The organism is Actinopolymorpha sp. B17G11 (assembly GCF_040196095.1).
In the GTDB taxonomy this organism is placed as follows: Bacteria; Actinomycetota; Actinomycetes; order Propionibacteriales; family Actinopolymorphaceae; genus Thermasporomyces.
Window position 1 is genome coordinate 113446 of record NZ_JBEFTW010000012.1, and the last position, 57671, is coordinate 171116.

The window sequence follows — 57671 nt, forward strand, 5'->3', positions numbered from 1 at the left end:
GTGCATCCGGCACAGCACGTTCAACGCATCGAGCTGGAGGTAGCCGACCCGGTTCACCACCCGCTGGATGTGCCGGGCGTCGACTCTGCCTGCCGGCCGCGGATCGAGAAACCCCTGTGCGGCCAGGGCTATCCGCCGCGCGGCCGCAGCCGAGAGGGGAGTCGACGTACGCACGAGGCAACCTGCCCTGGCCGGAGCGGGGATGCGGACGACAGCCTAGAACCGCCCACCGACACCCCAGGCGATCGCCGAACTCCCTGCGCCGGCTCAGCCCAGGTAGCCGGTCCTGCCGTCGAGGATCTCGCGGATCGCGTCCATGTGGCCGAGGTGACGCGCGGTCTCCTCGATCATGTGGTGCAGGATCCACCGCAGGGAGGCGGGATTGTCGCCGCCGTGCTGCCCTTTCTCGAGATCGTCGAGGGTGTGGCTCGCGGTGATCGCCCGTGAGCGCGCGCACTCCTCGTCGTACTCGTCGAGCAGGTCCGCAAGCTTCCGGCCGTCGACCCGCATCTCGGCGTCAGGGTCGCCGTCGTCGCGCCAAGGCGTCTGGCCCGTGTCGGGTTCGCCGAGCAGATCGAGGTGGAACCAGGAGTACTCCACCCAGCGCAGATGCGCCACGATGCCGGCCATCGTCATGAGCGGCGACGACGGAAGGACGGCACGATGTGCGTCCGCTTCGGACAGGCCCTCGCACTTCATCCGTACGCCGGCACGTTGCAGGTCGAGCCATCCGGTCAGCTGGCTACGTTCGTCGGCGGCTCCGGACGGACGAAGATGCTTGATCGACACCGATCCCTCCCCCTCATGGTCCCGCACCATCCAAGACGCCGAGCACGTGCCGCGTCAAACCACGTCGGCACGACTCCGGTGTCACCCCGTTTGGCACGCCGGGCAGCAAGAACCCCCACCCGAAGTAGGCGTCCTTCAGGCTGAACCCGACCAGGAACAACCACTGTGAGACACCATGGCGTTTCAGCTCGCCCGCGGATGGTTGGTGTCAAGGTCCGCCGTCCCTGCCGACGGATGCGGGCCGCATCTCACGCCCGACCTCCCCGGCCCACCGACGCTGAGCTGAAGCAGGTTTGACGCAGCAGGTCCGTACGGTCGTGCCGACTCCCGCCTCCAGGTGCTGGCACCCCGGGAGACACCGAGACACCGCACGCTTCCGGACCGGGACTGCGCCGCGTCCGGGGGGCGAAACGACACCAGTGACACTCCAGCGGAGGCAGCCGTCATGCGTACGGACGGAGTAAACCCGAGGAAGCACGCGTTGATCGTCCTCGCCGCGATCGTCGTGGGCTCTCTCGCCCTCGGCGGGGCGTCGGCAGCTCTGGACCGCATCCTCCGCTCGGGCGAGGAGAGCATCACCGGCGGAAGCGCCGACCGGCCAGATCGGAAAGCCACCGCTTCCGAGCCCGCCCACTCACCCACCACCAAGCCCACACCGACCCTGCGCGAACTCAGGAGCGTGACCGCGGCACTGACCAGCGCGGGCTATGCGTGCTACGAGTCGCTGACGGAACCAGTTGTCGTGCACAGCTGCTATCTCGAACCGGGCTCGAGCAGCCTCGACGAGCAGACAGCCCGGATCCAGACCGCCCCCGACGGCTCGGTCGCCGTGGTCGATCTCAGCATCGACTACTTCGACAATCCGGCAGCGTCGTTGAAACTCTTCCGTACGACGGTCGAGGCACTCGACGGCACGATCCTGAAGGCCGGCGAGGCGCGCGCGATCGTGGATGGTCGCGACAAGGACAGGGCACCAGACACCCCCGGCACGCACAGCTCGTCGCGGCTTTCGTGGGGAACCTCGGCGCTGTTCGTTTCCGAGCCTCGGGATGCCTATCAGCTCGAGCTGGTCGCACACGGCGCGAAACCTCGCGTGATTCCCTCCGGCGACACCGAGGCCGGGATCGTCGAAACCCGGGAGCACTACACGGGTCAGGGCTTCCGCTGCACTCTCGACCGAAAACTCCAGGCGCTGAAGTGTCAGCGACGGGTTCCGGACGCCGTCTACACCATCTTCGCCATCGACCCGTGCCTCGGGCGGGGCGAGAAGTACGAACTGATCTGCAAGGGCCGCCAAGCCACCGAGATCAGCGCCAGCGTCGGCTTCGGCGCCGGCCTTTCGGACAAGCAGTACGAGGATCTCCTCGCGTTCCTGCTCCAGAGCGCCGACCACTCCATGGGCGGCATGACGGTCCAGGCGCGTCGATGGTTTCTGCAGAGCATCAGCGACGCCAAGGTGCACCGCGCCGACTTCCAGCGAATGCACGTGGACTTCGAACCGGGTGCAGGGGCGCACGAGGAGTTTCCGAACAGCGTCAGCGTCACGGTCCGAGGGCTCAACTTCTCCACCTGAAGGTCGGTCGCCCATTCATGCTCGCCTCACTTCGTGATGTGCCACCCTTCGGGCAACGTCAGCGTGAGCGGCTTCGCGCCCTTGAGTGTCTGCTCAGGAAGCTTCGCCGGAAATTGGTAGTTGAACGCCATCGTCTGGTCGTACCGAACCTTTTCCTTGCCCTGGTCATCAAGGACCGGTGTCGACCGCATGACCGACGCCACGGGTAGGAGGGTGTGCGGGTCGATGTAGTAGACGACGTGCAGACCCTCACCAGGGCCAAGCCCTGTGTACCAAGGCCAGGTCTCCGGATCCAGGCCCGTTTCCTCGAAGGCAAGCGTGAAGATCATCGTTCCCCAGTACCTGCCGTCCTCGAGCTTCAGTGGCGTGTAGTCGACCACCTGTCGAACGTAGGTCTTTCCGTCGATGGTGATCAACACCGGTTTCCCAGGATGGGCGAAGCCGTCGAACTCGTCGCGCAGAGCGGCGACAACCTTGTCTGCCTGTTTCCCGGAAAGCCCACTGGTCACCACGCCGTCGGTCGACGCCGAGTGCATCAGCGTAGGGATCTCCGCACAGTCCTGGTCACTGGACTGGAGGTGGGACCACTCCTCGTCGTAGCTGCTCCAGTAGTAGTACTTGCCGTCGACGCACCGGTTCATCGTCGACGTACGGCCTTCCTGGTAGGAAGTCTTGGCAGCGGTGAACTCGCCGGTACGGCGATCGATGCCCAGCTGATTGACGTAGTACGACTTGTGTTGCTCGAAGTCCTGAGGTTTGGCGAAGTAGGTGCTCGTGATCAGGCTGATGGGCCGAGTCATCTGGCGTTCCAGCAGTTCCCAGTAGAACTCGGATGGCGACACCTGTGCCAACCGCTCCTTCGTCACTTCTTCGCCCGGCCGGATCGTCTCAGGCACCTGCTGGCGAGGTTGTCGCGACCGCTCCGGTGATCCGGTCTGGGTGGCAGCGGGCTCCGCGGCAGGAGCGCCGGACCCGTTCACCCGGATCAGGTAGCTGGCCACAGGCACGGCAAAGGTGGCGACGACGAGGCAGGCGACGAGGCCCGCGACCAACACCACCCAGCCGGGACGTCGCCACCATTTCGGCCTCGGCCGCCACTGGTGACCATCCCAGACCCACTTACCGTCGGGCGACAGCTGATGAGACATAACCCCTGCCAGTACGAAATCCACCACATGCCAAGGCGGCAGGGTGCGGGCTGTCCTGCCGGCGACAGTGTGGCAAGCGCCTGCTTCATTTCGGCTTCATGTGCTGTGCCGACGATGGGGCGACGGCCGACCGTGGTTGCCCAGCTGACCTGGCACAATGATTCGGCGGCGCCACGGGTGGGCTGCGACGATCCGGGCCTTGCGGGCGCCGACGAGCCGGTCGTCGCGAAGGGGGCCGTGCTGTGCGCAGTGACGATCGGGCTGACGGCGTGCTGACGGTCAGGCTGCTGGGACCCTTCGAGGTGCTGCTCGACGGCCAGCAGGTCACGCTCACCACCGGCCGGCTCCGGACCGTCCTGGCGGTCCTGGCCATGTCGGCGGGCCAGCCGGTCTCCACCGAGCGGCTCGCGACCGCGCTGTGGGACGAGGACCAGCCGGACAACGCCCGGCGGGCTGCGCAGACATACGTCACGAGGCTCCGCGCCGTGCTCGGCAAAGGCCACATCGGCCGGACCGCGAACGGCTATGTCCTGCGCGCCGATCCGGACAGCGTGGACACCCTCCGGCTCATGCGGCTGCTGGACGCCGCGGGGCGAGCGCCTGACACGTCCACCGAGAGAACCCTGCTGGAGGAGGCGCTGGCCCTGTGGCGTGGCAGCCCGTTCGACGGCGTGCGTTCGGACTGGCTGGTGCACACCCAGGCACCGCGACTCGTCGAGCAGTGCCTGGTCGCGATCGAGCGGCGGATCGACGTGGATCTCGCCGATGGCCGACACCGTGACCTGATCGGGGAGCTGAGTGAGCTGACGGCGCGCCACCCGTTGCGGGAACCGTTGTGGGTCCGGTTGCTCACCACCCTCGACCGCTGCGGTCGACAGGCCGAGGCACTCGAGCAGTACGAAAGGATCCGCGTACGCCTCGCCGACGAACTGGGTACCGAACCGGGACCGGAGCTCCGGCAGATCCACGCCGACCTGCTGGGAGGGACGCCGGTCGGGCCGGTCGCCCCGATCGCGCCCGGCGACGCCCCGGCCGCGCCGCACGTCGCACCACGGCAACTGCCCGCCCGCGTGGACGGGTTCGTCGGCCGTGCCTTCGAGCTGAAGGCATTGGACAACCTGCTCACCGACCTGAACGGCGAGGCCGCGAACGCGGCGGTCGCCGTGATCGCCGGCACCGCCGGCGTCGGCAAGACCTCGCTGGCGTTGCACTGGGCACACCGCGTGGCCGCGCGGTTCCCCGACGGCCAGCTCTACGTCAACCTGCGCGGCTACCATGCGTCCGGCCAGGCCATGACGCCGGCGGATGCGATCCGCGGGTTCCTGGAAGGTCTCGACATACCGCCCCACCGGGTTCCCTCCGAGCTGGACGCCCAGGCCGCGCTGTATCGCTCGCTGCTGGCCGACAAACGCATGCTCGTGCTACTCGACAACGCACGCGACGCGGACCAGGTCCGCGCCCTGTTGCCGGGCACGCCCGGTTGCCTCACCCTGATCACGAGTCGCGACCAGCTCACCGGCCTCGTCGCCGGCGTCGCCGCCCACCAGCTGACCCTCGACCTCCTGACCACGGACGAGGCGCGGGACCTGCTGGCCTTTCGGCTCGGGACCGATCGGATCGACGCCGAGCCGGAGCCGACGGACGAGATCATCACCCGGTGCGTACGCCTGCCGCTCGCCCTGGCGGTGGTCGCCGCACGGGCCGCCACTCAGCGCGACTCACCCCTTCGCGCCCTGGCTTCTGACATCCGCGAGTCCCGGTCGAGCCTGGACACACTCACCATCGGCGACCCGACCACGGACGCGCGGGCGGTGTTCTCCTGGTCCTACCGCACGCTCAGCCCGCCGGCGGCACGGCTGTTCCGGCTGCTCGCCCTGCATGCGGGCCCGGACATCTCGACATCGGCGGCGGCGAGCCTCTCCGCACTGTCGAGACATCTCGTCCAACCGCTGCTGGCCGAGCTTTGTCGTGCGCACCTGCTCACCGAACACCGCGGCCGCCGGTACAGGTTCCACGACCTGCTCCGCGCGTACGCCGCGGAGCTCGCCGACACCCACGACTCCACCACGGAACGACGAGCCGCCATGCACCGGCTGCTCGATCACCACGTTCACACCGGTCACGCCGCGGCCACGCTGCTCAATCCGCACCGCAAACCCCTCACCCCCACACCACCCCTGTCCGGCGTCACGGTCGACACTCTCGACGGTCACGAGCAGGCGATGGAGTGGTTCACCGCCGAACGTGAGGTCCTGCTCGCCTCCGTGGGCGTCGCCGGCGACCACGGTTTCGACGTCCACGCCTGGCAGATCGCCTGGACGGTTGCCGAGTTCTGCTACCGCCGGGGGTACTGGCACGACTGGAGGATCACCCAGCAGGCTGCCCTCGAGGCCGCAGTGCGGGTCGGCGACTCTCCCGCGCAGGCCATGGCCCACCGCAATCTTGGCTCGGTCAAAGCGCTCCTCGGCCACACGGAGGAGTCACGTGCCCATCTCGTGAGCGCTCTCGACCTTTTCGACCGATTGGACGACCCCGCCGGCAAGGCTGACGTCCACTGGCATCTCTCCCTTCTCTTCGAGCAACAGGACGCCGGAACCGAGGCGCTCCACCACTCCGAACAGTCCCTCGCGTTCGCGCGGGCCGCGGGCGACCGGGTCCTCGAAGCCAGGGCGCTCAACGCGGTCGGCTGGGACCACCTGGAACTCGGCAACACGCACGAGGCCCTGGTGCACTGCCGGCAGGCGCTCACCCTGCACCAGGAGCTGGGCAACCGGAGCGGCGAGGCGAACACGTGGGACAGCATCGGCCTCGCGCACCACCGGAGCGGCAACCACACCGACGCCATCACCTGCTATCAGGCCTCCCTTCGACTGACTCGAGAGCTCGAGGTGCGCTACTCCGAGGCTGACACGCTCCGCCGGCTCGGTGACGCCCACCTTGCCGCCGGGGAGCCGAGCGCCGCTGGGGCCGCGTGGCGGCAGTCGTTGACGATCCTCGACCAGATCGACCATCCCGACGCCGCGCAGGTCCGCGCACTGCTCGACGCCTTGCCCCACTGATTTCTCCGTACGCAACACCCGGCCTGACCTTGACGGCTCAGGTCGTGAAGGTTCAGGCCGTGTAGAAGGTGAAGACGCACCACCCGCCGTCCTGGTAGAACGCGCTGACCCGTCCCACGGAGACTGGCTCGCCGTTGACCGTGCCCTTCAGGTCGGCAGCGGCGAAGTCGGGTTTGCTCAGCACCTGTCCGACGGTGTTGATCTCGAGGTTCGCCTTGCCCTGGATGGCGCTGGCGAGCTCGACCTGGCTGTCACTGTCCGCGCAGAGCAGACGCATCGCTCCGGCGGCGTCCCCGGCATTCGTCTTGTCGAGGAACGTCCGGATGAGTGCCTGCCCCTCGGCGCCGTCGTGGGGCGTCGGCAGATCGCTGCCCGCGCTCGGACCGTCGGAGCCGCTGGCGGAGTGCTGCACGTTCTCCTTCGGCGTCGTGGTCGGGTCAGCCGCGCCGCCGACGACGGGGGCCTTTCCGTCGCTGAGGAAGAAGCCGGGTTCGACGAACCCGGCGACGCCGAGCCCAGCGAGCAGCCCCACCACGCTGGCCACAACCGCGACGACCGCACCAGTGCGCTTCCGCTGCGAGGGGCCGCCCGCATGACCGTGGCCGTCCTGGCCGGTCTGGAAGCCCGGGTGCCGGTGGCCACCGGGTTGCTGGCCACCGGGTTGCTGCTGTCCCGGCCCGTGGGGCTGGTGAGAGGGGTGGACCATTCGCGTACTTCTACCGACGGCCGGCCTCATTGTGGATTCAGATCAGCATCAGCGGGTGGCCCGTCCGCCGTCAGACGGGTGCAGTCCGTACGACCCTGTCGTCGGCGTCGCCGGAGAAGGTGTGCCAGAGGTCGGCGTAACGGCCGTCGGCGGCGACCAGTTCGTCGTGCGTACCGGACTCCACGATCACGCCGTCGTCGACCACCACGATCCGGTCCGCCGCCTGGGCAGTCGTGAGCCGGTGCGCGATGACGAGCGTCGTACGCCGGGAGGCGAGCCGCTGGGTCGCCGCCGACACCGCCGCCTCGGTGGCGATGTCGAGGGAGGCCGTCGCCTCGTCCAGCAACAGGATCGCCGGATCGGTCAGCTCGGCCCGCGCGAGGGCGAGGAGCTGCCGCTGTCCGGCCGACAGGCTGTGCCCGCGTTCGCCCACCGGGTGCAGGTAGCCGTGCTTCAACGTCGCGATCATCTCGTGGGCTCCGACGGCGCGGGCGGCGCGCTCGACCTCCGCCGGTGCGGCGTCCGGCCTTCCGTAGGCGATGACGTCCCGAACCGAGCCGTCGAAGAGGTACGCCTCCTGCGGGACGACCCCGAGCCGCTGCCGGTACGCCTGCAGGTCGAGGTCGCGCAGGTCCTGCCCGTCGATGCGTACCGCGCCTGCCGTCGGGTCGTAGAACCGCGCGACCAGCTTGACCATCGTCGACTTCCCGGCACCGGTCTCGCCCACGATCGCGACGGTTTCGCCGGGTTCGATGCGCAGGTCGACATGGCGAAGTGCCTCGACCAGGCGGCTCCCCACATCAGCCGGGTCCCCGTCGCCTGAGCCCTCGGCGGCAGAGCCCCCGTCGCCAGAGCCCCCGTCGCCAGAGCCCCCGTCGGCAGGGTCACCATCGGCAGGGTCCGCGTCGCGGATCGCATAGCTGAACCGGACCTGGTCGAACTCGATCTGACCGGCGATCCGGCCGAGCGCTACCGGCTCGGTGGGCAGCGGGGTCGACGTCGGCGTACGCAGCAACTCTCCGATCCGGCGCAGCCCGACCTTGGCCCGCTGGTAGCCGTCGACGACCTGCGAGAACTGCTGGATCGGTGAGAACAGCATTGTGACGTACAGCAGGAAGGCGATGATCCCACCGACAGTCAGCTCTCCTGCCCCGACCAACCCGGCACCGACGCCGAGCACGATCGCGGCCGCGACCTCGTAGGCGAGCTCGGTGACGGAGAAGAACCACGCCAGGTGGATCTGGGAGCGGCGACGCCGCGCCAGCAACCCCGTCGCCAGGTCGTCGAAGATCTCGATGTTCCGACCCTCACGGCCGTACGCCTGCGCGACGCGGATCCCCGCGATGTTCTCCTGGAAGTTGGCGTTGACGGAGCTCAGCTGGTCACGCGCCTCGTCGTAGGCCTTGGTCGACACCTTCCGGTAGACGGCGACGGCGACGGCGAAGGCAGGCAGGAGCGCCACGGTCGCCAGGGTCAGGGGCGGACTGATCTGGACCATCACGCCCAGGACGCCGACGAAGGTCAGCGCCGCGACGACGACCATGCCGAGGCTGCCCTGGATGAACGCCCGCACCGCGTCGACATCGCTCGTGAGGCGCGTCATCACCTGACCGCCCCGCTCCCGCTCGTAGAAGTCGAGTCCGAGGCGTTGCAGGTGCGCGAACATCTTCACCTGCAACCAGTAGAGGACGCGCTCGCCGTTTCGCCCGACGGTCCCGACGTTCGCCATGGTGACGAGCCACCCGGCGGCCACGGTCACGAGCGCGAGCCCTGACATGCCGAACAACACGTCGGCGGCGCCCTGGGTGACACCTTGGTCGACGCCCGCGCGGGTCAGCCACGGCACGGCGAGGCCGAGCGCGGCCTCGACCGTCACCAGCGCCGTGCTGACCAGGATGCCCGTACGGAAGGGGCGCCAGAGTTGCCGCAGGCTGAACGTCGGCTCGGCTTGTCGGGCCTCGTCGACGTCGACGTCGGGCGTCGCCTCGACGGCCGGGAGGGCCGCGACCTTCGCCTGCTGGTCGGGCGGCAGCGTCGCCTGGCCCAGCGCTCCGACTCCCACCAGGTCCTCCGCCGGCGGGTTGGACCACAGCTCCGGTGTGTGCGCCGGCGTCGTCTGCTCGGCGTCCGGCCGCAGCTGATCGTCAGCTCGGCCGACACCATCCAGTGCGGCGTCCAGTACGACACCATCGGTTTCGTCGTCATGGCCGGTGAGCAGCAGGCGGTAGCGCGCGCAGCGTCCGACCAGTTCCTCGTGGGTCCCGACGTCGAGGACCTCGCCATGGTGGAACACCGCGATCCGGTCGGCCAACTGCAGGGTGCTGCGCCGGTGGGCGATGAGGATCGTCGTCCGTCCCTGCATCACCTGTCGCAACGTGGCATGGATCTCGGCCTCGACTCCCGCGTCGACCGCCGAGGTGGCGTCGTCGAGCACAAGGACGTGCGGGTCGGCCAGGATCGCCCGCGCCAGTGCGATCCGTTGCCGCTGCCCGCCGGAAAGGGTGAGGCCGCGCTCGCCGACCACCGTGTCGTAGCCGTCGTCAAGGGCGCGGACGAACCGGTCCGCCTCCGCGGCCCGGGCCGCCGCTCTCACGTCGTCGTCGGTGGCGTCCGGACGACCGAACGCGATGTTGGCGCGGATCGTGTCGGAGAACAGGAAGCTGTCCTCGAAGACCATGCCCATACGCCCGCGCAGCGAGCTCATCGACAGCCGGCGGATGTCCTGACCACCGAGCCGGACGGAGCCGCTCCACGGGTCGTAGAACCTCGCCAGGAGCATGGCGGCCGTGGACTTGCCCGAGCCCGCTCCGCCCACCAGCGCGAGCGTCTCGCCGGGGTCGACCCGCAGTGACACGTCGCGCAGCACCGGGTTGTCCGGGTCGTAGCCGAAGGTCACGCGGTCGAACTCGATCGGGACCGCGCCCGCAGGTGCGTCGCCGGCATCCGGCGCGTCCGTGATCGTCGGCCGGGCGTCGATGATCTCGAAGATCCGGATCGCCGCCGCCTTGGTGGTCTGCGCCTGGGTGATCTGGCCGGTCAACATCATCAACGGACCGATCATCGAGCCCAGGTAGGCGGCGAACGCCATGAAGGTCCCGAGCGAGATGTCACCGCGCAGGGCGAGGTAGCCACCCACCGCCAGGATGCCGACCTGGCCCAACGCCGGCATCCCACGGAAGAACGGCATGTACAGCGCGACCAGCCGGTTGACCCGGATGCCGGCGGCGTACACCTCGGTCGCGGCGCGTTCGAGCTTGCGCTGTTCGCGATGTTCCTGACCGAAACCCTTGACGACGCGGACGCCTGACACCGCCGCTTCGACGACCCCGGCCACCTCACCCCGGCGCTGCGCCTGGTCCCAGGTCGCGGGGAAGAAGACACTGTTGCCGCGTCTGGTCACGAAGATCACGATCGGTGTGATCAGCAACGCCACGCTCGTCAGGATCGGCGACAGCACGGCCATGATGACCAGCGCTGCGACGAACTGCACCGCGCTCGCCAGGAGCAGCGGAACCATCGACATGAGCCGTTCGACCAGTGTGACGTCCGACGCCGACCGGCTCACGACCTGTCCGGTGCGTAGCCGGTCCTGCTGGGCGCCGTCGAGATGCTGCAGGGACCTGAACAGATCCATCCGCAGGTCGTACTCGAGGCCGTACTGGACGTTGCCGACGTACCACCGGCGGAGAAAGGCGAACACTCCACGTCCCACGCCGGCGAGGATGAGCAGGCCCAACCATGGAGCGAGCGGCTGTCGTTCGGCCAGGATGACCTCGTCGACCACCTGCCGCACGACCAAGGGCGTCAGCACGGCGATCGCGGTCACGCCGAGCGAGCCGACCAGGCCCAGCAACACCGCGCGGCGCGACCGCCAGCAGTAGCCGGTGAGCCGACGGATCCATCCCATGATTTGTCTCCCCCCACTTCGATTTCCCGCGTACGCAGCAGAACGGCGTCCGCAGGCTCCCGCAATGCCGTCTCACCCTGTGTCGTCTCACCCGGTGTCGTCGGCGCGCCCACACTAGCCACGCAGACCCGAACCCAGAAAGGGAATTTGATCGCCTGGCGTAGCATGCATACGAGCGTGTAAAGCCGATGCCTTTCGTCTTGTCGGCGCACTCGTCGACGACCGGGACGAGACAACGTGCGACAGTGTGCGCAGCCGTGAGCGGCGAATACAAGTCTTGTTTTCCTGTGCTAGTTGCGATGAAATTGATCCAACGGCAAGTTGAAGCTGTTGTTTCTCAGCCCGCACGCTTTCTTTCGAGAGTCGTCGCGAGGGCGCCGGCCCATTCGAGAAGCTGCTCGTCGCCTCCGGCGCGGGCGATGCACTGCAGGCCGCGCGGGAGGCCACCAGGCCCGTCGTAGACGGGAATGCTGATCGCCGGCCAGCCGGCAAGAGACCATAACGACGTCAGCCAACTGTCGCCGGTGTTCTCGTAGCCGATGGGCGCGACACTTGCGGTCGCCGGGCAGATCCAGCAGTCGGCCTCGGTGTGCGTGGTCGCCTGATCGAGCAGTACGGCGAAGGCTTCGCGTGCGTCGCCACGCTGGTCGTCATGCTCCACCTGCCTTTCCCAGCCGTGACTGCCCGCCACCCGACACGCGGGTTTCATGATCATGAGGCAGAAACTGGGCTTCGGTAGCCTTAGAAAGCCGACCTTCTGCCTCATGATCATGAAACCGGCCGCCGCCCGGCAAACGGAGGAGCCGAGATGAGCTTCCAGTCCTACGACGAGGCGATCACCCAGCACCGCTGGGCCATCCCCGCGCGCTACAACATCGCCGAGGATGTCTGCTTCAAGCATCCGCCCGACACACTTGCCATGGTCCACGAGGACTTCGCCGGCAACGTGCGGACGGTTCGCTGGGGCGAGCTGCAGGAGAAGGCCAACCGCTTCGCCAATGTCCTGCGCACCCACGGAGTAGAGCGGGGCGACCGGGTGGCGATGCTGTTGCCGCCCACGCCTGAAACGGCGGCGGCGTTCTTCGGCACCTACCAGAGCGGAGCGATCCTGCTGTCGATGTCGGTCCTCTACGGCGACGACGGTATCCGCCACCGCCTCACCGACTCCCAGGCGAAGGTCCTCGTCACCAACGCGGCCAACAAGCACCGGATCGATCCGAGCCTGGTCGAGCATGTCCTCGTCCTCGACGACGATCTCTTCGCGACCGGCGATCCCGAGTTCGCCGCCGTCGACACCGCGGCAGACGATCCCGCCCAGCTCTACTACTCCTCCGGCACCACGGGCCTCGCCAAGGGCATCGTGCACGCGCACCGTTATCTGCTGGCGCACGAGGAGTTCGTCTACTGCCACGACGTCCGCGAGGGCGAGGCGTTCCACGGCATGGGCGAATGGGCCTGGGCCGCCGGCATCGCGCCGCTGCTCGGGCCGTGGCGGTTGGGTGCGGTGCAGTACGTCTACCAACGCGAGGGCGGCTTCGACCCGCACAAGCAGCTCGCCTTCCTGAGTCGCCACCAGGTCACGAATGTCTTCACGACGCCGACGGCCGTGCGGTCGATGATGGCGGTGCCGGACGCCGCGGCGCGTTACCCACAAGCGTTCCGCGTCGTGTGCTCGGCCGGCGAGCCGCTCAACCCGGAAGCGATCCGGTGGTTCCGCGAGCAGTACGGCGTGACCGTGCTCGACTACTACGGCCTCACTGAGTCCTACCCGCTGTGCGGCAACTTCGGCTTCATGGAGGTCCGCGAGGGTTCGATGGGCCGGCCGATGCCCGGGTGGGACGTGCAGATCCTCGACGAGGACGAGAAACCGGTCGCGGCGGGGGTGCGCGGCGAGATCTGTCTGCGGGCGCGGTCGAACCCGCACTACCCGTTGGGCTACTGGAACCGTCCCGAAGACACGGAGGAGGCGTTCGGGGGCGAGTGGTTCCACACGAAGGACGCGGCAACGGCCGACGAGGACGGCTACATCTGGTACGCAGGACGCGCCGACGACGTGATCATCTCCGCGGGCTACCGGATCGGTCCGTTCGAGGTGGAGTCGGCCTGTCTCGAACACCCCGCCGTCGCCGAGGCCGCTGTCGTGGCCTCACCGGACGACCGCCGCGGCACCGTGGTGAAGGCGTTCATCGTCCTGGCCGCGGGCAACGAGAGTTCCGACGAGCTGATCAAGGCGATCCAGGAGCATGTACGCAGCCGGCTGTCGGCGTACGCCTATCCACGCAAGGTGGAGTTCGTCGACTCCCTGCCGAAGACCCTCACCGGCAAGATCCGCCGGATCGAGCTGCGCCAACGCGAACTCGACCCACCCGGCTGAGGCGGAACCGCGGCCACCCGCGGCTGAGGCCGAAGCGCGGCCACCCCCGCGCGGCGCCCCACCTGCGCGGCTGAGGCGGAACCGCTGCCACCCGCGCGGCGGCCCCAGCTGTTGGTCGCCTGGTCAGCCAGGCCTGTGCTCACCGGCGAGGCGCCGACGCCTTGCCCACGTGCCACAGGCATGCTCAGCGTGGTCATTTGCGGCCCGGCGAGGCGGTGACCGGCACCTACCGTCAACCGGGGACGGGGCGGATGTCACGACTGCTGGTACGCCTTCGCCTGCAGGTGGTAGAGCTCGGCATACAGCCCGTCTTGGCCGACGAGATCCTCGTGGCTGCCCTGCTCGACGACCCTCCCCTGGTCGAGCACGACGATCAGATCCGCCATGCGTACGGTGGAGAACCGGTGCGAGATCAGCAGCGTGACCCGCCCGGACCGGGCGTCTCGCGCGCCGGCGGCGACCTGCTCGAACAGCGCGTGCTCGGTGTGCGGGTCGAGGGCGGCGGTGGGTTCGTCGAGCACCATCAGCAACGGGTCCGAACGCAGCATCGACCGGGCCAGCGCGAGCTTCTGCCACTCGCCGCCGGACAAGTCCACCCCGCCCTGCCACGACAGGCCCAGCTGGGTCTCGACCCCGCCGGGGAGGCGTTCGGTGAAGCCGGCGTTCGCCTTCGCCAGCGCGCCCCGCACCGCGTCCTCGTCGTCCATCCGGGGTAGGTCGCCGACGCCCACGGCCTCCCGGATCGCCAACTCGAAGCGCATGAAGTCCTGGAAACCGGCCGTGAGCCGCTTCCGGTACGCCTCGATGTCGATGTCGGCCAGGTCGATGTCGTCGAGGAGGATCCGGCCCTCGGTGGGTGCGTACATCCCGCACAGCAGCTTGACCAGCGTGGTCTTTCCCGCACCGTTCTCGCCGACGACCGCAACGACTCCGCCGGCCGGTAGCCGCAGCGAGACGTCGGACAACACGGACCGATCGCTCCCTGGGTAGCGGAAACTCACCCGGTCGAGGTCGATTCCCGCCCGCAGCTGGGTTGGAGGTGGCTCCGGCTCACCACCCGTAAGCGAGGGACTGGCCTGCCCTTCGAGCCAGTGGTAGTGCTCGGAGGCGGTACGGGTGCGGAGCAACGACCCGGCAAGATCGGACAGGCGGCCGGCGGCCAGCACCACGGCCGCGGCGAGCCCCAACGTCAGTGCCACATCCCCGGCCGTCGCCCGCCCACCCGCCGCCTCGCGCAGCACCAGGAGCAGGGCGCCGACATAGGTCACGGCAAAGAGCAACCAGCCTCCGGCGTTGACGGCCACCGCCAGGAAATGCCCTGTCTCCATGCCCCGGTGCACGTCCCTGCTGACCTGGCGGTGGCGGTCGAGCAGCTCATGGTGCAGGCCGTAGACGCGCACCTCGGTGGCCGGTCCGGCGGTCGAGGCGAGCGTCAGCAGGTGCTCGGCCGCCCGGCGGCCCTCGGCGGTACGCAGGTCGGCGGCCCGTCGCAGGGCTTCGGCGCGCCGGCTCAACCACGCCGCCGGGAGCGCGATGACGGGGACGAGCAGCAGAACCGGCTGCAGCCTGCCCAGCAGAATCGCCGACACCGCCAACTCCGCCAGGAGAATGGGACCGATGACGGCAAGGGTCATGCCCGTCGCCAGGTCCTCCGTGCTGCGTTCGAGTAGCCGCAGCCGGTCCCAGAACGCGGGGACCTCCACGTGCTCCACCCGAGGTGCGCCGCCGGCAAGGGTGAGCACCCGGCGCTGCATCACCATGATCGCCCGCTCCCTCTGCCGGATCGTTGTCCACCGGTAGAACGTCGGCGCCAGCGCGGTCAACGTCAGCCCCACCGCACACACGGCGGCGCCACCGAGGATCTGGTCCGTCCGACTGGACGTGATGCCGTCCACCAGCGGCCGCAGGCCCAAGGCGAGAAGTAACGGCGACACCGCGCCGATCACGCGCACGCCGATGAAGGAGAAGACCACGACCGGTCCGATCTCCCAGGCGATGCCGAAGAGCAGCCGCCCCGTCCGCAGCCATGCGTTCACTGCTCGCTCACCGCCGCTTCACCGAACCGGGACGCCTGGAGGGTGAACATCTCGGCGTACGCGCCACGGCGGTCGAGCAGGTCGTCGTGGGTGCCCTGCTCCACCACCCGGCCACCGCCGAGCACGACGATCGAGTCCGCCCGTCGCACGGTGGAGAAACGATGGGAGATGACGATCGTGGTCAGCCCTTCGGTGATGGCCATGAAGCGTTCGTAGAGTTCGGCTTCGGCCCGGGCGTCCAGGTGGGCGGCGGGCTCGTCGAGGACCAGAACCGAGGCGCCGTGCCGGACCGCGAACAACGCCCGGGCGAGGCCCACCTTCTGCCACTCGCCGCCGGACAGGTCGGCACCGCCGGCGTACGCGGTCGACAGCGGTGTGTCCCAGCCGAGCGGGAGCGCATCGATCGGCCCGGCGATCCCGGCGTCGGCGGCGGCTGCCTCGATACCGGCACGGTCGCCCGCCGCGTCCGCCCGCCCGAAACCCACATTGGCGTACGCCGGCACCTCGAAGCGGGTCGAGTCCTGGAAGACCGGAGCCAGTCGGCGCCGCCACTCGGCCGCGTCGAGCTTCCTCAGGTCGGTACCGTCGACGGTGATCCGGCCCGCCGTCGGCTCGTACGACCGGCACAGCAGCTTGATCAGGGTCGACTTGCCGACCCCGTTGGCGCCGACGATGGCGAGCGAACGTCCCGCCGGGATGAGGAGATCCAGGCCACTCAGGACCTCGACCGTGCTGCCCGGGTAGGAGAACGCGACGCCCTCGAACCGGATCTCCTCGATCGGCCGTCTGTCGACGGCCCGTGTGTCGACCGGGAGTCTGTCGACCGGTGCCACGTCGCTCCCCGGCGGTGTCGCCGGCCGGGTCGTCTCCGGTGTCGCCTGCGGTGTCGCCGCCGAGTGCCCGGCCTCGGCAACGGCGGCAACGGCGCCGCCGTATCGGCGCAACGTCGCCAGCGCCAGCTCGTTCTGCAGGCTCGCCCACGAGGACGTGTGGATACCGGCGAGGCTCACCATCAGCGCCTGCACGTAGACCGCCGCCGGGGCGGGTGCGATCCGGCCCGCCACCGCCTCCCACGCGATCCACGCCAGGCCGAGCAGGACGACGGCGAGCAGGACGAGCGCCGCGACCAGGGGGCGGTGTCCAGCAGGAGCGAACACCTCCACCATGGACCGGCGCCACAGGGTCGAGAAGCGGTCGAGCAGGAACCCCGACAACCCGAAGACCCGCACCTCCTTCGCGGCTGGCGGGCGTACACCCAGCTCGTAGTAGTACGTCGTACGCCTGGCCAGCTCGGTGCCGCCATGATGGTGCTCGGCCTCCACCCGGGACGCACGCTTGTCCTCGTACGCCGCCCAGATCCCGCCGACGAACAGCGCCGCCCCGAGCGCCGGGTGGAACGGGACGAGCATGACGCAGGCGCCGGCCAGCATGAGGCGCCCGGCGACCACGCCACTCACCGTCCGTACCAACCGCCCTGGCCGCGACCACGGCGAGCGGAACGTCTCCCGGCCCACACTGATCAGATCGAGGGCCGTCGGGTCTTCCAGATGCGCGACACCCGCGGGCGTCAGCACGGCGTCCATGAGTTCCCGCGCCAGGGCGGCGTCGATCCGCTCGCCCAGTGTCGTGACCGCCGCCATCTGCAGAGCGCCGGACGCCCACTGCAGCAGGAAGAAGGCGCCGGCGGCCCCTGCCCACCACAGTGCCGCCCGCCCGGCAGGTGAGTCCAGGCCGTTCGCTGCCACGTCGGGGACCTCCCCGACGACCGCGCCGAGCGCGGCGACGGCGGCGAGGGGAGCCGCCGCGGACACGAGGACCGCGAGAACGCACACCGCACACAACGCAGGGCTCGCCCGGACCGCGACGCCGGCGAGATGCCGGTAGGAACGCACGTTCGTCGACAGGGAGGTCCGGAGTTCGTGGGTCGTCATCGAATCGCGGGCACTCTCATTTCCGGCCCTTCTGTGGTGGCATGGCGAACGTCATTCTGCGCGGGAAAGAGAACAAAAACGAGTCTTGTCCCGCGCCCGCCCGTCATGATGGAATTGAGCCATCGGGCCGAGAGGCCCGTTTTTCTTTCCCTCCGAACCCGCGCCGGCCCACACGTCGGGAGCGAGGAACCCGGCTCTTCCGGTGCCGTCCGCCCGAGCGTGATATCACGGAGGCAGGGACGGGGGCAGGCCATGGCGACATTTCTCCCCACCCCCCAGGACCCGGCGAGTCGTCTGCGCGAGTTGGAGGCGATGATCGACGCGATATCCAGTCTGGTGATCACCAAGCTGGACATCCACGGTCGCATCGAGAGCTGGTCCCCTGGCGGGCAGGCGATGTTGGGCTACACCGACGACGAGGTCCTCGGCCAACCGGTGTCGATGTTCTACACCGAGGAGGATCGGCAGGCCGGGGTCGCCCAACGCGAGCTTGCGGAGGCGCTCCGCTCCGACATGACCACGTTCGAAGGTGTTCGGGTGCGCAAGAACGGCGAACGGTTCTGGGCCGGCATCACCGTCTCGCCGATCCGCGACGACACCGGTCGGACGACCGCCTTCGTCCGGGTGATGCGTGATCTCAGCAGGCGCCGCCACCACGAGGCGCAGCTGCAACGACAGCGGGACGAGATCGTCGAGCTGTCCACACCCGTCCTGCAGATCTGGGACCGCGTCCTCGTCCTTCCCATCATCGGCACGCTCAACTCCCTGCGCACGGCCCGGCTCACCGAAGCCGTCCTGAACAAGCTCGCCGATACCCGGAACGACGTCCTCATCATCGACGTCAGCGGTGTGCCGGTCATCGACACCAACGTCAGCCAGCATCTGCTGCAGACCGTGCAGGCAGCCGCGTTGATGGGTACGGTCAGCATCCTGAGCGGCGTGCGGGCAGAGGTCGCGCAGGCGATGGTGCGCCTCGGTGTCGATCTGGGGCAACTGCGCTCGAGCAGCTCGCTCCGCGACGCGTTACTGCTCGCCCTTCGACACCTTGGCGAACGTGGTGCCGCGGGGCTCAGCCGTACTGCGCCTCGTAGTTCTCGCTGATCAGATCCGCCTTGCGCTGCAACCGCTTGTTGAGCCGGGAGAAGACGGCCTCCACCGAGTCGGTCGAGGAGTAGAGCTTCTGCAGCGCCGCGTCCATCATCTCGCCCGCACTCGGCACGATCGGTCTGATCAGGTCCTGCGGCTTGGTCTTCGGCAGCTGGTTCAGCGCGGTCCGGTAGTTGGGGTCCTCCTTGGCCTTGTCCACCAGGGCCTTCTCCTCCTGGGCGGCCTCCACGACCGGCATGTAACCGGTGTCGATCGTCCACTGGGCCGACTTCGCCGGTTGGGAGAGCCACCGGAGGAACTCCATCGCGGCATCCTTGCGTTCCTGGGCTGCCTCACGCATGACCCCGATACCGGAACCGCCGGTCGGGCAGCCGAACCCGTCGTACTCGGGGAGGAACGTCGTACCGACATCGAACTTCGCGTCGGCGGAGACCGACGCCAGGCTTCCGGTGCTGAGCATCGCACATGCCGTGACCTGGTTGGTGAAGTCGACCTGGGAGTCGGCGGACAGGTAGGCCGCCTTGTCCTTGCGCACCAGGTCGACCATCCAGTTGCCGGCTTCGAGCGACTTCTCGTCGTCGAGGGTGACCTTGAGGCCGTCGGAGTAACGGCCGCCCCACTGCCAGACGTTGCCCTGGAAGTACCAACTCGCATAGACGCCGGCGAGGGCAAGCGCGTATTTCGTGTGGTCCTGGAGCGCCGGTGCCCATTCCTTCAGGTCGCGCCAGTTGGCGGGCCCGGTCTCGGGCAGCCCTGCTTTGCCGAAGACCTCCTTGTTGAAATAGAAGAGCGGTGTGCTCCGCGCGAACGGAATCCACCACACGGTGTCCTTGACGGTGCCTTCGTTGATGAAGTTGTCCTGGTAGAGGTCCGCTGTGTAGTCGCCGCCGAAGTAGTCGTTGAGCGGTTCCAGCTTGTCGGCGAGGTGCATCTTCCGCCAGGTGACCTCAGAAAGAACCACGATGTCGGGGATCTGCCGCGCGATGAGCGACGCGGAGAGCTTCTGGACAGTGGTTTCGTACGAACCCTGGAACTGCCCTTCGACGAAGATCTCGTCCTGCACGCCGTTGAACTCGTCGATCAGCTTGTCCATCGCGATCCCGAGATCACCACCGAACGAATGCCAGTAGACCACGTGCAGGCGGCGCCGGTAGTCCCGCGGAACGCTCCCGACCACCTGGACATACTGTCCACTTCCGCAGCCGGCGGCCAGTGCCGCGGCCGCTCCGCCGGCGGCGGCGAGAAAGCCCCGGCGACTCAGGGCACCTCGTGCCGTCATGCCAGCCCGTCCCCTCATGAAAGAGCCCTTCCCCTGCCAGTCCTCACAAAGCCTGTACGCATGGCGCCGGTACGCATGACCTCAGCCCTTCGTCGCGCCCGCGGTGAGTCCCGCGATGATCTGCCGCTGGGCGAAGAAGAACACGACGAGGACGGGTACGACGACGAACACCGAAGCCGCCATCACGACGCCGTAGTTGGTGTAACCCTCGTCGCTCTTCAACATCAGCAGACCCACCGGCAGTGTCCGCATCGTGTCGGTCGTGGTCACGATCAGCGGCCAGATGAACTCGTTCCACTTCTGCACCAGGGAGATGATGACGACGGTGACGACCATCGGCCGCGACATCGGCACGATGATGCTCCACAGAATGCGCAGATGGCTCGCTCCGTCGACCCTCGCCGCCTCGGTCACCTCGATCGGGAGGGTACGCATGTGCTGCCGGAGCAGGAACATCGCGAACACGCTGCCGAGGCCCGGCACGATCAGTCCGGCGTAGCTGTTGACCCAGCCGAGGCCCGCGACCGTCAGGTAGTTGGGCAGGAGCACGACGGTTCCGGGCACCATCATCGCGCCCAGGAACACCATGAACACGACGTTCTTGGCCGGAAAGCGCAGGAACGCGAAGGCGTACGCCGACAGCACGGCGACACAGATCTCCAGCGCGGAACCCACCACCGCGAAGACGATCGAGTTGACGTAGAGCCGGCCGAAGGGCGCGGCGTGCCACGCGTCGACGTAGTTGCGGAGCTCCCAGGTCCACGGCATCGGGAACCACTCCGGCGGGAAGTGGTGCACCTCCGCCGAGGGTTTGAGCGAGCTGATGATCAGCCAGTAGACGGGCACGAGCGCCGCCAGGGCGACAAGGGCCATCAGCAGATAGAGCGCGATCTTGCCCAGCAGCGGCACGATCGGCGATCCGGTGTCGGTAGGCCCGGACGTGGCCGGTCGCTCCTCGGTGGACGTGGTCGTTGGCGTGGCCGTGCTCATCGGTAGTGCACCCTCCGCTCGAGGAATCGGGCCTGCGCCGCGGTGATGAGCAGCAGGATGACGAACATGATGATCGCGGCGGCACCCGCGCGGCCGGCGTCGAAGGCCTGGAACGCCTCCTGATAGATGAACCACGACAGCGTGGTCGTGGCGTCGCCGGGACCACCGCTGGTCATGATCGCGATGATGTCGAACGCCTGGAACGACCCGATGACCGTCACCACGGCGACGAAGAACGTCACCGCCGAGAGCAGCGGAAGGGTGATCCGGCGGAACAGCGTCCAGGCAGTCGCACCGTCGATCTTCGCCGCTTCGTACAGATCGGCAGGCATGGTCTGCAGCCCGGCGAGGTAGATCACCGCGACGAAGCCGATGTTCTTCCAGAGATAGACGAGCACCAGGGCAGGCAGTGCCCAGCCCGCATCGGTGAGCCAGTCGGGCGAGCCCACACCGATGACGCCGAGCAGCTGCTTCATCAGCCCGAAGTCCGGGTCGAAGATGTAGAGCCAGACGGTACCGATCGCGGCGCCGGTCACGATGTACGGCGCGAACGACGTCGTGCGCACGAGGTTGCGGCCGAACAGCCGCTGGTTGAGCAGCATGGCGATGGCAAGGCCCGCGACCATGCTGCCGATGGTGATCCCACCGGAGAAGAGGATCGTGCGCAGGAGGACGCCGAGGAAGTCGGGATCGCTCAGCATGTCGATGTAGTTGGCGAGCCCGACGAACGGCTTGAACTCCGACAGCAGGTCCCAACTGGTCAGGCTGAGGTAGAGGTTGTAGAGGACGGGCCAGTACGAGAACACCCCGAGCAGGATGACGTTCGGCGCGACGAAGGCCAGGAAGAGGAGATACTCACGGCGCCGCGAGGCACGTGCGCCAGACCCGTCGGGTGGGACCTTGCCCGGCGTGGTGCCGCGGTCGGCCACGGCCGTTGGTGAGCGTTCGGGGGCTGTCAACGGGCGTCCTCCTCCGTCGGGCGGACCACCGCAGGAAAGTTACGTGATCTGCAGAGGTGCCGCAGGATACCGGCGGAGGCTAGGCCTCTTTGCCCTGGTATGCAACACCTTCCCGGAAGTTGTTCACGATCAGTTGTGCGATTGCTCGCCAACGACGGCGTGCGATGCACTGCCGTTCACCTCACCGGGTCCGCGGCTCACCGGCGCTCCCGGTCAACGGGTCGTGCGAATCACCTCGTCCCCGGTGGTCGGCATCGGTGGCGGCCAGGGAGGGTAGCAGTCGCCTGTGGGCTTCCTGCGTACGCGCGAACGTCTGCCGCCGAGCTGGCAATTACGCCGGAGCGTGCGGTGACGAACTTCGTGTTCAGGCTCTACGTCGCCGGGGAGGCGGACCCCTCACACGCCGCCGTCGCCCGGCTGCGCTCACTCTGCGAGTCCCGGATCTCCGGGCATTACGAGCTGGAGGTCGTCGACATCACGCAGCGCCCTGACCTGGCCGAGGTCGACGGGATCGTCGTCGTTCCCACCGCGATCCGGCGGGTGCCGTTTCCGGAGCACCGGGTGATCGGCGATCTCTCCGATGACGTACGTACCGCCGCCGGGCTCGGTTTTCCCGATCCGGACCAGCTGGCGGCGGAAAGGCGGGGGTGGCGATGAGCGACGGCGCGGCGCTCGACCGGGTTCCGACCGGAATCAGCGGCTTCGACCTGGTTGCGCTGGGCGGCCTCCCGGCCGGTCGGTGCACGCTCGTTAGCGGGAGTACGGGTAGCGGGAAGACCCTGTTCGCCATCGAGTTCCTGGCCCGCGGAGTCGACCGGTTCGACGATCCGGGCGTCTACGTCACCTTCGAGGAGTCGCCGGCCGACCTCCGCCGGAACGCGGCGGCGATGGGGTTCCCGATCGAGCGGTGGGAACGCGAGGGCAAGTGGATCTTCGTCGACGCCTCGGCCGAGATCGCCGGCGAGACGACGACCGTCGGTGTCTACAACTTCGCCGCCATCACGGCCCGCATCGATGCCGCGGTCCGACAGATCGGCGCCCGCCGCGTCTCGCTGGACTCGGTGGGGTCGATCTTCACCCGTTTTCCCGATGTCGCCATGGTTCGCTACGAACTCCACCGGATCGCCACGGCCATGGAAGGGCTGGGCGTCACCTCGGTGCTCACCGCGGAACGCACCGTGGAGTACGACGGCGTGTCGCGCCTTGGTGTTGAGGAGTTCGTCCTCAACAACGTCATCATCCTGCGGAACGTGCTGAGCAACGAGCGGCGCCGCCGGACCGTCGAGATCATCAAGCTGCGCGGCGCGGCGCATCGCACCGGCGAGTGGCTGTTCACCATCGACGAGCGGGAGGGCATCGTCGTCATCCCGCTCGCCTTCGTCGCACCCCGGGCGACGGCGTCAGCGGAGCGGGTCTCCTCGGGCAATCCCGGTCTGGACACCCTCTGCGGCGGAGGCTTCTACAAGGACGCGGTCGTCCTGCTCACCGGACCCACCGGGACCGGCAAGACGCTGACCAGCCTGAAGTTCGCCGCCGAGGCGGTTCGTTCCGGCGAGTCCTGCCTGCTCTACACCTTCGACGAGAATCACGACCAGCTCGCCCGCAACGCCGCCGGCTGGGGCCTCGACCTCGCCGCCATGGAGGCCTCCGGGCTCCTTCACGTGTCCGCCGACTATCCGGAGATGGCTTCGCTGGAGGTCCACTTCCTCAACGTCAGGCGCGCCATCGAGGAGATCCGTCCGTCGCGACTCGTCATCGACACGTTGTCGGCCCTCGAACGGATCGCCACCTCGCGCGCTCTGCTCGACTTCGTGATCGCGCTGGGATCCCTGCTCCGTCGACACAATGTCACCGCGCTGCTGACGGCCGCGCCGAGTGGATACAGGCCGACGGCCGTCTCCTCGGCGATCGCCGTCGAGCTCGGCAGCCTCGCCGACGTCACGATCATGCTCCGCTACGTCGAGGCCGAGGGTCAGATCCAACGCGCGATCGCCGTGCTCCAGACCCGCGGCTCCGCCCACGACAATGCGATCCGCATGGTCGACATCGATGCCGACGGGATGCACATCGGCGAGCCCTTGTCAGTCGTGTCGCATGTCATCCCGGGAGGGCATTACGTCCCTCCGACTCAGCAGTGACTACTCAACCGGACTGCTCAACAGGGACCGCTCAGCAGCGAGCGGGGGCCACCCGACGTCACTCGGGCCTGACATCACTCGGGCCAGCCAGCCGAACGGCTGGCAGCGATCCACCGGTCCAGGAGCGTTGCCGCCGCACCGGAGTCGATCGCGCCCGCGCACCGCTCGATGCCGGCCGCGAGCTGCTCCGCCAATGACGCGTCGCCCGGCTCGACCGCCACCAGTGCGGCAGCGGCATTGAGCAGAACGATGTCGCGGACCGGCCCACCCGTACCTTCCAGCAGCCGGCGTACCGTCTCGGCGTTCTGTTCGACGGCGCCGCCCCGGAGATCGGTCGGCGTGGCACGCGGAAGGCCCACGTCCGCGGGATCGACGGTGGTTCGGCGTACGCGACCGTCCCGGATCATCCACACCTGGGACGTGGTCGTCGTCGTGAGCTTGTCGACGCCGTCGTCGCCGCGGACCACCAGCGCCGAGCACCCCCGCGCGGCGAGGACGTCGGCGAGGACGCCTGCCATCCGTACGTCGGCGACACCCACGACCTGGTGCCGGGGACGGGCGGGGTTGAGCAGTGGCGCAAGGACATTGAAGACAGTGGGAACGCCCAGCTCCCGCCTCACCGGCGCCGCGTGCCGGAGCCCTGGGTGGAAGCTCGGCGCGAAGCAGAAGGTGATGCCGACCTTCTCCGCCAACGTCGCGACCCGCTGCGGCTCGAGGTCGAGATCGAGGCCGAGGTACTCCAACAGGTCGGCCGAGCCGCAGGTCGTGGAGGCGCCGCGTCCGCCATGCTTCACCACCGGGACGCCGGTCGCGGCGACGACGAGGGATGCCATGGTGGAGACGTTAACGACACCGCTGCGATCGCCGCCCGTCCCTACGATGTCGACGAACACCCCGTTGATCGGGAGGGTGCCCGCCTGGTCCATCACGGCGCGCGCCATGGCCGACACCTCGTCCGCGGTCTCGCCCTTGGCCCGAAGTCCCACCAGGAAGGCACCGAGTTGGGCCGGCGTCACATCGCCGCGGACGACCTGATCCATCGCCCAGGCGGCGTCCTCGGTCGAGAGGTCCCGCCGGTGGGCGAGCGTGCCGAGGATCCGGCTCCAGGACGCGCGGTCCGCCTCGTGCGTACGCGTCTGCATGGTGGTTGTTGTTGTGGTGGTGGTGGTCGGGTCGGGTCTCATGTCGGTCTCCTCCACAGGGTGGGCGCTCGGTGCCCTCGGATGAGACCCGTGCCTGGAGGATGATCCTCGAACGGCCGCCGCACCAAAGGGCGGCCGCGAAAGTGCGCGCGAAGCGTGGGCCGCCTACAGGGCGGGCCACCAGCGAAGCTGTATCGGTCGCGCGATCACGGTTCTCACCATACCGGCCGCCTCGCCGGGGGACCTTCGCCACCGGCCTAAGAACTCCGCCACCGGCCGGAGAACTCGGCCGGCCGGGAGGCTTCCGTCGGTTAGCCTCGTCCTTCGCTGCCCGCCGGTTGCAGGAGGTACGTGAGATGGCCGCGATCTCGGCGACACTGGCCGCCAACGAGCAGATCCGCGCCCGGCTGGCCCGCGGCGAACCCGTCCAGCACCTGGCCTTCGGGGAGGCCGGCATCCCGGTGCATCCTGCGTTGGCGGAGGTTCTCCGGCGGGCGACCGGTCGTGGCGGGTATCCCTCGGTGGCAGGCGACACCGCGGCGCGGGAGGCGGTCGCCGGCTATCTGGGTCGACGTGGCCTGACGGCCAGCCATGCCGATCCCGATCACGTGCTGCTGGCGCCGGGAAGCAAGTCCCTGCTGTACGCCGTCCTCGCGGTCCTGCCTGGTGACGTCGTACTCCCCCAGCCGTCCTGGGTGAGCTACGCCGCGCAGGGCGCGCTGATCGGCAAACGGGTGCTGCACGTGCCGGTGCCAGCCGAGGCGGGCGGGGTGCCGGATCCCGCGCTGCTGGAGGAGGCACTGAGCCGTACGCCTGGGGCGGATGGCAGCCCACGCCCGGGAATCCTCGTTCTCACCAGCCCCGACAATCCCACCGGCACGGTCGCTGGCGAGGCGCTGCTGCGCGACGTGTGCGCGGTCGCCGAACGCCACGGCCTCGTCATCGTCTCCGACCAGATCTATTCCGACCTGACCCACGACGGGACGGTGCCGACCAGTCCGGCCGAGCTGGTGCCGGACCGGACCGTGGTCACGACCGGGCTGAGCAAGAACCTCGCCCTCGGTGGTTGGCGGATCGGTGCGGTCGCGCTGCCGCGGTCACCGCTCGGCGTCTCGCTTCGCGACTCACTGCTGCAGTTCGCGAGCGAGGTCTGGTCGGCACTTCCGGGGCCGATGCAGGAAGTGGCGGCGTACGCATTCGCCGAACCCGACGACCTCGTCGCGCACGTCGAGCAGGCCCGGCGGTTGCACGGCACCGTCGCACGCGCCGTGCACACGATCCTCCTCGACGCAGGGGCGCGGTGCCGTGCACCACAGGGCGGGTTCTACCTCTACCCGGACTTCTCCTCCCTCGGCACAGCCGGAACACCTGGTTCGATCGGAACGACTCGCTCGGTCGGACTGCCCGCCGACGGCGAGTCGCTCGCGGAGACGCTGCTCAGTAAGCACGGCATCGGCGTACTTCCTGGCTCGGCGTTCGGCGACGACCCGAGCAGGCTCACGTTCCGTGCGGCGACGAGCCTGCTCTACGGCACCGATGACGAGCAGCGGTGGGCCGCGCTGCGCGATCCAGACCCGGTTCGCCTGCCGTGGATCAGCGAGTCCCTCGATCGGCTACGCGCCGGTTTCGCCGCACTGACCGGCGCCGCCGGGGCACGCGGGTGAGCATGGTCGGTGTCATCTCCCGGTCGCGGAGAACCACGCCCCGGTAGGTGAGGTGACGAAGACGACCGGTGCGATGCAGGAGTCAGGCAGGTCGACAGTGGTACTGATCCTCGCGTCACCACTGGCGGTCGCGGGGACGAGGCCGGTCTCCACGTTGACCGTGGTCGCAGCGCCGGTGTCGTCGGTGCTCACGCAGCTGACGATCGCCTTGAACGAAGGGGACGGGTTGACGCCCTGCCGGTCCGGTGGCACCGGGGCTCGGCGGGCGAGGACCAGTCCCTCGACGTTGATCTCCAGCTTTCCGTTGCTGTGGAGCTTGCCCTCGGCCTCGTCGATCTCCCAGGGCAGTCCGCCTCCGGCCAGGTCGCGAATCGGGTTCGCCGTACCCGTGAAGGGTTCGCTGACGGGTGCCATCGTCTCGAACGCGAGCATCTCCCCACGCCCCGAGGCGCTGGCCGCCGCTGGCACGGCGAGCAGAAGGGCGAACAGACTGGCTGCGAGCACGGTCGTACGTCGTCTCATCGTTGTCTCCCTCTCCCCCGTGTGGCGGTGACTGCCTCCTTCCACACGTCCGCCACGGACGAAGGGTTCACCGCACTGCCCACTCCGGGCGAATGACCCGGCTGGTCGGACGTACGCAGGATTTCAGGGGCGTACGTCGAGCCAGACCACCTGGCTGGGGCGCCACCGGAAACCACCTGACGTCGGAGCCGAGTTTCCCCTTACGTCATGAACGAAACCGAGATACTCGCCATCGGCGAGACGCGGGTCTTGCCAGCGACGCCACGCGCCGCCCTCACACCCATCGGTCAGCGATTCGGGCGCTCAGCCTGCCCGTGAGCCGAGACCCACGCAGCGATCTGCGCGCGGGACGTAAAGCCCAACTTCACCAGGATGTTCTCCACGTGGCTCTCCGCCGTCCGTTGCGCGATCACCAAGGCCGCCGCGATTTCCTTGTTGCTCTGCCCTTTGGCGACGAGTTCGGCGATCTCGCGCTCCCGCCGGGTGAGGTGTACGGCTTCGCCACGCGCAGGGGCCGGCCGCGCGTGGTGCTCCTTCTCCCGCAGCGCAAGGGAGATCGCCTGGTCGAGGTTCAGGTTGGCGCCCTGCAGGACCATCGCGTCGTACCCCTCCGCGCCCAATGCGTCGCGCACCCGGTTCACGCACGCCTCGTGGTATCCCGCCAGATGTCCGTAACCCGACAGTGGCGCCCCGGTCGACCGCTTCAGCTTCTGCAGTGCCCCGAGCAGGCTGGCCGAGTGCTGGAACTGGCCCACCGAGGCGGCAACCCACGCCAGCACCTCGAGGTTGAGCGCGATGCCGAGCCGTGCGTCCAACGACCGGTTCATCCGAAGGCTTTCCTGTTCGATCACCGTCGCCCGGCGCGCATCGCCCTGACGCCACACGTCGATTCCCATGGCCATCAGGGCGTACGCCTTGCACCAGATGTCACCGACGGCGTCGGACAGCTTCACGCACTCCTCCCCCATGGCGATCGCCCGTTCGGAGTCGCCGAGGAAGGAGTAACCCATACAGAGCCGGATGAAGGTCAGTGCGAGTCCCTGCTGGTTTCCGGCAGCGAGATGAAGCTGGCGCGCCTCGTCGTACCGGCGAAGTGCGGTGGCACTGTCTCCGGAGTACATCGCGGCAAAGCCGGAGAACAGCGCGACGTAGCCCAGGATTCGCGGCGAGTCGAAATGCTCACCCAACCGCCGGGCCTCGTCGAGCATCACCTGGGCGGCCGCGGTGTCGCCCTGGATGATGGCCAACCAGCTGTCGGACCAGAGTGCGTCGGCGCGGGCCCGCGTGGGGGTGGTGTCCGCGGCGAGCATGCGGTCCAGCCAACGCCGACCCTCGATGAGGTAGTAGCTCCGTACCCAGTGGAAGAGCAGGTCGGCCGCCATCCGCAGGCCGTTCTGCGCCTCGCCGGGGGTCGTGAGGCAGTACTCCATGGCGGCGCGGAGGTCGGCATAGTCGAGAGTCAGCCCGCCGAACCACTCGACCTGGTTCGGTCCGAACTGCTCGACGGCCGTTCGCGCGGCGATCCGCTGGTAGTAGTCCCGGTGCCGCAGTCGGGTCCTCGCCTCGTCGCCGAGGCCGGCCAGCTTCCGTCGACCGTACTCCCGGATGATGTCCAGCTGCCTGTACCTCGCGACCCGCCCAGACTCCTCCCTGACCAGGATCGACTTGTCGATCAGCTCGGCGACGAGATCGATCACGTCCTCGGTCTTGATTCCGTCGCCCGCACAGATCGCCTCCGCGGCCGTCAGGTCAAAACTTCCGGAAAAGACCGAGGTACGCATCCACAGCAACTGTTCGGCGCTCGACAACCGCTCGAAGCTCCAGTCGATCAACGCCTGCAGGGTCTGGTGACGTGGGGCCGCACTTCTGGGGCCGGTGGTCAGAAGCCTGTACCGGTCGTCAAGGCGTTCGAGGATCTGCTCCGGTGTCAGGGTTCTGAGCCTGGCTGCGGCAAGCTCGATGGCCAGCGGAATGCCGTCGAGCTGGCGGCAGATTCCGACCACCGCGCTCTGGTTCGCCTTGGTGAGGGCGAAGTCGTGGTGGACTGCGACAGCACGGTCGACGAAGAGCGCCACAGCGCCGGACTGCGCGGACAGATCACCCGGCAGCGACGTCTGCCCGTCCTCTGGCAGCGTGAGGGGGTGGACCGGCATGGTGTGTTCGTCCGGGATGTTCAGGGGCTGCCGACTCGTGGCGAGGATGCGCAGTCCGGGTGCGGCACGCAGGAGGGCGTCGGCGACCGTCGCGCACTCCTGCAACAGATGCTCGCAGTTGTCGAGGACGAGGAGGACCTGCCGGTCCCTGAGATAGTCGGTGAGGATCCGCAGTGGATCGCGACTCGACTGGTCATGGACCTGGAGCGTCTCGAGCACGGCCTGGACCACCATGCTCGGATCGGACAGCCTGGTCAGATCGACCAGCCACACCCCGTCATGGAATGCCCGCTGCATTCCCGCGGCGATCCGGACGGCGAGCCGCGTCTTGCCGACCCCGCCGACACCGGTGAGGGTCACGAGCCGTGCGTCGGAGAGCAGCCGCCGGACCTCGGCGACCTCGGACCGCCGGCCGACGAATGTCGTCGCGTCTGCCGGCAGATTGCCAGGCCGGTGTGCGGCGTGTGCAACGCTGGACATCATTTCCTCGAGACGCCCAGCCGACCGTGTCCTCGGTCCGGCTGACCGTCATCCGCCAGCGTATGTTCGTCTCCCGTCCACCGCTACCCGGCGGTGCGCACACTGTGGGAACAGGCGGTTTGGTGCGGGCGGATTTCACTCGTTGAAATGCGCGAAAAGTGACGACCACAATGGGCGCTGAGCGCCGAATACGACATTACGCCGAGTTTTGAGTCACTGGAAAATCCAAAACGCCTGAATACGCCCCACTCCAGAAAGACCCGGGATTCAGTCGTACGCAACATCGGCGGGCTGGCGGACCAGTCGCTGACCTGACAGCAAGGTCATCGGAATGCGTACGAACTGGCGCTCACCACGACCGGTGCCGATCGGCAGGGGCAGTGCCGCGAGATGGTCGATCTCGTACGGATCGGTCACCACCTCGGCACGGCCGATCGCGTTCACGCTCCAGCCGCGCCACTGCTCGAGGTCGATGTCGTCGACCTCGAAGGCGACCACCGCGTCCCGCACGGCGCGGGCCAGGTCGGAGCCGACGGCCGTACGGATGATGACAGCGTCGCCGTCGAGGACGAAGTTCACCGGCTGGACCGAGGGCAGGGTCTTGTCGGTGAACACGACGCGCCCCACGAGTGCGCCGTCGAGCAGCCGGAGGCACTCCATGACGTCGAGGACTTCGAATTCCTCCATTGTCTGGAAGCTTCGGGCAGCGCCTGCCATGGCGCCCGCCTCGTCAGCGCAAACCATCCGGCATCACCGCAATCGACCTGGTCATGAGGACGCCTCGTGCGAATCCGGGAGGAGCCACCATGCCGCCGTGTTGGGGGGCATCTTCTCGCCCACACCTGGGTCGCTGGCAAGGAGCGGTTCCCCTTGCGCGGGGGCTGCGACCGGACGGGACGAGCAGTTGACGACGCAGGCGAATCCGTCGCCCCGGGTGAACGCCAGAACGCCTGGCTCGCTCGGCAGCCAGCGCAGCTGATCCGAGGACAGCGCGGGAATCCGGTGCCGCAGGGCTATCGCCTCACGGTAGAGGTGCAGCATCGAACCGCCGTCGCGCAGCTGCTGGTCGACCGCGAGCTCGGCGAACCAGCTCGGCTGGGGAAGCCAGGGCCTTGCACCGCTTCCGCGGGAGAAACCGAGGGACTCCTGCGACGACGCCCAGGGCAGCGGCACGCGGCAGCCGTCCCGGCCACGGCGTACACCGCTTGTCCGCTTGAACATCGGGTCGGTAAGAACGTCGATCGGCAGGTCGACGACCTCGGGAAGCCCGAGTTCCTCACCCTGGTAGAGATAGGCCGATCCAGGCAGCGCGAGCATGAGCAGGGCAGCGGCCCGGGCGCGCGCCCGGCCGAGCTCCAGGTCTCCAGGACCCGCGCCCGGCGCACCGCCGGCGAACCGGGTCACCGACCGGGGCACGTCGTGGTTGTTGAGCACCCAGGTCACGGCCGAACCTTCCGCCGCGATCGTCTTCATACCGGCATCGATCACACCGCACAGGTCGGTGTCGTTCCACGCGGTGTGCAGGAACTCGAAGAAGAACGTCTGGTGCAGTTCGTCCGGACGCTGGTAGTCGGCGAGCTGGCGGGGGTCGAGGACGCCGACCTCACCGATGAGGACCCGCTCGCGGCCGTCGGCGCGCATGTACTCATCGGCGATGGAGCGCCACTGGCGCCACACGTCGTGCACCTCAGGCTGGTTCCATGCGTACGGATTCACCGGGTCACCGGTGAGCTCGTCACCGGCCGCGTACTCGTGGTCAGGCAGGCCGTCCCGCTTGTGCAGGCCGTGGGCGACGTCGATCCGCAGGCCGTCGACACCGCGGTCGAACCAGAACCGCACCACCTGGTCGAAGTGGTCGACCACGTCGGGGTGGCGCCAGTTGAAGTCGGGCTGCTCGGGGGCGAACGTGTGGAGGTACCACTGGCCCGGCGAGCCGTCGGGGTTCGTGGTGCGTTCCCAGGCCGAGCCGCCGAAGATGGACCGCCAGTTGTTCGGCGGCAGCTCGCCGTGCGTACCCCTGCCGTCGGCGAAGTGGAACCGCTGGCGTTCCGGGCTGCCGGGACGGGCACGCAGGGCGGCGGTGAACCACGGGTGCTCGATCGAGCAGTGGTTCGGGATCACGTCGATGATCACCTTGATGTCGAGGCGATGCGCTTCTGCGACCAACCGGTCGAAGCTCTCGACGGTGCCGCATTCGGGATCGACCGCGCAGTAGTCGGCGACGTCGTAGCCGTGGTCGTGCTGCGGCGACGGGTAGAACGGGTTGAGCCAAACACCGTCGACACCCAGCATCCGCAGGTACGGAAGCTTCGCGCGGACGCCGTCCAGGTCGCCGATCCCGTCGCCGTTGGCGTCCTGGAAGCTCCGTACGTAGACCTGGTAGATGACGGCATTCCGCCACCACCCGGGTGTGCTCGGCGCGCCCGGGGGGAGCGGCGAGCCCGGGCTGGCCTGCGCCTGGGGCCGGGTGACGCGGGGCGTACGCAGGGCGCGCGGCGCGCGTGCCGGGCCGGCGGACCGGGGACGCGACGCGCGAGCGACGCGGGCCTCCGGTGGCGCTTCGGCGGGGCTGGTGACGAAGGGCATCGGGTACCTCGGGCCTTTGGTCAGCTTCTCGGATGCTGCGGCGCGGAGGGCGACTGGTCGGGACTTAGGTCATCGCCTCTGGGTGCCGTTAGACCACGGTGGCGCCGGCAGATGGCCCCACGCATCGGGGGCTCTACCTAGATGCGTACCTAGATTTGGTCCCGAGCCGGGTCCCGGATCGGACGTTGGCGGGCAAGCCGGGCGGGACCTTGGACCTGAACGGGTCACCGCCGGTCCCGGATTACGCTGACGAGCAGGCCGGCGAAAGTCCCGCCGACCGTGTGTCCAGTGGGGCCGCCCACGATCCCCGACGCTTTTCCGACGATTCCGACGATCGGAGCCAGCCGAAATGCCCATCACGCGACTGAACCACGCGGTGCTCTATGTCCGGAACGTCGCCCGCAGCGTGGAGTTCTACACCGAGGTCCTGGGCTTCCGACCGGTCGACATGACCCCCGAGGGATTTGCCGGCGCGGCGTTCCTGCAGGCCGAGGGATCGGTCAACGACCACGACCTCGGCCTGTTCGAGATCGGCGCGGAGGCGGGGCCGTCAGGTGCCGGCAAGGCGAGCGTCGGGTTGTACCACCTCGCGTGGGAGGTGGACACGCTGGCCGAGCTCGAAGCGGTGCACGGCCGGCTGGTCGAGGCGGGCGCGCTCGTGGGGGCCAGCGATCACAGTACGAGCAAGAGCCTGTACGGAGCCGACCCCGACGGGATCGAGTTCGAGATCGCATGGTTCGTACCGCCGGACCGGATCGACGCCGCCACCCTCGCCGGTCGCACCAGCATCCGGCCGCTCGACCTCGCCAGGGAGAAGGACCGCTACGGCGCGACCACCCCGGGTGCCAGCTCACACGCGTGATGTGCCGTACGTGATCAATGTCCCGATTGTGTCGACTTTCCGTGTTACGTCGGACTCCAGGCGAAAATGACCAATTCAGGGAAAATGCCGTCGGCCGTCATCGTCCGGAAATCGATAGAAACGGCCGACTAGTTGCGCTCTGCCCGCGCCCACTGGTACCAATGCCACTTGACTCGGGGGCCGCAACCACATCCGCGCAAGGGGAGGGACGCTATGGGCGACCCGGTGACCGAGCAGGCCGGCACCGAAGCATCGACCAGTGCAACCGATTATCAACTGATTGGCGGAGCACCCGCCGTCAGCACTGTCGTCAATCGCTTCTACGAGCTCATCCTGACCGACACCCAACTGGCCCCGTTTTTCACCGACGTCGATATGGCCCGACTCAAACGCCACCAGGTCCTGCTGATCTCGCAGGTTCTTGGTGGCCCAGCCGAGTACGACGGCAGGGAACTTCGTGAGGCACATGCCGGCATGGACATCACGAGAGCGGATTTCGCGCGGGTGGTGACACATCTGGTGACGGCGCTGGAAGAAGCGGGTGTCAAACCGGACATCATCGACCGGGTATGCGCCGTGCTCGCGGGGGCTGAAAAGGATGTCGTCTCCGCCTCCAACGCGTGAGCTGAGCAGCTATGGATACGGCCGCACTGCAGAACAGCTGGGCTATTGTCGCCAAATCGGGTGACGAGGTACCACTGTTCTTCTATTCCCACCTGTTCCTCTCGCACCCTGAGCTGCGCGAGATGTTCCCGATTTCGATGTCGGCACAGCGGGACAAATTGGTCGGCGCACTCGGCCGAATTGTCAGTAATGTCGAGCAGCTCGAGGAGGTCACACCTTTTATTCAGCAACTCGGGCGTGACCACCGAAGATTCTCCGTCGTCGCGGAGCACTACTCGAAGGTCGGCGCCTCGCTGCTGGCGACGCTCCGGCACTTTCTCGGGCCGGCATGGACGGACGAGTTGGCCGCCGACTGGGCGGCGGCGTACGGCCTGGTCGCGAAGGTGATGGTGCAGGCGGCCGAGCAGGCGGCCGAGTCCACTCCCGCCTGGTGGCTCGCCGACGTCCTCTCGGTCGAGCGCCGGACGATCGATGTTGCGGTGGTGCAGGTGCGACCGCAGCAGCCGTTCTCCTACCTCCCCGGCCAGTCCGTCGCGTTCGAGACACCGTTGCGGCCGCGTCTGTGGCGGTACTTCAGCCCTGCCAACGCCCCGCGCGAGGACGGTTCACTCGAACTGCATGTCCAGATCGTGGATGGTGGCCAGGTCAGCGGTGCCATCGTCAGGGCGATGCAGCCAGGTGACACAGTCCGGCTCGGTGCGGCCGTCGGTGATGACCTCGTCCGCTCACCGGGCGACCAGCGCGACCTGATCATGATCGCGGGTGGTACCGGGCTCGCGCCCCTTCGGGCGGTTCTCGAACAGATCGACCGCGAGTGGCAGGCGGAAGGTCGCGCTCCGAACATCCATCTCTTCCACGGTGCCCGGGTGCCATGGAACCTGTACGAGAGCCAGCTGCTCGCCAAGCTGACGTCCCGACCCTGGTTCGCCTACACCTCGGTCGTGTCTGACGACTCCTCCTTCCCCGGCGCCCGCGGACTGGTCGGCTCGGTCGCGGCGCGGAGCATGCAGTGGCAGGGGCGTACCGCCCTGGTCTGCGGTTCACCGCACATGGTCACGTCCACTCTGTCCGAGTTGACGGCGGCCGGCATGCCCCGCGACGACATCCGATTCGAGAAGTTCGCCAGCGCCGGCGGTGACGGCATCCATCCCCCGCTCGAAGCCGCCAGGTCAGGTGACCACTCATGACAGAGATCACGCCGATGCCCACCGCCATCCGCAAGTCCCCTCGCGCAGTGCGCTACGCGACGTTCAACCAGCGCAGACGTGGCTGGGACCAAGAGGAAGTCCGCGAGTTTCTCGCCAGCGTGGCCGACGAGATCCAGGCCGCGGACAACGATCGCGCCGCCCTCCGCGCCGAGATCGACCGCCTCCGCAACAACCCGCCGGTGGACTCCGGTGGCGGCGATCGACCCGAGATCAACGCCCACGCCGTCGCACTGTTCAGCCAGGCACAGCAGGTCGCGGACCGGCTGGTCGCCGAGGCGGTGCAGCACGCCCGGGACCTGATGGTCAGCGCCCGTGCGCAGCAGCGGGAGATCCTGCAGCAGGCGCAGCAGGCCGCCGAGGCGGCGGAGGCCGCGGCAAGGAACGGGATGGCTTCCCAGCCTTCCCACCCGGACGGGCCGCAGGGCAGCCAACTCCCGATCCCGGAGGTCGAGTACGTACGCACCTTCGCCCATGTCGCGCAGGTCCAGTTGCGTTCGGTGCTGGACGCCCTGACCGAGCAGGTGGACAAGCTCGGCGAGGTTCCCCGGCTCGACCACCACGACCTGCCGCACTACCCACCCGGCCCGCCCCCACCCGGGGCGCGCCCCCCGGCCGGTTCGCACCACCTGGCCGGTCAGCCCATGGACCGCCCGCCGCCGCACCTGGACATGCCGTGGCAGCTTGAAGCCGAGGCTGGCCGGACCCGCCGCCCACAGGCCGGCTGAGCCGGCCGACCGACCCCGGATCGCTCCGTACGTCACCTCGGCGAACTCCAACCGGCTCAGGCTGCCGGTCGCCCGACCACAAGGTCACGCCGCCGGTCGCCGGTCAGTTCACGCCGTCCGCGGCGCCGTACTTGCCGATGATTCCCCTGGCCTGGTTGATGGGAATGGCGAAGCCGAGGCCCGAGCCGTCAGCTTTCGCCGCGGCCGCGTAGATGGCGGAGTTGATGCCGATGACCTGCCCGTCCAGGGTGACGAGTGGTCCACCGGAGTTGCCCGGGTGCAGGGTGGCGTCGGTCTGGATCGCTTTGTACGTCACGGATTTCGTCCCAGGGCCCAGGCCAGGCCGGTCGTCCACCCGCAACTCCCGGTCGACGGCGCTGACGATGCCGGACGTGACGGTGCCCCGCAGTCCCTGCGGCGAACCGATGGCCACGACCGGGCTGCCGACCTCGACCGCCGACGAGTCACCCAGCTTCGCCGGCGTGAGCCCGCCCACTCGATCGGCCTGGATCACCGCCAGATCCTTCGCCGGTTCGGTACCGAGCACCCGCGCGGACGTGGTCTCCGCACCGTCCGCACCGGCCAGCCTGACCGTGATGTCGCCACCGTAGGCGGTGGCGACGACGTGATAGTTGGTGAGAATCCGCCCGTCCGGTGACACGACGATGCCCGACCCGGTCTCCTTGCCGAGGCCGGACGTCACGACGATCTCGACCACGCTTCGCGACGCCGCCTGGGCGACCTGCGGAAGTAGTGATCCGCTCGGGTCCTGCTCTACCGAACGGCCGCCGGCGGCAGTGAGGGGATTCGGCGTGGCGCTGTTGGCGCCGAGAATTCCGCCGACGATGCCGCCGATCGCTGACGCGCAGAGTGCGATGGCGGCCACCCCTGCCGCAAGCTTGGCCCGGGTCGTCCGCCATGGCTGAGGCGGTGGCGTACCGGAGTCCAACACCTCGCCCGGCGCCTGCGGAGGTTGCCCGAAACCCGGCGACTCCTCCCGGACAGGCGTACGCCCCGCAGACTCGCCAGGCGACGACTCCTCCCGCGGTGCCCGTGGCGCCGGTACGCCGATACCGGGCATGTCCGACGGAGCCTGGACATCCTGCGATGCGCCCGGTTGTCGGTCTCCACGCGCGCCTGGTCCAGGCTGGGGCGGCCGGTCAGGCACAGAGGAGTCGGTCACAGTTCCAAGCCTCCGTGGGACGTACGGCCGGAACGGGAGTCGTCCGTCCCCTCCTCCATGGGCGATGCGGCGGAGGGCAAACCCGCCGAAACCCGCGCCGCCGTCACCACCCGAGCCGCCGCGGCCGCGCTGACACCCCTCAGCTGGTATCGCTGGGACGTTGGCGTTCCTCACCCGTGGGCTTGACCCGCACCGGGTGCTCCTCCTCCGATACCTCGAGGTGATGGATGACCTCGCCCAACCGGCTGCACGTGCGTTCGATCTCGTCCCGGGCACGGTCGCGTTGGCTGATGATCGCGGCGAAGAGCAGCGACCCGAGCACGAGGGTCATGTTGAACATCTGGAGGGACACCATGCGCATCAGCACGTCCTCGCCGGCGAAGGCGCCGACGGCGCCCACGGCCGCGTCAGCCGTCGTCACCGACACGATCAACGCACAGGGCGCAACGCCGACGAGCTGAAAGCGCAGCGCAGCCCAGCCGATGATCGGGAACGTGAGAAAGATGGCGTCCATGACGTGGGTCCCCACCCACGCGACGCCGAACGACGCCACCAACAGCAGGCCGAGCTCTGCGTACCGGTACCACTGGATGTGCCGGAGTCGCCAGTACTGACGGACAGCCAACAGGAACGGCGTGACGAGCAGGATCCCCATGGCATCGCCGGTCCACCACACCGACCAGACCTGCAGGAACTCCCTGGGTTCCAGTTGCCCCACATAGACACGGACGCCGCAGCCCACGAGGGAACTGATCAGCGTCGAGCCGAAGGCCGCAAGGAACACCAGGGCGAGAGCGTCACGCAGCCGGTCGATCTGCAGCCGGAACCCGACCCGGCGCAACAGGAGATAGCCGGCGAGCGCGGTGGCGGCCGCGGCGCCGGTGTCCATCACCACGCCGCCGAGCGGCACGAGTGGCAGGTCGGTGAGGAACGCGGCCGCCGCGATCCCCGGCAGGACTCGGATGCCATAAAGGAGCAGGGCGACCAGGGCCACTCCCGTGGGGGGCCACAGCGGGCTGACGTTCTCGCCGATCTCCCCCGCCAGGAGCCCCAACTGCCCGGAGCCGTAACAGACGGCAGCGACGGCAAGATTCGCAAGGCCCACCTCTATCGAGGAGGGGATCCGCCGGCCTCGCCATGTCCGCGCCATGCCGCACGCCTTCGCGTTCTCTGCCTTGCGTTGTCAGCCCGCGCAAATGACGCATGGAGCCAGATTCGCGACACTCCCGTAGCCGACTCGGATATGCCCTTCCCCATGCTTGCACCATCGAGGGGAACGTCCAACGGGGTCAGGCGTCTGGTCAACGAGACGGGCGCCGCAGGGCGAGGGCCACACCGACCATGAGCGCGAGTGGGGCGGCGACGACAAGCCAGGCGGCGGGCGGGTGGGGCAGGAGGACCACGCCCATCACCACCAGCGCGCCGGCGAGTGCGGGACCGAGCACCGGCGTCAGACTCCGCACCCAGCCCGCCAGCATCGCGACGTCCAGAGGCGCTGAGGCTCCGTCGAGGGCGTCCGCGCCTTCCAGCAGGACGAGGTACGCGACGGCCAGCAGCCCGATCGCCGTGGCGCTGAGGACCGGCAACTGGACAGCGTCCGCCGCCGTGGTTACGCCGATCGTCACCACGACAAGACCCCAGGGAACGTACGCACCGAACCCGCCGCCGAGCCCGGACAGCGCGACGGCCAGGGCGGCGCCACCACCGATCCACCGGTCGAGACCTGACGGAAGCGCGGCCACCAGGACCCCGACCATGGCGAGGCCGCAGGCAACGCCGGCCAGCCGGACAACTCCCCCGCCCACCCGCCGCCCGGCCGGATCCCCGCCGGCAGCGGTCGACCCAGCCGTCATCGCGGCTACTGCCGATCCAGAGGCCGACCCAGCTGACGACTCGGACATCAGCGGCCACCTCGCAGCATGGGTTCGAGCCGGACCCGATCGAGCGGCACGCCGGACTCCTCGTCCCACTCCAGGACCGTGACGCCGATGGCCTGCAGCCGGTGGACGAGCGCCTCGCGTTCGAGCCGCCAGATCCGCTGCGCCAGCCGTTGTTCTCTCACCCGGTGCCGGCCGACCCGCTCGACGGGACCCACCGGCGGCTCCCCCGTCAGGACGTCGATCAGCACGACCGGATGGCCGCGTTCGCGCAGGTCGCGGATCGCCTCGACGGCACGCGGGTCGAGCAGCGGTGTGAACACGAACGCCAGCGCACCGGGCGGCAACGCCTGCGGCGGAAGGTGAGCGAGCTCGGGTTCGAGGAAGCTGTTGTCCAGCCGGGAGGACAGGAGGGTCTCGACGATCCGGTAGTACTGCCGGATGCCGACGTCAGGGGACAGCCACCGCAGCGTTCCGCCGAGCGCCACGAGACCCACCCGGTCGGCATAGCGGAGGTACGCCTGCACCACGGCGGCCGCGCCGCGCACCCCGATGTCGAGACTGGACCGCCCAGGCGTACCCACGTCGACTGTCGTGTCGACGACCGCCACGATGTCGGCCGCCCGCTCCGCCGCGAACTCGTTGACGAACAGCTCACCCGGCTCCCCTCGGCGGGTGCTCGCCGCCCAGTTGATCCGGCGTACGGCATCACCCGGCGCGAACGAACGAATCCCGGCGAACTCCACCCCCGAACCTGCCCGCCGCGCGACGTGACTGCCGACCCGGGCGAGCAGCATCGGCGGCACGGCGATGTCGCGGGCCCGCCCCGGCGGCGGGAACACCGTCAGCTCGGTGAGGGTGAGCGCGACCCTGCCGACATAACCCCAGCCGGACGTCCGCAGCCGCAGGTGCAGCGGCCCGAGCCGCCACCGGCCCCAGCGATGCGCGCGGACGGTCCACGTCTCGGTGACCTGCGCGACGCCGAACCGGTGGCGGCCGCGTTCACCCTCGATCCCGAAGTACGTGGAGCCGCGCCGGGTCCGCCGTTGTTCGGACGTACGACTGGACTGACGGTCCACGCCCGATGCGGCCCTGTCGGAATCCCCGCCGTCCACGCTGGCGGTTCCACCCGGACCCGCTCCACCGCCGGTCTCGACGGCCGGCGCCGAGCGCTCCGGCACCCTCGGCAGGGCCAGGTCGAGCGCGATCTCTCCCAGGACGAAAGGCGCTCTCACCTGGACCTCGACCTCGACCGGGTCGTCCTCGAACGCCCGTAGCTCGGACACCGTGGCGGTCACCACCACCCGCTCGGGCCGTGGTTGCCGCAGTGCGACGACCACAGCGACGAGGCAGGGGACCGCGACCACGATCGGTTCCGGCCGCCCGGCCACGAGTCCGCCCAGCACGGCGAGGATCCCGGCCGCCGCGAGGCGCCACACGAGCCGGCTCACCTGCCAGCGCGGCGACGCCTCGACCCCGCCGACTGTCATGGCCGCGGACGCCTGCGCCGACGCTGGCACGCCGTAGGTCGTCATCAATCCCGGACGATCCGCGTCGGCGGAGTCGGTACCTCGGCCAGGACATCTGCCACGACGTCCTCTCCGGTCACCCGGCGTACCCACAGCTCCGGACGCAGCACAAGCCGATGCCCGAGCGCGGCCGCGGCGACCCGCTTCACATCCGCCGGTGTCACGTAGTCGCGACCGGCGAGCATCGCAGCACCCCGCGCCAACTGCGTGACCGCCAGCGTGCCGCGAGGGCTCGCACCCACCTGCGCCTTGGGATGCGACCGCGTCGCCTGGACGATGGAGACGACGTACGCCAGGACATCGTCGTGCACCTCGACGCGTTCGAGCGAGGAGATCATCGCGAGCAGTTCGGCCGTGTCCACGACCTGCGCCAGCGACGGTCGGGCGGCACCCCGCTCGAGCCGGCGGCGCACCATGTCGGCCTCGAGGTCGGCGGACAGGTAGCCCAACCGGGTACGCAGAACGAACCGGTCCAGCTGCGCCTCAGGCAACGGGTACGTCCCTTCGTACTCGATCGGGTTCTCGGTCGCGAGCACCACGAACGGCAGTGGTAGCGGGCGGGTGACGCCATCGGCGGAGACCTGGCGTTCCTCCATCGCCTCGAGCAGTGCGGCCTGCGTCTTCGGCGGCGTCCGGTTGATCTCGTCGGCGAGCAGCAGCTGGGTGAAGACCGGACCCTCACGGAACACGAACTCCGCCGTCTTCTGGTTGTAGATCGACGCGCCGGTGACGTCCTGCGGCAGCAGGTCCGGAGTGAACTGCACGCGGGCGAAGCTGAGCCCCAGCACCTGGGCGTACGACCGGGCGAGCACCGTCTTGCCCAGCCCGGGAAGGTCTTCGAGCAGGACGTGGCCGCCGGCGAGGATGCCGAGCAGGACGAGCTCGAGAGGGCCGCGCTTGCCGACGATCACGCGTTCCATCTCGTCCAGGACGGCGCTCGCCCGCTCCCGGGTCTGCGCGGGCGCCAGCGTCGAGGCGGTGACGGTCATGGCGTCCCTTCCTTCGATCCGGTGGTGCTCGATCCAGTGCTACTCGATGCAGTGCTACTCGATCCGGTGCCGCTCGATCCAGTGCTACTCGATCCGGTGCCGCTCGACCCGGCGCCTGCTACCTGGCCGGAGCGCAGACGCTCGATCGAGGACACCATGCGCTCCAGGGTCGGCAGGTCGACACCCGGCTCGCTGCGGGCGTCCGATGCCGGCCGGCCCGGCGCCAGCAGTGACCAGGTGGTCGCACCGAGCAGGTCACGACAGGCGTCCTCGGTCCGGGGGTCGGCCGGATCGATGCCGTGCCCTGCCTCCAGGCGAACGCTCGCCGCCTCGACCAGCCGCTTCCGCAACCCGACATCGAAGTCGCGCCGCGAGTACCGGGACCACGCGATCTCACCCAGAATCCGGTCGTACGTCGGAAGGCCCGCCCGCGTGGACGGCTGCCGCCACCGGCGCAGCCACTCCAGCGGAAGCAGCATCCCCCGCAGGAACCGAAGGCGGCGTTGCCACTCCAGGGCGCGGGACCTGTCGTGCGGTCCCGCGTCGTCGCGAATGAGGCGCGACCACAGCCATCGCCCCAGGCGGCGCCACCGCGCCCACCGTGGCGTCGAACGCCGACTTCTCCCTGGTCCTTCGAGCTGGAGGAGTTGGCAGAGCAACTCGTTGACGGCAAGCACCGTCAACCCGATCAGCATCCCGCGGAACCGCATGGTTACGACCAGTACGAGCAACGCGAGGACGAGGACGAACCGGAGCCTCCTCACGACCGCGCCCGGTCCTCATGTGCCGCCGCGTCGTCCCGCGCATGCCGCTCGGCCCGGGCACGGAGCTCCGCCTGGGCCCGCCGGTCCGCCTGGGCGCGGAGCTCTGCCTGAAGCCGGTTGAGCGCGGCGACCGCCGCCAGCCTCGCGTCGGCGGGCAACGCACGTCGGGAGAAGCGGGCACGTTCGAAGAGCCCGGCGAGTTCGCGGGCGGCGGCCTCACCGGTCGAGGTGAGCAGCCCGGCCCGGATGGTCCGCGCCAGCAGGTCCGACGGTGTGTCGGTCGCGCCACGGGCGACGCCCTGGTGGGCGAGCGCCTCCTCCATGGCCGCGTAGGCACCGATCACCGCGGCCCGAGGCTCGTCCACGTCGGCTAGCGCGGCGAGTCCGGCCGCGACCATGTGCTGCACCTCGTCCGCGGTGGGATCGCCGTCGCCGACCTGCGTGGACTCGAGGCCTGACAGGCGGGCGACCCACGTGAGCGTGCCGACGACCGCGGCCAGCAGCAGGCCGGCCATCGCCACCACCGGCCACGACCAGGACGGCGGCCGACCAGCCCCGTCCGCGCCCGGGTCCGCGGCGCCCTCGCCACCGGGTGCCCCTGGTGGGCGGCCGCCGGCGTCCGGTTCGCCGCGCTGGTTGAACAGGTCCTTCAGCTCGTCGGCATGGCGGAGCAGGAGATAGAGGAGCCCGACCAGGACGAGGAGCTGGACGACGCGGGCGACCAGGCTGGTCCGCTTCGGCTCCACCCCTCGTGGCGGACCGCCGCTTTGGGTGGCGAGCGCGACGACGATGAGGACCAGTCCCGCGACCAGGACGGCCGCGAAGAGCATGACCAGCCCGCGGGTCGACAGCTGCCGATCGTCGAGCGTGATCCGCTCCCGGCCGTCGAGACCCAGAGCGCCGAGGGCGAGGAGAGCGACCACCGCGGCCACCACGCCGACCCGCGCGGCCGGATTCGTCTGGGCGGATGTGCGAAGGTCGGCGAGAGCGCGAAACCGTGAGCCCTTACGCACAGTCGCCCCACACCTCCCCAGGCGCGCCTAACCGGTCACCCTAGGACGCCATGATCAGGATCCGTAGCGAGCAGCCGTACCGATTCGGCAACGAAATACCGCGGCATCACGCACTGTCAAGAGTGTCGCTGCCGGTGGTCAGCCCCGCCACCGGACGGCGTACGGGAGGGCGGACGCCGGACCGGAGTACTCGACCAGCCACCGGCCGTCTGGACCCATCACGATCGTGAACCGCTCGTCGACCGGCTCGGCGTAGCCGTCGCCACTGTCACTCACCAACCGCCCACCGCCGGCCCGGGACTGTGCCGGCCCGGGCGGATAGGCCTCGAGGACGATCGCGGTCGTGCCGTCCTCCGGCCGACGCTCCTCGGTCGGCAGCACGGCACCCGCGCGGACGAAGACCGGCGGCCGGCCGAGCGGTGCGTCCACCACGACGTCGCCGGGGCCGTCGTGGGCCGCACCAGTCCGCCGTTCGTACCACCGGCCCGCCGGCAACCGGACCACCCGCTCCCGCGCGCCCTCGACGAGCACCGGCGCCACGAGCAGCGCGCCGCCGAGCAGGAACGCGTCGTCGACTTTCCGGAGCGCGTGATCTGTGGTGTCCTCCCAGGCGAGCGGGCGGACGTACGGCAGGCCGGTGCGGTGGGCTTCCCAGGCAAGGGTGTACCAGTACGGCAGCAGGGCGTACCGCTCCTCCAGGACGCCGCGAACCTGCTCCAGGACCTCGGGTCCGTACGCCCACGGCTCCCGCGGCGGCGTGGACTTCGCACAGTGGGAACGGAAGAACGGAAGGTACGCGGCCAGCTCGAACCACCGCACGAACAGCTCCGCCGGCGGATGGCCGTCGAACCCGCCGATGTCGGGGCCGGAGTACGGCACGCCACACGCGCCGAGCCCCACGGTGAACGACAGCGTGACCGCGAGGTTGTCCCACCGCGAGGCGATGTCACCGGTCCAGGTCCCTGCGTACCGCTGCACTCCCGCCCAGCCGGCCCGCGTCAACAGGAACGGCCGCCGGTCCGGCCGCAGCCGACGGACGCCTTCGAAGGTGGCGCGGTTCATCGTCAGGCCGTAGAGGTTGTGCGCCTCGCGGTGATCGCCGCCGCGGCCGTCGAGGTCGGCCCGCGTCGACGCCGGCAGACTGGGATCGCCCCAGGCCGCGAACGCCGACGGTTCGTTCATGTCGTTCCAGAACCCGTCGATGCCGAGGCGTACGTACTTCGCGTGCTGGTCGCCCCACCAGGCGCGCGCCCGCGCGGCAGTGAAGTCGGGGTAGACCGTCGTGCCCGGCCACACGACGCCGTGAGCCACCCGCCCGCGGAGGTCGCGGCAGTACGCATCGGCCGCCAGCCCGTCGCGGTAGAGCGGCATGGACCGCCGTCGCGGTATCGCCGGGTCGACGATCGCGACCAGGTGGATGTCGTCCTTGGCGAGGTCGGCGGCGAACCCGCCGATGTCGGGATAGCGCTCCTCGTCGACGGTGAACACTCGCCGGCGGTCGAGGTGGTCGATGTCGAGCCAGACGCCGGACAGTGGCAGGTCCCTGCGCCGGTACTCGGCCACCATCTCCCGCATCGCAGCCTCGCTGCCGTAGGCCCACCGCGACTGGTGGAAACCGAGCGCCCATCGCGGCGGCAGGGCTGGCCGGCCGGTCAGTGCCGTGTAACCGTCGAGGGCCCGCTCCGGCGGTCCCGGTAACACGTAGTAGCGAAGAGGTCCGCCCGACAGCTGCATCGCAATCTCGTCACCCACCGTGACGCTTCCGGCCGAACTGTTGTCATAGAACGCGAGATGAGAGCCCGCATCGGTGACAACGAGTGAGACTGGCAGGCACATGGACAACGGATCGTCGCCACGGACGTACGTACCACCCGGATCGCTGTTCCACAGCCGGTAACGGCCGGGTCGCCGGTCGAGTCCGGCCGCGCGGCCACCCAGCCCGAGAACCATCGCGTCCGGGCTGAGGACGCTCCGATGGGTCCACGCCTCGCCTTCCCACCACGGCGGCTCGTCTCGCCGGAACGACGTCTCACGGTCAGCGCTGGTGAAGGTCAGCCGCCCGCCTGGGCCGACCGTGACCGTCAGGTCTCCCGCCAGGACGGTCCAGCAGTCTCCGGCCGAGGCCAGCCGGGCCCGCTCGTCCCACTCCGGCTCCCGACCCGCCTTGCGCCCCGCTTTGTCCCCGGCGTCCTGGCTGGCGTCCTGCCCGGTCTCACCCCCGACGAGCGCGTACGACGGAAGCGGTGTGGCTCCGTCCCACGCCACAAAGACGCCACCCCCTCGCAGGCAGCGGACGTCCAGACTCGCGTCGGTAAAGGTGAAGCGACCGCCCCCGGGCATCGCCCCGGCGGACAGGAGCCGGCCGGGGATGCGCGGCGCCTGCTCCGCGCGCCCGCCTCGGTCCCGCCGTGGGCGGCGCAACACCCTCATACCCTCGCGCCCCCGGCGGGGGCGACGGCGAAATGCCTTCGCGTCCAGCCGGTCCCGGTGGACCGAGTACGCGATCGCGCGAGCGCTGTTGACCGGCCCGATCAGCGCTGCCGATCGCAGCAGAGAATGAATATGGCGGCCCCAACCCCGGTGGGTTGGGACCGCCATGTTCGATTGTCCTGTCTATCCGACGTCGCTGAGAAACCGCTTTGTCAGCGGCCCTCGGCACCCCCACGCTGTTCGGGGAGCACGCCTGCCAAAAGGGCGCGCACCTCGGACTCGCGGTAGCGCCGGTGTCCCCCCAGCGTGCGGATAGAACTGAGCTTGCCGGCCTTGGCCCACCGGGTGACCGTTTTGGGGTCGACCCGGAACATGGCCGCGACCTCTGCCGGCGTGAGCAGAGACTCTGTCTCCGGCGTACGTGTCGTCATGAGCGGCCTCCTCCACGAGAACCGGACGGTTAAGTCCGTCCCGCACCCTCCATTGGTGCTTCGAAATCACTTATTGCAGAAAAGGAAATAACGGACATCCACCCCATTACGGTCACGCCGCGTTCTTCATCCCCCACGTGACGTATCGGTGTCAATCCTCCCCTTCCCTCACGTGACTCACCGTAACCCGAATCGGAGCGTTCCGCCCAGATTTTCCAGAATTTCCCGAACATGGCCCGGTGTTTCACGATGCGCGCTCCTTCACGCGCAGCGCCCACCATCGCTTCCGTAGTCGGTGGTAGGCCGTTAGTGCCTCCTCATCGTTACCCTGTGCTACTGCCCTGAGTGCAGTAGTGACATCCGCGGCCGACTTGTCGCTGGTCAGCGTGTCGGCGTCCATCAGGTGGACAAGCCCTCCGTAATCAAGCTCCACCCAGGAGTGCGGGTGGAACGCCTCGATCCAGCGGCCGAGCGCGGCCAGCGGATCGAGCTTCCAGTCCGGCCGGGACTGGCTGAGTAGCCGATGAGCGCGGCCCACCCGGCGTCGCGCCTCCACCATCGGCGTGCGGTAGCGGAGTTCGCGCACCGGATCCATCCCGACACTGCGTTCCTCATCACCAAAGATGACGAACCACACCAGCGGAACGTGCCATCTGGCGGTAAGGATGTGAGGCACGGCGTCCGGAGGGCAATCCCTCAACGCGCCGAAATCGACCCGTTCCAGGCCACCGGCCGGAAGCAGGGCCTTCAGCACATGGTCGGGCAAGGCCGTCATCAGGTCGCTCAACGCCTCACGGATCCGCAAGGCCGGCTCATCCGGACAGAACAGGACGGCTCCGTCGACCTCCATCGCGTACGCCCGCTGCTCGTGCTCGCCCGCGAACGCGCCAGGCGGAAGCACTGGCAGCAGGGCCGCCAGCGCCTCCCGCTGCTCCGCGACCACCAGCGCACCGGGCTGCGCCCGGTCGGGGACACCACCACCGGCCGCCACCCACGACGAGCGCACCCGCTCCGGAAAGGCGGCGACTGGCTCGTAGACGCGTAGGTAGCAGCAGTACGGGGTCAGGACCGAGGTCCGCATGCTCCCATCGTGCACCTCTCCGTTGGTTCGCGGCACCTGTCCGGAGAGATCGGAGTGGAGCCGTTCTCGCTCTATGGTGGTGTCGGACGCCCGCACCACCCATGTGGGCCGCCCGGACGAGGAGTCACCACCGTGGCCGAGTTCTTTGCCCGACATTCCGGGCACGAGCAGGTTGTCTACTGTGCCGACGGTCCGTCAGGCCTGAAGGCGATCATCGCCATCTACTCCACCGCGCTCGGTCCCGCACTCGGCGGTACCCGTTTCCACCCGTATCCGGACGAGGAGTCCGCGCTCGCCGACGTCCTCAGCCTCTCGACCGCGATGGCGTACAAAGCCGCGCTCGCCGGACTCGACCTCGGCGGCGGCAAGGCGGTGATCATCGGCGATCCCGTGCGGGACAAGTCCGAACGCCTGCTCCGTGCGTACGGCCGGTTCATCCAGTCCCTCGACGGCCGCTACATCACCGCATGCGACGTCGGTACGTACTCCCCGGACATGGACGTGATCGCCCGCGAGTGTTCCCACGTGACCGGCCGGTCGGTGGAACAGGGCGGCGCGGGCGACTCGTCGATCCTCACGGCGTACGGAGTCTTCCAGGGAATGCGCGCCTGCGCGTCCCACCGGTGGGGCACACCCTCCCTCTCTGGGCGGCGGGTCGGCGTGGCCGGGGTGGGCAAGGTCGGGCGACGACTGGTCGGACATCTGCGCGACGAGGGCGCGGAGGTCGTCGTCACCGACGTCTCGGCGCAGGCGATCGAGCAGGTCCTGCGCGACCATCCCGACGTGGTGGTCGTCGACGACGTGGGCGCACTCGCGGCCGCCGACCTCGACGTCTACGCGCCGTGCGCGATGGGCGGTGCGCTCGACGAGTCGGCGCTGGCGTCCCTGCGCGCGGGGATCATCTGCGGTGGCGCCAACAACCAGCTCGCCCATCCCGGTATCGACAAGCTGCTCCAGGATCGGGGCATCCTCTACGCCCCCGACTACCTCGTCAACGCCGGCGGAATCATCCAGGTCGCCGACGAACTCGACGGCTTCAGCTTCGAGCGCGCCAAAGCGCGGGCGGCCCGGATCTACGACACGATGCGCCGGGTCCTGGAGCTCGCGGCCGACGAGGGCGTACCTCCCGCCGCCGCCGCCGACCGGATGGCCGAACGCCGGATCGCCGGAGCGAGCGCCCGACGTACGCTCTGGCTCGGCCATCCGGCCGGCGGGACACCGCACGAGTGACGCTGAGACAAATGACCACGCTGCCCATGCTGCCGAACCGTGGGCAAGGCATCGACGCCTTGCGAAGGTCCACAGGCATGGGCAGCGTGGTCATTTACAGCACCGCCGGCGTGCCAGCTGCCGCGTCTCGCCCTATGACCGGCCGGCGACCCACTTCGCGGCGTTGCGGATGATCTTGCGTACGTCATCCCGGTAGTAGGTGGGGTTCTCCTCGTGCCCGGGCCGGAAGTAGAAGACCCGACCCGCGCCGACCGTGTACGCACAACCGGACCGGAACTCGTGCCCGCCCGGGAACGTCGAGTGGAACACCACCGTGTCCGGCTTGCCGCAGCCGAACTCCTCGTCGTACATCTCCTCCGGGTCGATCGAGAAGTCGCTGATCCCCTCGGCCACCGGGTGGTCAGGTGCCAACACCTTGATCTCCTCGGGACCCGCCTCGTGCTTGACGCCACCGATCCGGCCGTCATCACCGATCAGCCGGGTGAATGGCTTCGCCATATGCGAGGAGTGCAGCGCGAGGAAGCCCATGCCGCGCTCCTTCACGTGCCGCTCGATCCGGTCGACGGTCTCGTTGCGGACGGCGTTGTGGAGCATGTGACCCCACCACGCGAGGACGTCGGTCTCGGCGAGAGCTTCCTCTGGCACGCCCTGGCCGGGGTCGACAAGTTCGGCAGTACGCACGTCGAACGCGTTCGGCTCCTGCCGCAGGCCGTCGGCGACCGCGCCGTTGATGTCGTACGGATACATCTCCTTGGGAGCGGTGTGCTCCGACCAGACGAGGACGCGGATCTTTCCTTGTTCGCTCATGTTTCCTCCAGGCGGCGAGGGGGTTGGTTGACTCGGGTCGGCCGCAGGGTCAGGGCAGCCGAACGGTCAGGGGCAGCCGAACGGTCACGGCAAAGCTCGGGTTCAAGGGCTCAGGTTCCGGGCAGGACTCGACTTCCAGACAAGGCTCGGGTTCAGGGCTGTGGACTGCGCGAGCAGAACGCACGGACAGGGTTGGGGTCGATCTCACCGAGGAACTCCTCGGAGTCACAGGTCGGTGCGTACCCGAGGTCGGCGACGGCACCGGAGGTGTCCCACTCCCGGCGGGTGTTGGCCGACACGCCGTGGTAGACCCCGAAGCGGATGTCGTCAGCCTCGATCGCGCGGCCGACCAGCTGCCGCAGGTCCGGCGTCCCGAGCCAGAAGGCCATCGCACCCACCGAACCCGGGCGCCGCTGGACGCCCCCGAATCGAAGGCAGATGACCGACAGCCCGGTCCGGTAGCTGCAAGCGCGGCCCAGTGCTTCCGCGAACGCCTTGGTCGCGCCGTACGCACAGCACGGCCATGGCGGCCACTCCTCCTTGACCGGGTGCCGCTCCTGTTGCACGTAACCGCCCATCGCGTGCACGGAACTCGCGAGGATCACCCTTCGTACGTCGGCCCGCTGTGCGGCCTCGAGGACGCTGACCAGCGCTTCGACGTTCGGGGAACGGAGCGAGTCCCAGGTGGCGTTGGGGTGCGGGTTGGCCGCGAGGTGCAGCACCGTGTCGACACCTTCGACGACCTCGGCCGCGAACGAGCGGTCGGCCAGGTCCCCGCCCCGCACCTCCGGGGGCAACGCCTCCGCACCATCGACGTCACCGTCCCCCACCCCACGGCTGACGTCGCCCGTGGCCGCACCACCGTCGGGGTCCGCCGCCGCGCTGCCGACACCTCCGCCCATTGCTACGGCGCCGTCTCCCCCGGAACCGCCTGGCTGGACGTCGCCCGGCTTGACCAGGTCGACGAGCCGGAGGGAGTACGCCCGGAGTCCGGGTATCAGGAGCCTGGCGACGTGACCGGAGCCCCCGGTGAGCAGCACTGTCCGCTGGGTCATGCGATTGGGTGCCCTGCCGTTCGTGTGAGGGAGCACGGGCTGAGTCCGCGCCTCCAGCCGGCGTACGAAAGGTCTCCGATGACCATGTGTGCGGAGACCTTTGTATCCCAGCCAGCGGACTGCCTTCGAGCCGATTTCGGTGTCTGGACCGGCTTGCCCGATCCTGGACTCGGTCGGATAGTTTCGAAGTTGGCTACACGGGAGAGTTGACAGTTCACCCAATGTCACGCGATCCGGTACGAAGTCGGACACTCGAGTCTCGTCACCCCGGATTCCCGCTCGAATGATTGTGGAAAACCTGTGGATAACGACTGTCGGCGTCGAGGTGCGGGTCGGACCCGGCGTGCGGGATTACGGCGGCTGCCGGTACGGTTGACCTACGAACAGATGAGACCGTGAGCCCGAGGGTGCACGCCGGTGTTTCACACTGTGCCGTGTTGCCCCGGTTTATGTTGTGCGAGGGGGTCGACCCATGGGGCGCGGCCGTGCCAAGGCCAAGCAGACGAAGGTCGCCCGGGAGCTGAAGTACCGCACCCACGACACCGACCTCGAAGCGCTGCAACGAGAACTGTCGAGTCGTGAGGACGGCAAGAACGGCAACGTTCACGCCGAGCAGGATGACCCCGACGGCGAGCTTGACGACGGGGCCGACGAGGACGATCGCATCGCACGTCGCCGCTGACGCGGTCGAACGCGGTCACCTCCGCCCGTAGCTTCCCTCCAGACGCGCGGAGCCCTCACCTGCGAGCACTCTTCCGGCAACCCAGGCGTGGATGCCGCGGTCAACGAGCAGGTCGACCGCGGCATCGACGTCGGCGGATTCCACCAGGGCGAGCATGCCCACACCCATGTTGAAGGTGCGCTCGAGTTCGTCTGACGCCACGCCACCCCACTCACCGAGCAGGGTGCAGATCCGGGGCGGCGACCAGCTCGACCGGTCGAGCACCAGGTCCAGGTTGTTCGGGAGTACCCGGGCCGCGTTCGCGGCCAACCCGCCACCGGTGATGTGGGCCATCGCATGGACGTCGTACGCCTCAGCGAGGGCGAGACAGTCCTTCGCGTAGACCTTGGTCGGCTCGAGCAGCTCCTCGCCGAGCGTCCGACCGAGCTCGTCGACGTGACCGTCGAGCCGCCGGCCGGCGACCGCGAGGACCTTGCGTACGAGTGAGTAGCCGTTGGCGTGCAGGCCCGACGACGCCATCGCGATCACCACGTCACCGGCTCGGACCCGGTCCGGGCCGAGCACCGCATCGGCCTCGACGACGCCGGTCGAGGCGCCGGCCACGTCGTACTCCGCGGGCTCCAACAGGCCAGGGTGCTCCGCGACCTCGCCGCCCACCAGCGCGCAACCGGCGACGACGCACGCCTCGGCGATGCCCTTGACGATCGTCGCGATGCGTTCGGGCACAACCGAGCCACACGCGATGTAGTCGGTGAGGAAGAGCGGCTCCGCGCCACAGACCACGAGGTCGTCGACCACCATGCCCACCAGGTCGAAGCCGATCGTGTCGTGCTTGTCGAGGGCTTGGGCGATCGCGACCTTCGTACCCACCCCGTCGGTGGATGTCGCGAGCAGCGGGTGGCGGTAGTCGCGCAGGGCGGACGCGTCAAACAGCCCGGCGAAGCCGCCGATGCCACCCACCACCTCGGGACGGCGGGTCTTCTCGATCCAGTCCCGCATGAGGTCGACCGCTCGGTCGGCCGCCTCGATGTCGACGCCCGCGTCGGCGTACGAGAGGCCACGGTCTGTGCCTGCTGGGGCACCGGATCCACTCATGGCGACGTCCTCTCTCTCCCACGCGGGTTCGGATGAGGGGCACCCTCGGCCGGTAGGTTCACGTCAGGGGTCCCCTCACCCAAGGCCGGTTCGGATCAGGCGCACCCTCGACCAACAGGTTCACCTCACCCACACCCTCAGCCAACAGGTTCACCGGCCGCTGACCGCGACCTCGAGCTGGTGCTTGCCGAGGCGCGCGCCGTCGGGGATGGCGACCGGGTAGACCCCGTCGAAGCAGGCCCGGCACAGCTGGTTGGCCGGCTGCCCGCTCGCCGCGACCAGCGCGTCGAGATCGATGAAGCCGAGCGAGTCGGCCCCGATCGCCCGGCAGATCTCGTCGACGGCCATGTCGGCGGCGATGAGCTCGGTCGCCGACGCGAAGTCGATGCCGTAGAAGCACGGCCATTTCACCGGCGGACTCGAGATGCGGACGTGGACCTCGCGGGCACCGGCATCGCGGAGCATGCGTACCAGCGCGCTCTGGGTGTTGCCGCGCACGATCGAGTCGTCGACCATCACGAGGCGCTTGCCCTCGATGACCTCGCGGAGCGGGTTGTACTTCAGCCGGATGCCGAGCTGGCGGATGGTCTGGCTGGGCTGGATGAACGTCCGCCCGACGTAGCTGTTCTTGACCAGGCCGTGGCCGTAGGGGATGCCGCTCTCCTCGGCGTAGCCGATCGCCGCGGGCGTCGCGGACTCCGGCACCGGGATCACCAGGTCGGCGTCGACCGGGTAGTCCCGCGCCAGGTGGCGGCCGACCTCGACCCGGCTCTCCTGGACCGAGCGACCGGCGATCCTGGCGTCAGGGCGGGCGAGGTAGACGTACTCGAACAGGCAGCCCTTCGGCTCGGCCGCGGCGAACTTCTTCGACCGGATGCCGGTGCCGTCGATCGCCACCACCTCACCGGGCTCGACCTCCCGGACGAACGACGCACCCACGATGTCGAGTGCGGAGTTCTCACTGGCGACCACCCAGCCGGTGTCGAGTGCTCCGATGACCAGCGGGTGGATGCCCTGCGGGTCGCGAGCGGCGTACAGGGTGGACTCGTTCATGAAGACCAGGCAGTACGCACCACGCAGAGCGGGGAACACCTCGGCCGCCGCGTCGAGCAGCGGCCGGTCCGCGTAGCTGGCCAGCAGGTTGGTGATCAGCCCCGTGTCGGTCGTGGACCGCTCGTCACCGATCGGCGCCGCCAACAAGCTGGTCTCGGCCGCGCGCTTGGCGGCGAGCTCCACCAGGTCGCCCGAGTTGGTGAGATTGCCGTTGTGCGCCAGCGCGAGGCCGCCGGCCGCGGTGGACCGGAACGTCGGCTGGGCGTTCTCCCAGACGCTGGACCCGGTGGTGGAGTAGCGACAGTGACCGACCGCGATGTGGCCGGTGAGGGACTCGAGGATGGCCTCGTCGAAGACCTGGGAAACCAGGCCCATGTCCTTGTAGACGAGCACCTGGCGGCCGTTGCTCACCGCGATCCCGGCCGATTCCTGGCCGCGGTGCTGCAAGGCGTAGAGACCGAAATAGGTAAGCTTCGCGACCTCCTCCCCCTCGGCCCACACCCCGAAGACGCCGCAGGCGTCCTTGGGTCGGTGGTCGTCGGGATCGAGGAGGCGGGGGCGGGCCCCGGCAAGCTCCGGGTTTGCCCGGGGGACCCCCGGATCCCCCGAGGGATGTTGGGGGCTGGAAACGCCACTGTGGGAATGCGATCCATCGCCACTCACCGGCACGTTGTCGAGTCTAACCAGACGCCTTGGCCGGGGCCCACGTCGCGGTCGGCGAAACGCCGGGTGAGGTCTGAGTCATCCGCTTTGCCCCGCACTCCCGCACTCCCGCACTCGCGGCAATCCAGGCGCCGGTGTCGTAAGCCCACCCGCCGATTCCGGCAAATGACCACGTTGAGCATGTCTGTGGAACCCCAACCAGGCGTACATGCGTGCTCCGCTTACCGCAGGCATGCTCAACGTGGTCATTCATCTTGGCGATCCCGGGGCGTGCACATACACCAGACCAGCGCACCAGAAGGGCCGAAAGGTCCGCCGGTACGGTGACGCCATGTCCGACCTCTTTCCGAGCACGGCTCGGAGCCTGCTGCACCGGATCGCCAGGGAGCAGGCCGAGGCCCGCGCGCCGGCGCTGATGGCCGGTGTGGTCCGCGATGGGGCGCTCGTCTGGACCGGCTCCCGTGGCCGCGTGGACGACACCGTGCCCAGCAGCGACACCCAGTCCCGGATCGGGTCGATCACCAAGACGTTCACTGCCGTGCTCGTCGCCCGCCTCCGGGACGAGGGACGCCTGGACTTCGCCGATCCGCTCGAACGCCACATCACGGGCACGCCGCTCGGCGACCGGACGATCGCCCAGTTGCTGTCGCACACGTCCGGTGCCCAGGCCGAGCGCGACGGCCCCTGGTGGGAGCGGACGCCCGGCGACGACTGGCCAGCGCTGTCGTCGACGTTCGACGCGCACACGGTGAAGCATCCGGGCAGCCGGAGGTACCACTACTCCAACCTGGGCTTCGCCATCCTCGGCGAGGTCGTCGCGCGGCACCGGGGACGGTCCTGGTGGGATGCCCTCCGCGGCGAGATCCTCGAACCACTGGAGTTACGTCGTACGACATATCTCCCGGAGGCACCACATGCCGAGGGATACGCGGTCCATCCCTGGGCGGATCTGGTCCTGCCCGAGCCCGCCCACGACGCCGGCGCCATGGCCCCGGCCGGACAGCTCTGGTCGACCATTGGTGATCTGGCCAGATGGGCGGCCTTCATCGGCGGCGACACGGGCGGCGTGCTGAGCCCGGCCACCCTCGCCGAGCTCCGCGACCCCGTGATCCTCGAGCGGGCACCGGAATGGACGAACGGTTACGGCCTCGGCCTGCGGGTCCTGCGCCAGAACGGCCGGACCATGGTGGGCCATCAGGGCTCCATGCCGGGCTTTCTTGCCGACCTGCTCATCGACGTCGACGAGCAGGTCGGCGCCATCACGTTGGCGAACACGACGAGCGGCGTGGGCGGGGTTGCCACGGATCTCGTCGGGATCGTCCTCGACGCCGAACCGCGGCTGCCGGCGGAGTGGGCGCCGGTGGACGCGCTGGACGATTCCGTCCTGGAGATCGTCGGGCAGTGGTACTGGGGTCCCGCGGCTTTCGTCCTGCGGGCGCGCGGCAGAGAGCTTCTCGAGCTCACCCGGATGTCCGGCGGCGAGCGGGTGCGGTTCCGCTCGAACGGCGACGGCACCTGGATCGGACTCGACGGCTACTACGCCGGCGAGACACTACGGGTCGTACGGGAGGGCGCGGAGCGAGGCGGCAGCACTCGCGGCGGCCCGGGAGACTGCCGGGTCAGTCATCTCGACCTCGCGACGTTCACCTTCACGCGGGAGCCGTACGACCCTGAGGCGCCGGTGCCGGGCGGGGTCGATCCGGCTGGCTGGTCAGGCCTCGACCGGCCGGCCAGCGACGCCTGACCACCGCCAGACCGAACGCCTGACCCGCAGCCTTCCGCCGGACGTGAACCCGGCGAAGGTCATCGCTGCCTGGCCCCGGGCACGAGCCGGTCCTGGCGGGTGAGGGTGGTTCGGGCCCGCAGGCACATCGCCGCGACGGCATCGGCCTGCCGGCGAACGTCCTCCTCACCAGAGCTCGCGGCCGCCTGCGGTTCGGCGAACGCCCCCAGCGCGCTCATGAGAATGCTCCGGTCAGGGTGCGGGAGGGTACCCTCCAAATCGGCCATTTCGTCGGCACGGTCCTGGGAGCGGGCGTAGCGTGCGAGGATCGCCGTGCCGGCCAGGGCGAGTGCCTGGAGCCCGGCCTGGCCCAGGGCGATCGGATCGATCTCAGTCAGCGGGGCGAGACTCGGTTCGTGAGTCTTATTCGAATACATGTTCGAACTCTAGCAGCCCGTACTCCCCCTCGCTACGTACCAGCGAGGCGACACTCACCACGTTCTGACGCCCGATCACCTGCGGGAGGCGACAACGATGGCGACGAGACCGACCGCGCGGACCCTCATGCCGCGGGCCGCCAGGCTCTTCGGCGATCGGGTGCACGGCGTACCCGCTGATCTGTGGAAGGCACGCACCCCCTGCACCGAATGGTCGGTCCACGACCTGGTCAACCACGTGGTCGCCGAACACCTGTGGGCACCGCACCTGCTCCGCGGCGAGACCATCAGCGACGTCGGCGACCGATACGACGGGGACGTGATCGGCGACGAGCCAGCCACGCGCTGGGCGGCCGCGATCGACGACTCGCTCGCGGCGTGGGCAGGGGCTTCCGACGACCTGTCAGTGCACCTCTCGATGGGCGACGCGCCCGTCGCGGAGTACGCGAACCAGATGCTCATGGACCTCACCGTCCACGCCTGGGATCTCGCCCAGGCAGCCGGTCTGCCGGACCGGCTCGACCCGGACGTGGTTGAGTACGTATGGGAGTACGCCGAGCAGGTCGTGCCCCAGTGGCAGGGCACAAGCATCTTCGCGCCCCCGGTCAAGGTCGCGGGGAACGACCGGCAGGACCAGCTGATCGGCCTCACCGGCCGCCATCCGTAGGCCAGCGACCGGACACGGCGGCGGGCGCGGCAGGAGCGAGGGGTCCGGACGCCGGACCCGGTGGGAGACGTCGGCGATGCGTGCGTTGGTGAAGGCGAAGGCCGAGCCCGGGCTGTGGCTGGAGGAGATCCCTGACCCGGCGCCGGCAGCCGGTGAGGTCCTCATCCGGATCCTGCAGACCGGGATCTGCGGCACCGACCTGCACATCGTCTCGTGGGACGACTGGGCCCGCGCCCACGTACCCGTCCCGCTCGTCATCGGCCACGAGTTCGTCGGCAGGATCGTCGAGCTGGGCGCCGGCGTCACCGAGCTCGAGGTCGGCGACGTCGTGAGCGGCGAGGGCCACCTGGTGTGCGGGCGCTGCCGCAACTGCATGGCCGGGCGCAGGCACCTGTGCGCGCACACGCAGGGAGTCGGACTGTCCCGGTCCGGTGCGTTCGCCGACTACCTCACGCTGCCGGCGACCAACGTGTGGCGGCACCCGGCCGACATCAACCTCGACGCGGCGACGATCTTCGATCCGTTCGGGAACGCGGTCCACACGGCGCTCACGTTTCCGGTGCTGAGCGAGGACGTGCTGATCACCGGCGCCGGACCGATCGGGATCATGGCGGCGGCCGTCGTACGCCACGCCGGAGCGCGGTTCGTCGTCATCACCGACGTCAACGACTACCGGCTGGAGCTCGCCGGCCGGGTCGGTGTCACCCGCGCCCTCAACGTCGGGCGTACGACCTTGGCCGAGGCGCAGCACGAGCTCGGCATGAAGGAAGGTTTCGACATCGGCCTCGAGATGTCCGGCCACCCGACCGCGCTGCCCGCCATGGTCGACGCGATGGCACACGGCGGTCGGATCGCGATGCTCGGGATCCCGGCGGAGTCGGACCGGATCAGCATCGACTGGAGTCGGGTGGTGTTGTCGATGCTGACGATCAAGGGAATCTACGGCCGGCAGATGATGGAGACGTGGTACGCGATGTCGGTGCTCGTCTCGGAGGGCCTC

At 69.1% G+C, this 57671-nt stretch carries 47 protein-coding genes (2 of these 47 only partly in view); 16 read left to right on the plus strand and 31 right to left on the minus strand.

Features of this window, described 5'->3' with window-relative positions; all coding sequences use genetic code 11:
* Positions 1-174, minus strand: the 5' portion of a protein-coding gene (locus tag ABN028_RS15060) for a winged helix-turn-helix domain-containing protein (RefSeq protein WP_349697008.1). 1035 nt of this gene lie to the left of the window's left edge; only the first 174 of its 1209 coding nucleotides appear in the window; its start codon is at positions 172-174; the stop codon falls past the left edge of the window.
* A 93-nt stretch (positions 175-267) separates the two neighbouring features.
* The gene (locus tag ABN028_RS15065; RefSeq protein WP_349331018.1) at positions 268-789 is read right to left on the minus strand and encodes a DinB family protein; all 522 of its coding nucleotides are present in this window, start codon (positions 787-789) and stop codon (positions 268-270) included.
* Between the two features lie 445 nt (positions 790-1234).
* Between ABN028_RS15065 and ABN028_RS15070 the strand changes: the two genes are divergently transcribed.
* Positions 1235-2362, plus strand: a complete 1128-nt coding sequence (locus tag ABN028_RS15070) for a hypothetical protein (RefSeq protein ID WP_349697009.1) — start codon at positions 1235-1237, stop codon at positions 2360-2362.
* 26 nt (positions 2363-2388) lie between these two features.
* Here the strand turns inward: ABN028_RS15070 and ABN028_RS15075 are convergent, their stop codons facing one another.
* Complete coding sequence (locus tag ABN028_RS15075) at positions 2389-3510, minus strand: hypothetical protein (RefSeq protein ID WP_349331016.1); 1122 nt, start codon at positions 3508-3510, stop codon at positions 2389-2391.
* A gap of 242 nt (positions 3511-3752) precedes the next feature.
* Here ABN028_RS15075 and ABN028_RS15080 point away from each other — a divergent pair, with 242 nt between their 5' ends.
* Positions 3753-6569 (plus strand): AfsR/SARP family transcriptional regulator, encoded by a 2817-nt coding sequence (locus ABN028_RS15080; protein WP_349697010.1) that lies wholly within the window; start codon positions 3753-3755, stop codon positions 6567-6569.
* Positions 6570-6621: 52 nt separating this feature from the next.
* Here ABN028_RS15080 and ABN028_RS15085 read toward each other — a convergent pair whose 3' ends face one another.
* The 3 genes from ABN028_RS15085 to ABN028_RS15095 all read right to left on the minus strand — a co-directional run bounded on the left by ABN028_RS15085 (position 6622) and on the right by ABN028_RS15095 (position 11843).
* A complete protein-coding gene (locus ABN028_RS15085) occupies positions 6622-7275 on the minus strand; it encodes a hypothetical protein (RefSeq protein WP_349697011.1) in 654 nt (217 codons plus the stop codon).
* 70 nt (positions 7276-7345) lie between these two features.
* Entirely contained in the window at positions 7346-11182 is a 3837-nt protein-coding gene (locus ABN028_RS15090; RefSeq protein ID WP_349697012.1) for an ABC transporter ATP-binding protein, read from the minus strand.
* Between the two features lie 337 nt (positions 11183-11519).
* Positions 11520-11843, minus strand: coding sequence for an amidase family protein (locus ABN028_RS15095; protein WP_349697013.1), 324 nt, complete (start codon positions 11841-11843; stop codon positions 11520-11522).
* Positions 11844-11990: 147 nt separating this feature from the next.
* Here ABN028_RS15095 and ABN028_RS15100 point away from each other — a divergent pair, with 147 nt between their 5' ends.
* Positions 11991-13556 (plus strand): acetate--CoA ligase, encoded by a 1566-nt coding sequence (locus ABN028_RS15100; protein ID WP_349697014.1) that lies wholly within the window; start codon positions 11991-11993, stop codon positions 13554-13556.
* Between the two features lie 254 nt (positions 13557-13810).
* Here ABN028_RS15100 and ABN028_RS15105 read toward each other — a convergent pair whose 3' ends face one another.
* Together ABN028_RS15105 and ABN028_RS15110 are read right to left on the minus strand one after the other, a co-directional pair.
* Positions 13811-15592 (minus strand): ABC transporter ATP-binding protein, encoded by a 1782-nt coding sequence (locus ABN028_RS15105; RefSeq protein ID WP_349697015.1) that lies wholly within the window; start codon positions 15590-15592, stop codon positions 13811-13813.
* Positions 15589-17523: an ABC transporter ATP-binding protein gene (locus ABN028_RS15110; protein WP_349697016.1), complete on the minus strand. Its 1935-nt coding sequence runs from the start codon at positions 17521-17523 to the stop codon at positions 15589-15591. Before ABN028_RS15110 ends, ABN028_RS15105 begins: the two co-directional genes overlap by 4 nt.
* Positions 17524-17775: 252 nt before the next feature.
* On the opposite strand from ABN028_RS15110, the gene ABN028_RS15115 reads away from it, so the two are divergent.
* Positions 17776-18624, plus strand: coding sequence for a PAS domain S-box protein (locus ABN028_RS15115; RefSeq protein WP_349332009.1), 849 nt, complete (start codon positions 17776-17778; stop codon positions 18622-18624).
* Here the strand turns inward: ABN028_RS15115 and ABN028_RS15120 are convergent.
* The 3 genes from ABN028_RS15120 to ABN028_RS15130 form a co-directional block, all read right to left on the minus strand.
* Positions 18593-19909, minus strand: a complete 1317-nt coding sequence (locus tag ABN028_RS15120; RefSeq protein WP_349332008.1) for an ABC transporter substrate-binding protein — start codon at positions 19907-19909, stop codon at positions 18593-18595. The genes ABN028_RS15115 and ABN028_RS15120 overlap by 32 nt on opposite strands.
* An 81-nt stretch (positions 19910-19990) precedes the next feature.
* Complete coding sequence (locus tag ABN028_RS15125; protein WP_349332007.1) at positions 19991-20899, minus strand: carbohydrate ABC transporter permease; 909 nt, start codon at positions 20897-20899, stop codon at positions 19991-19993.
* Positions 20896-21858: a carbohydrate ABC transporter permease gene (locus ABN028_RS15130; protein WP_349332006.1), complete on the minus strand. Its 963-nt coding sequence runs from the start codon at positions 21856-21858 to the stop codon at positions 20896-20898. Before ABN028_RS15130 ends, ABN028_RS15125 begins: the two co-directional genes overlap by 4 nt.
* 348 nt (positions 21859-22206) lie before the next feature.
* On the opposite strand from ABN028_RS15130, the gene ABN028_RS15135 reads away from it, so the two are divergent.
* Both ABN028_RS15135 and kaiC read left to right on the plus strand, forming a co-directional pair.
* Positions 22207-22515: a circadian clock KaiB family protein gene (locus tag ABN028_RS15135; protein WP_349332005.1), complete on the plus strand. Its 309-nt coding sequence runs from the start codon at positions 22207-22209 to the stop codon at positions 22513-22515.
* Complete coding sequence (kaiC, locus tag ABN028_RS15140) at positions 22512-23996, plus strand: circadian clock protein KaiC (protein WP_349697017.1); 1485 nt, start codon at positions 22512-22514, stop codon at positions 23994-23996. The genes ABN028_RS15135 and kaiC overlap by 4 nt, the downstream gene beginning before the upstream one ends.
* Before the next feature lie 74 nt (positions 23997-24070).
* On the opposite strand, the gene trpD is transcribed toward kaiC, so the two are convergent.
* Positions 24071-25180 carry an anthranilate phosphoribosyltransferase gene (gene trpD, locus ABN028_RS15145; RefSeq protein ID WP_349697018.1) on the minus strand — a complete coding sequence of 370 codons (1110 nt, stop codon included), beginning with the start codon at positions 25178-25180 and terminating at the stop codon, positions 24071-24073.
* A gap of 314 nt (positions 25181-25494) precedes the next feature.
* Here trpD and ABN028_RS15150 point away from each other — a divergent pair, with 314 nt between their 5' ends.
* A complete protein-coding gene (locus ABN028_RS15150; RefSeq protein WP_349697019.1) occupies positions 25495-26802 on the plus strand; it encodes a pyridoxal phosphate-dependent aminotransferase in 1308 nt (435 codons plus the stop codon).
* Positions 26803-26814: 12 nt separating this feature from the next.
* Here ABN028_RS15150 and ABN028_RS15155 read toward each other — a convergent pair whose 3' ends face one another.
* The 4 genes from ABN028_RS15155 to ABN028_RS15170 all read right to left on the minus strand — a co-directional run bounded on the left by ABN028_RS15155 (position 26815) and on the right by ABN028_RS15170 (position 32543).
* Entirely contained in the window at positions 26815-27324 is a 510-nt protein-coding gene (locus ABN028_RS15155) for a hypothetical protein (protein WP_349332000.1), read from the minus strand.
* A gap of 287 nt (positions 27325-27611) precedes the next feature.
* Positions 27612-29960: an ATP-binding protein gene (locus tag ABN028_RS15160; RefSeq protein ID WP_349697020.1), complete on the minus strand. Its 2349-nt coding sequence runs from the start codon at positions 29958-29960 to the stop codon at positions 27612-27614.
* A gap of 264 nt (positions 29961-30224) precedes the next feature.
* Positions 30225-30644, minus strand: a complete 420-nt coding sequence (locus ABN028_RS15165; protein ID WP_349697021.1) for a pyridoxamine 5'-phosphate oxidase family protein — start codon at positions 30642-30644, stop codon at positions 30225-30227.
* A gap of 81 nt (positions 30645-30725) precedes the next feature.
* Positions 30726-32543, minus strand: a complete 1818-nt coding sequence (locus ABN028_RS15170) for a glycoside hydrolase family 13 protein (RefSeq protein ID WP_349331997.1) — start codon at positions 32541-32543, stop codon at positions 30726-30728.
* 349 nt (positions 32544-32892) lie between these two features.
* Here ABN028_RS15170 and ABN028_RS15175 point away from each other — a divergent pair, with 349 nt between their 5' ends.
* The 4 genes from ABN028_RS15175 (at position 32893) to ABN028_RS15190 (ending at position 35962) form a co-directional block, all read left to right on the plus strand.
* Complete coding sequence (locus ABN028_RS15175; protein ID WP_349331995.1) at positions 32893-33405, plus strand: VOC family protein; 513 nt, start codon at positions 32893-32895, stop codon at positions 33403-33405.
* A gap of 213 nt (positions 33406-33618) precedes the next feature.
* Positions 33619-34029: a group I truncated hemoglobin gene (locus ABN028_RS15180; RefSeq protein WP_349331994.1), complete on the plus strand. Its 411-nt coding sequence runs from the start codon at positions 33619-33621 to the stop codon at positions 34027-34029.
* Between the two features lie 11 nt (positions 34030-34040).
* Entirely contained in the window at positions 34041-35216 is a 1176-nt protein-coding gene (locus ABN028_RS15185; protein ID WP_349697022.1) for a globin domain-containing protein, read from the plus strand.
* Positions 35213-35962 (plus strand): DivIVA domain-containing protein, encoded by a 750-nt coding sequence (locus ABN028_RS15190; protein ID WP_349331992.1) that lies wholly within the window; start codon positions 35213-35215, stop codon positions 35960-35962. Before ABN028_RS15185 ends, ABN028_RS15190 begins: the two co-directional genes overlap by 4 nt.
* Positions 35963-36065: 103 nt before the next feature.
* On the opposite strand, the gene ABN028_RS15195 is transcribed toward ABN028_RS15190, so the two are convergent.
* From ABN028_RS15195 to ABN028_RS15240, 10 genes are all read right to left on the minus strand, one after another.
* Complete coding sequence (locus ABN028_RS15195) at positions 36066-37043, minus strand: S1C family serine protease (protein ID WP_349331991.1); 978 nt, start codon at positions 37041-37043, stop codon at positions 36066-36068.
* A gap of 241 nt (positions 37044-37284) precedes the next feature.
* Positions 37285-38250, minus strand: a complete 966-nt coding sequence (locus ABN028_RS15200; protein ID WP_349697023.1) for an MASE1 domain-containing protein — start codon at positions 38248-38250, stop codon at positions 37285-37287.
* Between the two features lie 196 nt (positions 38251-38446).
* Entirely contained in the window at positions 38447-38998 is a 552-nt protein-coding gene (locus ABN028_RS15205) for a hypothetical protein (protein WP_349331989.1), read from the minus strand.
* A gap of 47 nt (positions 38999-39045) precedes the next feature.
* Positions 39046-40557 (minus strand): DUF58 domain-containing protein, encoded by a 1512-nt coding sequence (locus tag ABN028_RS15210; protein ID WP_349697024.1) that lies wholly within the window; start codon positions 40555-40557, stop codon positions 39046-39048.
* Entirely contained in the window at positions 40557-41540 is a 984-nt protein-coding gene (locus tag ABN028_RS15215; RefSeq protein WP_349331987.1) for an AAA family ATPase, read from the minus strand. Before ABN028_RS15215 ends, ABN028_RS15210 begins: the two co-directional genes overlap by 1 nt.
* Positions 41537-42304 (minus strand): hypothetical protein, encoded by a 768-nt coding sequence (locus ABN028_RS15220; protein ID WP_349697025.1) that lies wholly within the window; start codon positions 42302-42304, stop codon positions 41537-41539. The genes ABN028_RS15215 and ABN028_RS15220 overlap by 4 nt, the downstream gene beginning before the upstream one ends.
* Positions 42301-43317: a DUF4129 domain-containing protein gene (locus tag ABN028_RS15225; RefSeq protein WP_349697026.1), complete on the minus strand. Its 1017-nt coding sequence runs from the start codon at positions 43315-43317 to the stop codon at positions 42301-42303. Before ABN028_RS15225 ends, ABN028_RS15220 begins: the two co-directional genes overlap by 4 nt.
* 138 nt (positions 43318-43455) lie before the next feature.
* A complete protein-coding gene (locus tag ABN028_RS15230) occupies positions 43456-45915 on the minus strand; it encodes a glycoside hydrolase family 31 protein (protein WP_349697027.1) in 2460 nt (819 codons plus the stop codon).
* 44 nt (positions 45916-45959) lie between these two features.
* Complete coding sequence (locus ABN028_RS15235) at positions 45960-46178, minus strand: BldC family transcriptional regulator (RefSeq protein WP_020576220.1); 219 nt, start codon at positions 46176-46178, stop codon at positions 45960-45962.
* A 244-nt stretch (positions 46179-46422) separates the two neighbouring features.
* Complete coding sequence (locus tag ABN028_RS15240; RefSeq protein WP_349697028.1) at positions 46423-47259, minus strand: DUF8083 family protein; 837 nt, start codon at positions 47257-47259, stop codon at positions 46423-46425.
* Positions 47260-47391: 132 nt separating this feature from the next.
* Between ABN028_RS15240 and ABN028_RS15245 the strand changes: the two genes are divergently transcribed.
* On the plus strand, positions 47392-48489 hold the full coding sequence (locus tag ABN028_RS15245; protein WP_349331982.1) for a Glu/Leu/Phe/Val family dehydrogenase: 1098 nt from the start codon (positions 47392-47394) through the stop codon (positions 48487-48489).
* Positions 48490-48621: 132 nt separating this feature from the next.
* Here the strand turns inward: ABN028_RS15245 and ABN028_RS15250 are convergent, their stop codons facing one another.
* Entirely contained in the window at positions 48622-49296 is a 675-nt protein-coding gene (locus ABN028_RS15250) for a ThuA domain-containing protein (RefSeq protein ID WP_349331981.1), read from the minus strand.
* Between the two features lie 152 nt (positions 49297-49448).
* Positions 49449-50351 carry an NAD-dependent epimerase/dehydratase family protein gene (locus ABN028_RS15255; RefSeq protein ID WP_349697029.1) on the minus strand — a complete coding sequence of 301 codons (903 nt, stop codon included), beginning with the start codon at positions 50349-50351 and terminating at the stop codon, positions 49449-49451.
* A 472-nt stretch (positions 50352-50823) separates the two neighbouring features.
* On the opposite strand from ABN028_RS15255, the gene ABN028_RS15260 reads away from it, so the two are divergent.
* Complete coding sequence (locus ABN028_RS15260) at positions 50824-51033, plus strand: DUF3073 domain-containing protein (RefSeq protein WP_349331979.1); 210 nt, start codon at positions 50824-50826, stop codon at positions 51031-51033.
* Between the two features lie 15 nt (positions 51034-51048).
* Here ABN028_RS15260 and purM read toward each other — a convergent pair whose 3' ends face one another.
* The gene (gene purM / locus ABN028_RS15265; protein ID WP_349331978.1) at positions 51049-52128 is read right to left on the minus strand and encodes a phosphoribosylformylglycinamidine cyclo-ligase; all 1080 of its coding nucleotides are present in this window, start codon (positions 52126-52128) and stop codon (positions 51049-51051) included.
* A 150-nt stretch (positions 52129-52278) separates the two neighbouring features.
* A complete protein-coding gene (gene purF / locus ABN028_RS15270; protein ID WP_349697030.1) occupies positions 52279-53850 on the minus strand; it encodes an amidophosphoribosyltransferase in 1572 nt (523 codons plus the stop codon).
* Between the two features lie 325 nt (positions 53851-54175).
* On the opposite strand from purF, the gene ABN028_RS15275 reads away from it, so the two are divergent.
* A complete protein-coding gene (locus ABN028_RS15275; protein ID WP_349697031.1) occupies positions 54176-55588 on the plus strand; it encodes a serine hydrolase domain-containing protein in 1413 nt (470 codons plus the stop codon).
* 59 nt (positions 55589-55647) lie between these two features.
* On the opposite strand, the gene ABN028_RS15280 is transcribed toward ABN028_RS15275, so the two are convergent.
* The gene (locus ABN028_RS15280; protein WP_349697032.1) at positions 55648-56004 is read right to left on the minus strand and encodes a hypothetical protein; all 357 of its coding nucleotides are present in this window, start codon (positions 56002-56004) and stop codon (positions 55648-55650) included.
* Positions 56005-56101: 97 nt separating this feature from the next.
* Between ABN028_RS15280 and ABN028_RS15285 the strand changes: the two genes are divergently transcribed.
* Positions 56102-56671, plus strand: coding sequence for a TIGR03086 family metal-binding protein (locus ABN028_RS15285; RefSeq protein ID WP_349697033.1), 570 nt, complete (start codon positions 56102-56104; stop codon positions 56669-56671).
* 76 nt (positions 56672-56747) lie between these two features.
* Positions 56748-57671 carry the 5' portion of an L-threonine 3-dehydrogenase gene (gene tdh / locus ABN028_RS15290; RefSeq protein ID WP_349331973.1) on the plus strand. The gene runs 132 nt beyond the window's last position, so the window shows 924 of its 1056 coding nt (coding positions 1-924); the start codon lies at positions 56748-56750; its stop codon lies beyond the right edge, outside the window.

Excerpts from the sequence above, each read along its gene's own strand:
- ABN028_RS15070 (WP_349697009.1), top strand. The coding sequence starts at position 1,235 with ATGCGTACGGACGGAGTAAACCCGAGGAAGCACGCGTTGATCGTCCTC.
- ABN028_RS15075 (WP_349331016.1), bottom strand. The coding sequence starts at position 3,510 with ATGTCTCATCAGCTGTCGCCCGACGGTAAGTGGGTCTGGGATGGTCAC.
- ABN028_RS15085 (WP_349697011.1), bottom strand. The coding sequence starts at position 7,275 with ATGGTCCACCCCTCTCACCAGCCCCACGGGCCGGGACAGCAGCAACCC.
- ABN028_RS15090 (WP_349697012.1), bottom strand. The coding sequence starts at position 11,182 with ATGGGATGGATCCGTCGGCTCACCGGCTACTGCTGGCGGTCGCGCCGC.
- ABN028_RS15100 (WP_349697014.1), top strand. The coding sequence starts at position 11,991 with ATGAGCTTCCAGTCCTACGACGAGGCGATCACCCAGCACCGCTGGGCC.
- ABN028_RS15110 (WP_349697016.1), bottom strand. The coding sequence starts at position 17,523 with ATGACGACCCACGAACTCCGGACCTCCCTGTCGACGAACGTGCGTTCC.
- ABN028_RS15115 (WP_349332009.1), top strand. The coding sequence starts at position 17,776 with ATGGCGACATTTCTCCCCACCCCCCAGGACCCGGCGAGTCGTCTGCGC.
- ABN028_RS15120 (WP_349332008.1), bottom strand. The coding sequence starts at position 19,909 with ATGACGGCACGAGGTGCCCTGAGTCGCCGGGGCTTTCTCGCCGCCGCC.
- ABN028_RS15125 (WP_349332007.1), bottom strand. The coding sequence starts at position 20,899 with ATGAGCACGGCCACGCCAACGACCACGTCCACCGAGGAGCGACCGGCC.
- kaiC (WP_349697017.1), top strand. The coding sequence starts at position 22,512 with ATGAGCGACGGCGCGGCGCTCGACCGGGTTCCGACCGGAATCAGCGGC.
- trpD (WP_349697018.1), bottom strand. The coding sequence starts at position 25,180 with ATGAGACCCGACCCGACCACCACCACCACAACAACAACCACCATGCAG.
- ABN028_RS15150 (WP_349697019.1), top strand. The coding sequence starts at position 25,495 with ATGGCCGCGATCTCGGCGACACTGGCCGCCAACGAGCAGATCCGCGCC.
- ABN028_RS15155 (WP_349332000.1), bottom strand. The coding sequence starts at position 27,324 with ATGAGACGACGTACGACCGTGCTCGCAGCCAGTCTGTTCGCCCTTCTG.
- ABN028_RS15160 (WP_349697020.1), bottom strand. The coding sequence starts at position 29,960 with ATGATGTCCAGCGTTGCACACGCCGCACACCGGCCTGGCAATCTGCCG.
- ABN028_RS15165 (WP_349697021.1), bottom strand. The coding sequence starts at position 30,644 with ATGGAGGAATTCGAAGTCCTCGACGTCATGGAGTGCCTCCGGCTGCTC.
- ABN028_RS15170 (WP_349331997.1), bottom strand. The coding sequence starts at position 32,543 with ATGCCCTTCGTCACCAGCCCCGCCGAAGCGCCACCGGAGGCCCGCGTC.
- ABN028_RS15175 (WP_349331995.1), top strand. The coding sequence starts at position 32,893 with ATGCCCATCACGCGACTGAACCACGCGGTGCTCTATGTCCGGAACGTC.
- ABN028_RS15180 (WP_349331994.1), top strand. The coding sequence starts at position 33,619 with ATGGGCGACCCGGTGACCGAGCAGGCCGGCACCGAAGCATCGACCAGT.
- ABN028_RS15185 (WP_349697022.1), top strand. The coding sequence starts at position 34,041 with ATGGATACGGCCGCACTGCAGAACAGCTGGGCTATTGTCGCCAAATCG.
- ABN028_RS15190 (WP_349331992.1), top strand. The coding sequence starts at position 35,213 with ATGACAGAGATCACGCCGATGCCCACCGCCATCCGCAAGTCCCCTCGC.
- ABN028_RS15195 (WP_349331991.1), bottom strand. The coding sequence starts at position 37,043 with ATGCCCGGTATCGGCGTACCGGCGCCACGGGCACCGCGGGAGGAGTCG.
- ABN028_RS15205 (WP_349331989.1), bottom strand. The coding sequence starts at position 38,998 with ATGACGGCTGGGTCGACCGCTGCCGGCGGGGATCCGGCCGGGCGGCGG.
- ABN028_RS15210 (WP_349697024.1), bottom strand. The coding sequence starts at position 40,557 with ATGACGACCTACGGCGTGCCAGCGTCGGCGCAGGCGTCCGCGGCCATG.
- ABN028_RS15215 (WP_349331987.1), bottom strand. The coding sequence starts at position 41,540 with ATGACCGTCACCGCCTCGACGCTGGCGCCCGCGCAGACCCGGGAGCGG.
- ABN028_RS15230 (WP_349697027.1), bottom strand. The coding sequence starts at position 45,915 with ATGGCGGTCCCAACCCACCGGGGTTGGGGCCGCCATATTCATTCTCTG.
- ABN028_RS15235 (WP_020576220.1), bottom strand. The coding sequence starts at position 46,178 with ATGACGACACGTACGCCGGAGACAGAGTCTCTGCTCACGCCGGCAGAG.
- ABN028_RS15240 (WP_349697028.1), bottom strand. The coding sequence starts at position 47,259 with ATGCGGACCTCGGTCCTGACCCCGTACTGCTGCTACCTACGCGTCTAC.
- ABN028_RS15250 (WP_349331981.1), bottom strand. The coding sequence starts at position 49,296 with ATGAGCGAACAAGGAAAGATCCGCGTCCTCGTCTGGTCGGAGCACACC.
- ABN028_RS15255 (WP_349697029.1), bottom strand. The coding sequence starts at position 50,351 with ATGACCCAGCGGACAGTGCTGCTCACCGGGGGCTCCGGTCACGTCGCC.
- ABN028_RS15260 (WP_349331979.1), top strand. The coding sequence starts at position 50,824 with ATGGGGCGCGGCCGTGCCAAGGCCAAGCAGACGAAGGTCGCCCGGGAG.
- purM (WP_349331978.1), bottom strand. The coding sequence starts at position 52,128 with ATGAGTGGATCCGGTGCCCCAGCAGGCACAGACCGTGGCCTCTCGTAC.
- ABN028_RS15275 (WP_349697031.1), top strand. The coding sequence starts at position 54,176 with ATGTCCGACCTCTTTCCGAGCACGGCTCGGAGCCTGCTGCACCGGATC.
- ABN028_RS15280 (WP_349697032.1), bottom strand. The coding sequence starts at position 56,004 with ATGTATTCGAATAAGACTCACGAACCGAGTCTCGCCCCGCTGACTGAG.
- ABN028_RS15285 (WP_349697033.1), top strand. The coding sequence starts at position 56,102 with ATGGCGACGAGACCGACCGCGCGGACCCTCATGCCGCGGGCCGCCAGG.